51 protein-coding genes (2 of these 51 cut by a window edge) are annotated in these 57,671 nt (G+C 41.2%); 34 read left to right on the top strand and 17 right to left on the bottom strand.

What is annotated here, in order from left to right; genetic code table 11:
- The 5 genes from BV214_RS09280 to guaA all read right to left on the bottom strand — a co-directional run.
- On the bottom strand, positions 1-1,187 hold the 5' portion of the coding sequence (locus tag BV214_RS09280; protein ID WP_086477221.1) for a CTP synthase. The gene continues 436 nt to the left of window position 1, outside the view; only the first 1,187 of its 1,623 coding nucleotides appear in the window; it begins with the start codon at positions 1,185-1,187; the stop codon falls past the left edge of the window.
- Between the two features lie 60 nt (positions 1,188-1,247).
- Positions 1,248-1,484 (bottom strand): DUF3820 family protein, encoded by a 237-nt coding sequence (locus BV214_RS09275; protein ID WP_086477220.1) that lies wholly within the window; start codon positions 1,482-1,484, stop codon positions 1,248-1,250.
- A gap of 64 nt (positions 1,485-1,548) precedes the next feature.
- A complete protein-coding gene (locus tag BV214_RS09270; RefSeq protein ID WP_086477219.1) occupies positions 1,549-1,953 on the bottom strand; it encodes an OsmC family protein in 405 nt (134 codons plus the stop codon).
- A gap of 2 nt (positions 1,954-1,955) precedes the next feature.
- Positions 1,956-4,136 carry a LysM peptidoglycan-binding domain-containing protein gene (locus BV214_RS09265; RefSeq protein WP_245806769.1) on the bottom strand — a complete coding sequence of 727 codons (2,181 nt, stop codon included), beginning with the start codon at positions 4,134-4,136 and terminating at the stop codon, positions 1,956-1,958.
- 123 nt (positions 4,137-4,259) lie between these two features.
- On the bottom strand, positions 4,260-5,792 hold the full coding sequence (guaA, locus tag BV214_RS09260) for a glutamine-hydrolyzing GMP synthase (RefSeq protein ID WP_086477217.1): 1,533 nt from the start codon (positions 5,790-5,792) through the stop codon (positions 4,260-4,262).
- Positions 5,793-6,115: 323 nt separating this feature from the next.
- On the opposite strand from guaA, the gene BV214_RS09255 reads away from it, so the two are divergent.
- Entirely contained in the window at positions 6,116-6,661 is a 546-nt protein-coding gene (locus BV214_RS09255) for a pyridoxamine 5'-phosphate oxidase family protein (RefSeq protein ID WP_086477216.1), read from the top strand.
- Positions 6,662-6,678: 17 nt separating this feature from the next.
- Here BV214_RS09255 and BV214_RS09250 read toward each other — a convergent pair whose 3' ends face one another.
- Positions 6,679-8,049: a pyridoxal phosphate-dependent decarboxylase family protein gene (locus BV214_RS09250; RefSeq protein WP_086477316.1), complete on the bottom strand. Its 1,371-nt coding sequence runs from the start codon at positions 8,047-8,049 to the stop codon at positions 6,679-6,681.
- Between the two features lie 76 nt (positions 8,050-8,125).
- Positions 8,126-9,727: a bacillithiol biosynthesis cysteine-adding enzyme BshC gene (bshC, locus tag BV214_RS09245; protein WP_086477215.1), complete on the bottom strand. Its 1,602-nt coding sequence runs from the start codon at positions 9,725-9,727 to the stop codon at positions 8,126-8,128.
- Positions 9,728-9,944: 217 nt separating this feature from the next.
- On the opposite strand from bshC, the gene BV214_RS09240 reads away from it, so the two are divergent.
- From BV214_RS09240 to BV214_RS09200, 9 genes are all read left to right on the top strand, one after another.
- Positions 9,945-12,392 carry a M14 family zinc carboxypeptidase gene (locus BV214_RS09240; protein WP_086477214.1) on the top strand — a complete coding sequence of 816 codons (2,448 nt, stop codon included), beginning with the start codon at positions 9,945-9,947 and terminating at the stop codon, positions 12,390-12,392.
- A gap of 23 nt (positions 12,393-12,415) precedes the next feature.
- Positions 12,416-13,783 carry an aldehyde dehydrogenase gene (locus tag BV214_RS09235; RefSeq protein WP_086477213.1) on the top strand — a complete coding sequence of 456 codons (1,368 nt, stop codon included), beginning with the start codon at positions 12,416-12,418 and terminating at the stop codon, positions 13,781-13,783.
- Positions 13,759-14,907 (top strand): Gfo/Idh/MocA family protein, encoded by a 1,149-nt coding sequence (locus BV214_RS09230; protein ID WP_086477212.1) that lies wholly within the window; start codon positions 13,759-13,761, stop codon positions 14,905-14,907. Before BV214_RS09235 ends, BV214_RS09230 begins: the two co-directional genes overlap by 25 nt.
- Positions 14,908-15,112: 205 nt before the next feature.
- The gene (locus BV214_RS09225) at positions 15,113-15,565 is read left to right on the top strand and encodes a DUF1569 domain-containing protein (RefSeq protein ID WP_086477315.1); all 453 of its coding nucleotides are present in this window, start codon (positions 15,113-15,115) and stop codon (positions 15,563-15,565) included.
- Between the two features lie 147 nt (positions 15,566-15,712).
- Positions 15,713-17,809: a glycoside hydrolase family 20 zincin-like fold domain-containing protein gene (locus BV214_RS09220; RefSeq protein WP_086477211.1), complete on the top strand. Its 2,097-nt coding sequence runs from the start codon at positions 15,713-15,715 to the stop codon at positions 17,807-17,809.
- A 139-nt stretch (positions 17,810-17,948) separates the two neighbouring features.
- Positions 17,949-18,677: a 23S rRNA pseudouridine(2604) synthase RluF gene (gene rluF / locus BV214_RS09215; protein ID WP_086477210.1), complete on the top strand. Its 729-nt coding sequence runs from the start codon at positions 17,949-17,951 to the stop codon at positions 18,675-18,677.
- Positions 18,678-18,710: 33 nt separating this feature from the next.
- Positions 18,711-20,255 (top strand): carbon-nitrogen hydrolase family protein, encoded by a 1,545-nt coding sequence (locus BV214_RS09210; RefSeq protein ID WP_086477209.1) that lies wholly within the window; start codon positions 18,711-18,713, stop codon positions 20,253-20,255.
- Positions 20,256-20,687: 432 nt separating this feature from the next.
- Positions 20,688-22,007, top strand: coding sequence for a carboxypeptidase-like regulatory domain-containing protein (locus tag BV214_RS09205; protein WP_086477208.1), 1,320 nt, complete (start codon positions 20,688-20,690; stop codon positions 22,005-22,007).
- Between the two features lie 96 nt (positions 22,008-22,103).
- A complete protein-coding gene (locus tag BV214_RS09200; RefSeq protein WP_086477314.1) occupies positions 22,104-23,159 on the top strand; it encodes a S66 peptidase family protein in 1,056 nt (351 codons plus the stop codon).
- 79 nt (positions 23,160-23,238) lie between these two features.
- Here BV214_RS09200 and recQ read toward each other — a convergent pair whose 3' ends face one another.
- Positions 23,239-25,440, bottom strand: coding sequence for a DNA helicase RecQ (recQ, locus tag BV214_RS09195; protein ID WP_086477313.1), 2,202 nt, complete (start codon positions 25,438-25,440; stop codon positions 23,239-23,241).
- A gap of 212 nt (positions 25,441-25,652) precedes the next feature.
- On the opposite strand from recQ, the gene BV214_RS09190 reads away from it, so the two are divergent.
- The 4 genes from BV214_RS09190 (at position 25,653) to lptB (ending at position 28,597) form a co-directional block, all read left to right on the top strand.
- Positions 25,653-26,618 carry a KpsF/GutQ family sugar-phosphate isomerase gene (locus tag BV214_RS09190; protein ID WP_086477207.1) on the top strand — a complete coding sequence of 322 codons (966 nt, stop codon included), beginning with the start codon at positions 25,653-25,655 and terminating at the stop codon, positions 26,616-26,618.
- Positions 26,618-27,457, top strand: a complete 840-nt coding sequence (tatC, locus tag BV214_RS09185; protein WP_086477206.1) for a twin-arginine translocase subunit TatC — start codon at positions 26,618-26,620, stop codon at positions 27,455-27,457. Before BV214_RS09190 ends, tatC begins: the two co-directional genes overlap by 1 nt.
- The gene (locus tag BV214_RS09180) at positions 27,441-27,791 is read left to right on the top strand and encodes a carboxymuconolactone decarboxylase family protein (RefSeq protein ID WP_086477205.1); all 351 of its coding nucleotides are present in this window, start codon (positions 27,441-27,443) and stop codon (positions 27,789-27,791) included. Before tatC ends, BV214_RS09180 begins: the two co-directional genes overlap by 17 nt.
- Before the next feature lie 65 nt (positions 27,792-27,856).
- Positions 27,857-28,597: an LPS export ABC transporter ATP-binding protein gene (gene lptB, locus BV214_RS09175; RefSeq protein WP_086477204.1), complete on the top strand. Its 741-nt coding sequence runs from the start codon at positions 27,857-27,859 to the stop codon at positions 28,595-28,597.
- 92 nt (positions 28,598-28,689) lie between these two features.
- On the opposite strand, the gene BV214_RS09170 is transcribed toward lptB, so the two are convergent.
- Positions 28,690-29,454, bottom strand: a complete 765-nt coding sequence (locus tag BV214_RS09170; RefSeq protein ID WP_086477203.1) for a CDP-alcohol phosphatidyltransferase family protein — start codon at positions 29,452-29,454, stop codon at positions 28,690-28,692.
- Between the two features lie 274 nt (positions 29,455-29,728).
- Between BV214_RS09170 and BV214_RS09165 the strand changes: the two genes are divergently transcribed.
- From BV214_RS09165 to BV214_RS09135, 8 genes are all read left to right on the top strand, one after another.
- The gene (locus BV214_RS09165; RefSeq protein ID WP_245806768.1) at positions 29,729-30,949 is read left to right on the top strand and encodes a lipoprotein N-acyltransferase Lnb domain-containing protein; all 1,221 of its coding nucleotides are present in this window, start codon (positions 29,729-29,731) and stop codon (positions 30,947-30,949) included.
- A gap of 7 nt (positions 30,950-30,956) precedes the next feature.
- Positions 30,957-32,825 carry an ABC-F family ATP-binding cassette domain-containing protein gene (locus BV214_RS09160; RefSeq protein WP_086477201.1) on the top strand — a complete coding sequence of 623 codons (1,869 nt, stop codon included), beginning with the start codon at positions 30,957-30,959 and terminating at the stop codon, positions 32,823-32,825.
- 59 nt (positions 32,826-32,884) lie between these two features.
- Complete coding sequence (locus BV214_RS09155) at positions 32,885-33,385, top strand: hypothetical protein (RefSeq protein ID WP_086477200.1); 501 nt, start codon at positions 32,885-32,887, stop codon at positions 33,383-33,385.
- Between the two features lie 45 nt (positions 33,386-33,430).
- Entirely contained in the window at positions 33,431-33,598 is a 168-nt protein-coding gene (locus BV214_RS16770; protein WP_176328487.1) for a hypothetical protein, read from the top strand.
- A gap of 114 nt (positions 33,599-33,712) precedes the next feature.
- Complete coding sequence (locus tag BV214_RS09150; RefSeq protein ID WP_086477199.1) at positions 33,713-34,288, top strand: cob(I)yrinic acid a,c-diamide adenosyltransferase; 576 nt, start codon at positions 33,713-33,715, stop codon at positions 34,286-34,288.
- Between the two features lie 134 nt (positions 34,289-34,422).
- Positions 34,423-34,647 carry a DUF2795 domain-containing protein gene (locus tag BV214_RS09145; protein WP_013994285.1) on the top strand — a complete coding sequence of 75 codons (225 nt, stop codon included), beginning with the start codon at positions 34,423-34,425 and terminating at the stop codon, positions 34,645-34,647.
- A gap of 153 nt (positions 34,648-34,800) precedes the next feature.
- The gene (gene secA, locus BV214_RS09140; RefSeq protein WP_086477198.1) at positions 34,801-38,160 is read left to right on the top strand and encodes a preprotein translocase subunit SecA; all 3,360 of its coding nucleotides are present in this window, start codon (positions 34,801-34,803) and stop codon (positions 38,158-38,160) included.
- Between the two features lie 316 nt (positions 38,161-38,476).
- A complete protein-coding gene (locus BV214_RS09135; protein WP_086477197.1) occupies positions 38,477-39,697 on the top strand; it encodes a sensor histidine kinase in 1,221 nt (406 codons plus the stop codon).
- Between the two features lie 100 nt (positions 39,698-39,797).
- Here the strand turns inward: BV214_RS09135 and BV214_RS09130 are convergent, their stop codons facing one another.
- Entirely contained in the window at positions 39,798-40,034 is a 237-nt protein-coding gene (locus BV214_RS09130) for a hypothetical protein (protein ID WP_086477196.1), read from the bottom strand.
- Positions 40,035-40,434: 400 nt separating this feature from the next.
- On the opposite strand from BV214_RS09130, the gene msrA reads away from it, so the two are divergent.
- From msrA to BV214_RS09115, 3 genes are all read left to right on the top strand, one after another.
- Complete coding sequence (gene msrA / locus BV214_RS09125) at positions 40,435-41,121, top strand: peptide-methionine (S)-S-oxide reductase MsrA (protein ID WP_086477195.1); 687 nt, start codon at positions 40,435-40,437, stop codon at positions 41,119-41,121.
- 134 nt (positions 41,122-41,255) lie between these two features.
- Positions 41,256-42,647, top strand: a complete 1,392-nt coding sequence (locus BV214_RS09120; RefSeq protein WP_086477194.1) for a 3-keto-disaccharide hydrolase — start codon at positions 41,256-41,258, stop codon at positions 42,645-42,647.
- Positions 42,648-43,976 carry a Gfo/Idh/MocA family oxidoreductase gene (locus BV214_RS09115; protein WP_086477193.1) on the top strand — a complete coding sequence of 443 codons (1,329 nt, stop codon included), beginning with the start codon at positions 42,648-42,650 and terminating at the stop codon, positions 43,974-43,976.
- Positions 43,977-44,001: 25 nt separating this feature from the next.
- Here the strand turns inward: BV214_RS09115 and BV214_RS09110 are convergent, their stop codons facing one another.
- From BV214_RS09110 to BV214_RS09100, 3 genes are read right to left on the bottom strand one after another with little or no spacing between them, the layout of a single operon-like run.
- Positions 44,002-45,513, bottom strand: a complete 1,512-nt coding sequence (locus BV214_RS09110) for a hypothetical protein (protein WP_140157743.1) — start codon at positions 45,511-45,513, stop codon at positions 44,002-44,004.
- 29 nt (positions 45,514-45,542) lie between these two features.
- The gene (locus BV214_RS09105) at positions 45,543-46,139 is read right to left on the bottom strand and encodes a hypothetical protein (RefSeq protein ID WP_086477191.1); all 597 of its coding nucleotides are present in this window, start codon (positions 46,137-46,139) and stop codon (positions 45,543-45,545) included.
- Positions 46,123-46,665, bottom strand: a complete 543-nt coding sequence (locus BV214_RS09100) for an RNA polymerase sigma factor (protein ID WP_086477190.1) — start codon at positions 46,663-46,665, stop codon at positions 46,123-46,125. The genes BV214_RS09105 and BV214_RS09100 overlap by 17 nt, the downstream gene beginning before the upstream one ends.
- A 147-nt stretch (positions 46,666-46,812) precedes the next feature.
- On the opposite strand from BV214_RS09100, the gene BV214_RS09095 reads away from it, so the two are divergent.
- The 7 genes from BV214_RS09095 to BV214_RS09065 all read left to right on the top strand — a co-directional run bounded on the left by BV214_RS09095 (position 46,813) and on the right by BV214_RS09065 (position 53,125).
- The gene (locus tag BV214_RS09095; protein WP_086477189.1) at positions 46,813-47,721 is read left to right on the top strand and encodes an aldose epimerase family protein; all 909 of its coding nucleotides are present in this window, start codon (positions 46,813-46,815) and stop codon (positions 47,719-47,721) included.
- Positions 47,722-47,750: 29 nt separating this feature from the next.
- Entirely contained in the window at positions 47,751-48,311 is a 561-nt protein-coding gene (locus tag BV214_RS09090) for a DUF2911 domain-containing protein (RefSeq protein WP_086477188.1), read from the top strand.
- Entirely contained in the window at positions 48,301-49,353 is a 1,053-nt protein-coding gene (meaB, locus tag BV214_RS09085; protein WP_223883317.1) for a methylmalonyl Co-A mutase-associated GTPase MeaB, read from the top strand. Before BV214_RS09090 ends, meaB begins: the two co-directional genes overlap by 11 nt.
- Positions 49,354-49,462: 109 nt before the next feature.
- Complete coding sequence (locus tag BV214_RS09080; RefSeq protein WP_086477312.1) at positions 49,463-50,176, top strand: glycosyltransferase family 2 protein; 714 nt, start codon at positions 49,463-49,465, stop codon at positions 50,174-50,176.
- On the top strand, positions 50,177-50,815 hold the full coding sequence (locus tag BV214_RS09075; protein ID WP_086477186.1) for a lipid-A-disaccharide synthase N-terminal domain-containing protein: 639 nt from the start codon (positions 50,177-50,179) through the stop codon (positions 50,813-50,815). It begins immediately after the preceding gene.
- Positions 50,796-52,439: an ArnT family glycosyltransferase gene (locus BV214_RS09070; protein WP_176328486.1), complete on the top strand. Its 1,644-nt coding sequence runs from the start codon at positions 50,796-50,798 to the stop codon at positions 52,437-52,439. Before BV214_RS09075 ends, BV214_RS09070 begins: the two co-directional genes overlap by 20 nt.
- Positions 52,439-53,125, top strand: a complete 687-nt coding sequence (locus tag BV214_RS09065; protein WP_086477184.1) for a hypothetical protein — start codon at positions 52,439-52,441, stop codon at positions 53,123-53,125. The genes BV214_RS09070 and BV214_RS09065 overlap by 1 nt, the downstream gene beginning before the upstream one ends.
- Before the next feature lie 87 nt (positions 53,126-53,212).
- Here the strand turns inward: BV214_RS09065 and BV214_RS09060 are convergent, their stop codons facing one another.
- Genes BV214_RS09060 through mazG form a run of 4 tightly spaced genes read right to left on the bottom strand, consistent with a single transcriptional unit; the run spans position 53,213 to position 56,413 of the window.
- Positions 53,213-53,782, bottom strand: coding sequence for a phosphatase PAP2 family protein (locus BV214_RS09060; RefSeq protein ID WP_086477183.1), 570 nt, complete (start codon positions 53,780-53,782; stop codon positions 53,213-53,215).
- 5 nt (positions 53,783-53,787) lie between these two features.
- Positions 53,788-54,015, bottom strand: coding sequence for a hypothetical protein (locus BV214_RS09055; RefSeq protein ID WP_086477182.1), 228 nt, complete (start codon positions 54,013-54,015; stop codon positions 53,788-53,790).
- A 60-nt stretch (positions 54,016-54,075) separates the two neighbouring features.
- Positions 54,076-55,605, bottom strand: a complete 1,530-nt coding sequence (locus BV214_RS09050; protein ID WP_262483069.1) for an MATE family efflux transporter — start codon at positions 55,603-55,605, stop codon at positions 54,076-54,078.
- Positions 55,606-55,639: 34 nt separating this feature from the next.
- The gene (gene mazG / locus BV214_RS09045) at positions 55,640-56,413 is read right to left on the bottom strand and encodes a nucleoside triphosphate pyrophosphohydrolase (protein WP_086477181.1); all 774 of its coding nucleotides are present in this window, start codon (positions 56,411-56,413) and stop codon (positions 55,640-55,642) included.
- 222 nt (positions 56,414-56,635) lie between these two features.
- Here mazG and BV214_RS09040 point away from each other — a divergent pair, with 222 nt between their 5' ends.
- Both BV214_RS09040 and BV214_RS09035 read left to right on the top strand, forming a co-directional pair.
- Positions 56,636-57,520 (top strand): SMP-30/gluconolactonase/LRE family protein, encoded by an 885-nt coding sequence (locus BV214_RS09040; protein WP_245806767.1) that lies wholly within the window; start codon positions 56,636-56,638, stop codon positions 57,518-57,520.
- 141 nt (positions 57,521-57,661) lie between these two features.
- On the top strand, positions 57,662-57,671 hold the 5' end (the start) of the coding sequence (locus tag BV214_RS09035; protein WP_086477179.1) for a serine hydrolase domain-containing protein. 1,238 nt of this gene lie beyond the right edge of the window; the window shows 10 of its 1,248 coding nt (coding positions 1-10); the start codon lies at positions 57,662-57,664; its stop codon lies off the right edge, out of view.

Here is a 57,671-nt window from a genome sequence, read left to right as displayed (position 1 = left end):
CTAGCGTATTCTATCACCGCCATTTGCATTCCTAGGCAAATGCCCAAAAATGGAATCTTGTTTTCACGTGCAAATTGGACGGCCTTTATTTTACCTTCTATACCGCGTTCACCAAAACCAGGTGCCACCAAAATAGCATCCAATCCGGTTAACTTTTTCTCTAATGCCTTCCCTTTTAAATGCTCGGAATGGATAGACTTCACTTTTACCTTCACATGGTTCACAGAACCCGCATGAGTAAAGGATTCTAGGATGGACTTATAAGAGTCCTGTAATTCTACATACTTACCAACCAAGCCTACAGTAACCTCGTTCTTTGGATTTTTATGCCATTCCAAGAATTGGTTCCAATGGGTAAGATCGGGAACTACATCATCCGTTAGGTTTAACTTCTTAAGGGTAACCGTATCCAAGCCTTCTTCCTGCATTAAAATGGGCACATCGTAGATGGTAGAGGCGTCTATGGATTGTATTACCGCTTCTGGTTTTACATTACAGAACAACGCCAATTTCTCCTTGATATCGTCGGAGATCTCGTGCTCTGTTCTACACACCAAAATATCGGCCTTGATCCCACTTTCCATTAAAGTCTTAACAGAGTGCTGGGTAGGCTTCGTCTTTAACTCGCCAGCCGCAGATAAATATGGTACTAAGGTTAGATGGATCACAATGGCGTTATTATCCCCCAATTCCCATAGCAACTGACGTACAGATTCTATATAGGGTAAGGATTCTATATCCCCTACAGTACCCCCTATTTCGGTAATCACGATATCGTAATCGCCGTTTTTACCTAATAGTTGGATTCTTTCTTTAATTTCATTGGTAATATGCGGCACCACCTGAACGGTTTTACCAAGGAATTCACCTCTTCTTTCTTTCTCTATCACACTTTGATAGATTCTTCCTGTGGTAACGTTGTTTGCTTGTGAAGTACGTACATTAAGGAATCTTTCATAATGCCCCAGATCCAAATCGGTTTCTGCACCATCATCGGTCACATAACACTCCCCATGCTCATAGGGGTTTAAGGTACCAGGGTCTACATTAATATATGGATCTAGTTTTTGGATCGTTGTTCTATAACCTCTTGCCTGCAATAATTTGGCAAGAGAGGCCGCTATAATCCCTTTCCCTAGGGATGAAGTAACCCCACCGGTTACAAAAATATATTTCGTTTGTGACATGAAGCGTTAGGTTGAATTCTTAACGCGAGCAAAAATACGAATTGCAATCACAATTTATAGTTAATACCGTGGAAAATCTTTTTGAATTTTGCGAATTAACCCTTCCAATCCGTTTATTTTAATTTCCAGCATGGATTTTAGCAGATCTCCTAACTTTCCCCCGGGAAAACCACTTTGTTGAAACCATACCAAATAGGGTTCTGGCAGGTCTACTAGATACCTTCCTTTAAATTTCCCAAAAGGCATGCGGTAATGCGCCAATTCTATTAAATGTTTTTTATCTGGAACTAGATTCATAACTGGCAATGCAATTAAAGCGCATGGAGGTTTCCCCTTAAAGAAAATGTGATTAAATAAGTATTTAGAGCACCCAATTAAAGGAAATATTCCTAACAATATCTGGATGAAGGCTATAGTGAACCGGGCAGGTCCGGGCAGTATGCTCCAATATTTTCCTGTTTTTATCGGAAATATCTTTGGGCAAATTAAAGTTCACATCTATCCTTACAATCCGCCTAGGGTCTGCTTCCATAAATTTGGTTACTTCCGCAACGGAATCTATAAGATTTACCTCTAGGTCTCTTGCTTTTATCCCCATTACGGAAAACATACAACTTGCCAAGCCGGTAGCTATGGTATCCGTAGGCGAAAAAGCCTGCCCAAGTCCATGGTTATCCAAGGGCGCATCGGTAACAAATTTATTACCCGATAGCAGGTGCTCACAATTTGTTCTTAAATCTCCTAAATAGGTTACTTTGGAAGTCATATTTATTCTGTTATTTCTACCACTTTCATATCCTGGAATCCCATAATATAAGCGGCATTATTAAAATACCCGGAGTTGATTTTCTGAACGTAATCAAACTTATTACCCGTATATTCCGTACCTCCTATAAGTTTGGAGGCATCCATCAAATTGTTTTTATAGGCTAATTTCAATAAAAGGTCGTAGGCAATATCAAAACCTCTAACCGCATACATATCCGGTTCTGCTCCAAACTTAGCCCTGTAGGCCCTAGTAAATGAATTGTTCCCCACTTCCCGGGATGCGGAAGGATAGGTAAACCTTAAATTAGACATATGTGAGTAGGACACTACCTCATTGTCGAATGCTACATTTTTATTAGTAGTAAATAGCCTGATCGTTACCTTATCACTTATAAAGGAATTCAGCAAGGATGCCACATGGTGCACCACATTGGCTTGATTTGTTTCCAAGAAAACAAAGTTTTCGGTTTTATCCGATAGGGAAGCGGAAATCTGATCGATATTTAAAGTTCTATCTTCCTTTAAGGTCAGCGTAGTAGCCCCAGGAAACTTTCTAAGTAAAGTGGCCTCAGTATTCTTATTTTGTGAATCGGCGATAACTATAATCTTTTGATCCGTTCTATTATTGGAAACATAATCCAATAGCTGATCCTGCATTACCGCTCTAGAAGGTAGGGCAAAAAACACATTGCTTAAGCTTAAGTCGCTACCCTCTGCCAACGGAGCTACCACCGGCACCTTATAGTTAGCAGCCTGCAAAGCTACCTCCTTAACAGACTCCGGATCTAGTGGTCCAAATATAGCAGAGACCCCATGAAGGTTTTCTCGTTGTACAATAGCCTTGGTACGATTTCTACTAAGCTCTGTGTCATAGGTTTTCACCTCCACCGAAACCCCCAATTTGGCCAGAGAATCGATAGCAATTAACGCCCCCGAATACAACCCGAGGCTATACCTTACATCTTTCCTTTTCTGAATGGCATTGGTTACAGAAACGGTATCATTTAAATTGAGCCTATCTAGCCTAAAAGGCAGTAAAAACATCAATTTTGGACTATAGAGCGGATTAATACTATCTACCATATTGATTCTATCGAGAATAAGGGCATTTTTCACCTCAAAATTCCCGGTTTGGTCCTTTGGCAGCTTCAAGATCATCCCCGCTTTCAATCCATTTTTTAGGTCGGGATTCAACTCCAACAATTCCCTATAGGTAAGTCCTAATTTTCGGGTAAGTGAAAATTCGGTTTGCTTTGGCTTTACTTCGTAAAAATTGTAATTCTCCGTATTTACTGCGTTCGTAAGCCCGGATTTCACGGGGATCTGAAGTACCATCCCCTCTTTTAATCCACCTCGTTCGCTAATTTGGGGGTTTAATTTTACAATTTCCTCTGCAGTAACTCCAAACTTTTTCTCCAAACTATAAAAGGTCTGTTTTGGAGGAACCGTATAGGAGGTATACAATTGGGTTTGTTGATTCTTGATTTTCCCTTTTATAAGTTTAGGCACCAAGAGCTCTTGCCCAGTGGCCAAATAATCGGTGGTTTTGGAAAGGTCTGGATTTAAGACCAACAGACTATCCAAGGTAATACCGTATCTATAGGCGATACTCCACCTAGTCTCTTTTGGCTGTACGGAATGAATTTCGAAATCCTCTTCCAAATATTCTACCTCTGGCTCCCTTTCTTTCCTGTATTTGGGAATCTTAAGAGTCATACCTTTTTTCAACTGAACCGAATACAACTCCCTATTATACCGCTTAATATCGTTTTCGCTAACCTGATATTTTTTAGCAATACCGTAGAGTGTTTCCCTTCTTCTGGTTCTATGCGATATAAACCCAACCGGGTCTGGTCTTCCTTTTTCTACATCTTCCCCCTGCATTTTCTCCAACAAGGCACCTATCCTACTTTCCTCTTCCGCATCTTTTTGCACAACGGGTCCTTGGGGCGTTTCCCCCATCGGAATAACAAGGATAGTATTGGTACTTATTGGCTGACCTTTTTTTACCTCCTTATTGTATTTTAAAATACCAAGTTCAGAAACCTTGTATTGTTTTGCAATACTCTCCAATGTCTCCCCTTTCTTCACAGAATGGGTGGTGAATTTTTGTGCAACAGCACCTACCCCAACCAATAGAAGGAGCATGGTCATACATATTGCTTTTGTAGTTAATTTCACTATCCTGGATTTTATAGATTAAACGCAATTAGACACCATTTGGCAAAGGTCATTTTACCGCAACTAATGACATTGCATAATAAAATGACCTCCAAATATAGGTTTATTCTTCCTAACTAGATCCTATTCCCACTCAATGGTTGCCGGTGGCTTGGAACTAATATCGTATACAACCCTATTTACCCCTCGCACCTTATTGATGATGTCGTTGGAGGTTTTTTGTAAAAACTCATAAGGTAAGTTCACCCAATCTGCTGTCATCCCGTCCGTACTTTCAACGGCTCTCAATGCTACACATTTCTCATAGGTACGCTCATCTCCCATTACCCCTACACTATTTACGGGTAGAAGCATGGCACCTGCTTGCCAAACCTTGTCATAAAGACCCCATTCTTTGAGTCCGTTTATGAAAATGGCATCCACTTCCTGAAGGATAGCAACCTTTTCTCGGGTAATATCCCCCAAAATACGTATTGCCAATCCAGGTCCTGGAAAAGGATGTCTTCCCAACAATTCTTTATCTATACCCAAGCTAGCACCTACTCTTCTCACCTCATCCTTAAACAACATTCTCAAGGGCTCTACCACCTTCAGTTTCATATAATCTGGCAATCCGCCCACATTATGGTGACTTTTAATGGTTGCAGATGGTCCTCCTGTGGCAGAAACCGATTCAATAACATCTGGATAGATGGTTCCTTGCGCCAACCATTTGGCATCTTCTACCTTGTGGGATTCATCGTCAAAAACCTCTACAAACACCCTACCAATCGTTTTTCTTTTGGCCTCTGGGTCACTTACTCCTCCTAAATTATCCAAAAAGCGTGCCGAAGCGTCTACTCCTTTAACATTTAATCCCATTCCTTCGTACTGATCCAGTACCGCCTGGAATTCATTTTTACGAAGTAATCCGTTGTTTACAAAGATACAGTGTAAGTGTTTCCCAATTGCCTTATGCAAGAGAACTGCTGCTACTGTGGAATCTACCCCACCAGAAAGTCCTAGGATCACCTTTTCGTCTCCTATTTTCTCCTTTAATTGAGCTACTGTGGTCTCCACAAAGGAATCTGGAGTCCATGATTGCTCTAAACCGGCAATATGAACTAGGAAGTTCTCTAATAGTTGCTTTCCGTCCGTTGTGTGATAAACCTCTGGGTGGAATTGGATTCCGTAGGTTTCCTCTCCGTCTATTTTATAGGCAGCATTTTCCACATCGGGAGTACTGGCCAATCTAGTGGAATTAGCAGGTAGTTCTTTTATGGTATCGCTATGGCTCATCCATACCTGGCTTCCTTCTGAAATTCCGTCGAAAAACGACTCTTTATGATTGATGAACGATAGCGTTGCTCTACCGTATTCCCGAGTACTGGAAGGAGCTACCTTTCCTCCGTTGTGATGTGCCAAATACTGAGCTCCATAACAAACTGCCAAAAGTGGCTTCTTGCCTTTTATCTGGGACAGGTCCGGATTGGGAGCATCTTCAGCCCTAACTGAAAACGGGGACCCAGAAAGAATCACGGCCTTATACTCCGATAAATCTTCGGGTAAATGGTTGTACGGTTTAATTTCGCAGAAAATATTAAGCTCCCTAACTCTTCTAGCAATGAGCTGTGTATACTGGGAACCAAAATCTAAAATGAGGACGTTATTTTGCATGGGCAAAAATAGTAATTTGAAAAATTTAGAAAAACATGTTTAATAGATATTTATGAAAACCATCATAAATGAGGGCAAAAATACCTATTTAATTTACATCTATCCTGATTAATTAAAACAATATGGCCTAAATATACAGATGCCCAACCAATGTAAACGGGCAAACTTGCTACTGTATACCTAAACCTCCTTTTAGATTCTATGGGAAAAAATTTTCACTAAGAAGCTCCCCTCCTCAGCCTCCATGGATACTACTGAAAAATAAAAAGCAGTTTATAATCAACTTTTTATTTTTAACTTTATTTCCACAAACAACAAACATCATGGGAACGGATTACTTTGAGCAGATTAGTCAGGAACTACTAAAAGGCCCTACTGAAAAGGACCATCCTTTTAGATACTTCACCTTTGCCACCGTGGGCCTAGACCATGTAGCACGACTCCGCACCGTGGTAATGCGAGAGGTAGATAGTGATTTAAACATTATTTTTTTTACGGATAAACGCTCAAAAAAAATCACCCATATCAAAGAAAACAACAAAGTAAGCCTCCTCCTTTATCATCCCGAAAAACTAATGCAACTTAGGATAGAGGGAATAGCTGATTTTAAAAGTGATGAAGCCACCAAGAAAGCTTATTGGAGTTCCATCCCAGAGCTGGCTAAAAAAGAATACACCACCCTTAAATCGCCCGGAAGCACCATAGCAAGTCCGGGCAAGTTGGAGTACCTCCCCTCGGAAAATCATTTTTGTATTGTGAAGATCACCCCCTTTAAAATAGAATACTTACAGTTAGGAATACCCGACCACACCCGCGTCTTCTTCTCAAAACTAGACTACGGATGGGAAGGCGAATTTTTGGTTCCCTAGTGTTTTTTATCGTTGCCCTATTCCATGGACTCCAAGATCATGGCAATATCCTCTTGGGTGGTTGCGGGGTTAATAAAGCAAAACCTAGCTACCGTTTCAAACTTCCCTGCTATTTTATATTTAGTAGGCGTCACCAGCGCAAATCCCTCCCGATGGTTTTTGTACGTCCAGCCCCTATAATCCTGTGCGGTCCACCCCACCCTTCTAAAGAGCACGCATGAGAGGCTGGGATCTCTTACTAATTCTACCAATGGGTTTTTGGTAATTAATTCTCCAGCTATTTGAGCCAACTCCATTCCCCGCTCCACTGCCCACGCGTATTTATCAGTACCGTGAACGGCTAATGAAAACCAGAGCGGCAAGCCCCGAACCCTACGGGTAAGCTGTATTTGATAATCGGAAGGATTAAATCCGCGAGCCCCTTCGTCATTAAAAATTTCCAAATAGGATCCCTCTTGAGAGTGTGCTTCCTTGGCAAGTTCTGGTTGCTTATACAAAATAGCACCGCAATCATAGGGAGAAAAAAGCCATTTATGCGGGTCAATGGTAATACTATCTGCTTTTTCCAAGCCCTTAAACAGAGGTCTAGCCTTTTCGGATGCCAAAGCCCCTCCCCCATAGGCAGCATCTACATGAAACCAAAGATGCTCCTCCTCACATAGCTTACCTATGCCCCAAAGGTCATCTATAATTCCTGCATTGGTTGTACCTCCAGTAGCTACTATGGCAAACAAACGCTGACGCTCTAATGGGTCTAGGGAGGCTATTTTTTCCTGAAGGGCCTTCGCGGTCATCTCTTCTTCCGTCTCCACCAAAAGCACATCACAATCTATCACCTTCGCCATTGCTTTAACGGAAGAGTGGGCACCGCTAGAAGTAATAATAATCCCTTTCTTATTCCGATTATCTGGATTTTTCCGCCAATATTCCCGCGCCGTTACCATGGCCGAGAGATTGGCTGCGGTACCTCCACTAGTGAACACCCCAAAGGCTCCACTTGGCAAACCCGTTAAGGACACCAACCATTTCATGGCCTCGTTTTCACAAAATATTCCACCAGCCCCTTCCATCCAATAAGCACCGTGGATGCTAGATGCCGAAGTAACCAGATCGAACATTACGGCAGCCTTGGTTGGGGATGCCGGCACAAATGCCAAATGCCTGGGATGGTCTATAGGAACGGTGGCCTTTAGCAGTTCATCCTTAAACAGATTAAAGGCTTTCTCGCCCCCTATTCCCAAAGGTGTAATGGTTTCCCCTACCAAGGCTTTTAACTCCTCCTCTTTTTTGGGCTTCCCCAATTCTGGAGCAGGATGAGTGAGTCTACCAATGGCATATTTCATGACATCCAAGGTCATTTCTACCATTTCAAAATCTACTTTGTGCATGGACATAGTGCGTATGTTTTTTTTAAAGTATCCTACCTGTTACAATGTTTTATTTGAGATTAAGGAAGCCCTAGGACTAATCCATTTTCACAATGGTAAAATCCCCCGATAATGGGTTAAGTGCCTCCATTAAACTGGGAATTAACCGCTCTCCATACTCCAAATAAAGCTCGGAAAAATTGAGATTCCTTTCCTGAAGGGATTTATTTGGGAAAAGTTGGTTCTGAATATCCGTAATGCGGACCACCTGATTCTGCAATTTTCGTTTTTGCGCTTTTAGCAATCTTTTCTCCAGATGATCCAAGCCTTTAAGCTGCTTCACCTCTTGTGCCTTCACCGCACCCAAAAACGAGGCATCGGTTTTTTCGGCCAAATTATACATCTCTTTAAACTGCTGAATTAAATGCTCCCTTTGAGGCGTGAAATCGATATCGATATTAGAAATCTCACGAATTTTCTTATTGATAAAACTGTTTTGATCCAAAAACAAATCTTCAATGGAAATATGTAAGCTCTCCAATTTCCCACATTGCTTGGCAGTGATCACCAAAGCTGAATTTCGCAGCAACAGCATGGGAAAGGTCACCCCCATATCCTTAAACATGGCCTCTAACTGCAACCAATACGCCAATTCCCCACCACCACCTATATAACATAGATTGGGCAATACCACCTCTTGATACAAGGGTCTGGACAACACATTGGGCGAAAATCTTTCTGGATACGCCTTTAGCTCTTCCAGAATTTCTTCCTTGCTAAACCGGATCTTTGTATCCATCACAAAATACCTCCCGTCTTGCTCTACTATGCGCTGGCGAACGCCATCGATAAGATAAAAATAATTGATTTCCCGTGGGTTTACCTGAACGCCATAATTTTTGCCCAAGGCTTCTAAGTTGGCTATGGTTTTCTGAACCATCTTATGGGTACGCTGCTCCAACAAATCTTTTTCCACATAGGGAATAAGTAGATTTTTTAATTGGGGGTTGTTCCCGTCTATAATCACCAAGCCATATTCCCCAAATAGTTCATTGGCCAGGTAGCGGGTAGCGTCATCCAAGGTTGTATGCTCCAAATAGGCTTTTCTAAACCATTCCTTTAGTTTATTGGCATTGATACTATTTCCCATCTCATTGGAAAACGCATCGCAAATTGCCTGCAAGCCCTCGGTATTTAACTGTCCTACTGCTCCCGAAGCCTCTTTGTTCCACTGTAATTTCTTCCCTTTAAAGTTAAAGTAATTGATCTCCTCAAAATCGTGATCCTCAGTAGCCATCCAGTATACCGGTACAAAATCATTTTCCGGATACGCCCTTTTTAGGGATTTGGTCAGGTTAATTGTAGTAATAATCTTATATAAAAAATATAAAGGACCGGTAAATAAGTTTAATTGATGCCCTGTAACTACGGTAAAGGTCGATTTTTCCTTTAATAATAAGATATTGGTCTCCGTGCCGCTAGATATTTTGAAATTTTCATATTGCCCCATTAACACCTCGGTTAACACCTTTCTATTGGCCAGGGGAAAGTTGGATTTCTCCTTGATTTGAGCTTTAAATTCACCAAGCTCGGGCTTTCTATTGTAAAAGGGATCTAGATCAGGAGTCCCCTCCAAATAATCGCATATTAAATTAGAAAAATAACCGGTCTTTTTAAAGGGTATGCCTTTTACATCCATAAATTAGTGGTAATTGCTTGGGTAAAGATAGGGGTAACCCTATTTTTCAAGTCCTAAAAATACGTTAAGAAGTTTAATTAACCATTTTATACGGACTTTTTCATTTTTTGGTTCGGTTAGCCATTATTTTATGTAGGTATATCTAACATGTATCTGCAGAATATCAGCATTATTCCTTAGTTTTGGTTTCGAGCTATTCAATACCGATTTTTTTAATATGAAAAGACTATTCTTCTCGCTACTGTTTTTAGTAGCTACAGTAGGCATTGCACAAGAAATACAATCGCCTTCCCAGTTTTTGGGCTATGAATTGGGTACTGCCTTTACAAGACACCATAGGGTGGTAGATTACTACAACTATCTTGCCTCAACGGCCCCAGATCGGGTACAGCTAGTAGAGTATGGAGTAACCTACGAACAAAGACCATTGATCTTGGCCTATGTTTCTAGCCCAGGGAATATGAGTAATTTAGAAGCCATCCAGGAAGCACACATAAACAATACCAAGGGTGGAGATTTGGCCGAAAAGGCCATAGTATGGTTAAGCTATAACGTACACGGAAACGAAAGTGTAAGCACGGAGACCTCCATGCAGACCATCTATGAGTTATTAACCCAAAAAAAGGACTATTTAGAGGATACCGTAGTAATTATGGATCCTTGCATGAATCCTGATGGGCGCGATAGGTATGTAAACTGGTATTATCAAAATAAAAATACCCCTCACCAACCAGATCCCAACAGCAAGGAACACCACGAGGCTTGGCTTAGCGGACGATCTAACCACTATATGTTCGACCTAAATAGGGATTGGGCCTGGCTTACACAAAAAGAAAGTCAGCAACGCATAAAGATCTTCAACCAATGGCTCCCGCATATCCATGTAGATTTTCATGAACAGGGTGTAGACAACCCCTATTTCTTTGCTCCAGCTGCAGAGCCTTATCACGAAGTGGTGACCGATTTTCAGCGCGACTTCCAATCGGTTATCGGGAAAAACCATGCAAAATATTTTGATGCCAACGGCTGGTTTTATTTTACCAAGGAGATTTTTGACCTATTATATCCCAGTTACGGCGACACCTACCCCACCTATAACGGGAGTATTGGTATGACCTATGAGCAAGGAGGTAGCGGACGTGCTGGCTTGGGAATAATCACTGGAATTGGGGATACCTTAACGTTAAAAGACCGTATCTCCCATCACCTTACTACTGGCTTATCTACCGTAGAGGTAGCCTCTCAAAACACCAAGCTGCTAAACGAGCAGTTTCAAAAATTCTTCAACAACACCAATTTTGAATACCAAAGCTATATTCTTAGCGGTAACCCCGATAAATTGGAAGCCCTGGGTAATTTATTGCAAGCCCATGACATTTCCTTTGGATGGGCCCAGAATGGTTCCGCCAAAGGCTTTGATTACCGGTCCGGAAAAATTAAATCGATAAAAACAACTTCCCAAAATATGGTGGTCTCTACAGACCAACTAAAGGGGACCATGGTAAAAGTACTTATGGAGCCCCATACCAAACTAAGCGATTCCCTCACCTATGATATTACCGCATGGTCTTTACCCTACGCCTATGGCTTAGATGCTGTTGCCTCTAAAACATTGGTAAAATCGGGCCCCAAAGAAGCAGCCAACAACACCTCCAATGCACTATCTAAGGATGCCTATGCCTATTTAGCGGAATGGAACAGCATGAAGGACGCCCGATTCCTGGCAGAATTATTAAAACAGGAAATAAGGGTGCGATTTGCCCAGCAGCCGTTTACCACACAAGGAAAGACCTTTAACCGAGGAAGCCTGATCATTACCCAGGCCGACAATAAAAACCATAAGAACTTTACAGCCACCTTGGAAGCCATTTCCCAAAACCATCAAATTTCCCTTACGCCTACCCCAACAGGGCTGGTGGAAAAAGGTAAGGATTTTGGTTCGAGCTTGGTGCCTATGATTACAGATGCTAAAATCGCCATTTTATCTGGCTCGCCTACCAGCACCTTACAATTTGGTGAAGTATGGCATTTCTTTGAACAACAACTAAACTATCCGGTCACAGTATTGGATGCTAGTTATTACAGCAGGGTAGACCTATCCGAATACGACGTTTTAATTTTACCCAATGGCTGGTATAGCAGCTTCTTTGACGAATCAAAACTGGAGGACCTAAAGAGTTTTGTATGCTATGGCGGAAAATTAATCGCCATGGGAGGAGCTATAAAGGGCATCAACGGTGAAAAAGGCTTTGCCATAAAAGAGAAGACGATGGAGAAAGATAGCCTCCCGAAACAATATCCCTATGAGGACTCTGAGCGGGAATACATAAAAAACAGCATTACCGGAGCCATATTTAAAACCAAGGTAGATACTACCCACCCCTTGGCATACGGCTATCCAGATTTTTACTACACCTTGAAACTGGGGAAAGACGCCTATGGAAAGCTTAAAACTGGGAATGTGGCCTATTTGGAAAAGGACAGCAATCCTATTTCGGGCTTTGCTGGTAGCGAAGCACGGAAAGAAATTAGCGAAACGCTTGTTTTTGGAGTAGAAGACCATGGAAAGGGACAAGTTATTTATATGGTAGACAATCCGCTGTTCAGAGGTTTTTGGGAAAATGGAAAACTATTTTTTGTCAATGCCCTTTTTATGGTTCAATAGAAATAAACACTAAACCGATTATCATGGATACGATCCCGGCAATTGTTACAGCTCAACGAAAATTCTTCCAAACCAATATTACCAAGGAGGTAGACTTTAGGATTTCACAATTAAAGAAGCTGGAATCATTGCTCAGGGAAAATGAGACAATGCTCCATGAGGCCATCTACACCGACTTTAAAAAATCGGCCTTTGAAAGCTATACAACCGAGATAAGCTTGCTTTATCACGATATTAAGGAGGCTATTAAAAAGCTTCCGAAGTGGTCTAAGAAAAAAAGAGTGAGGACCAATTTGGTAAATCTGCCTGCCCGATCGTATGTAATTCCAGAACCTCTGGGAGTAAGTTTAATCATTGGTGCATGGAACTACCCCTACCAATTATCCCTAGCACCGGCCATAGCGGCCATAGCTGCAGGAAATACGGTTATCCTAAAGCCCAGTGAACTTCCCGAACATACTAGCAGGGTTATGGCTAAGCTGATCAATGAAAATTTTGACCCGCATTTTTTTAGGGTTATAGAAGGTGGTGTTCCTGAAACTACGGAACTATTAAATCAAAAGTTCGATAAAATATTCTTTACCGGCAGCGTTCCCGTGGGAAAAATTGTTTATCAAGCAGCTGCAAAAAACCTAACTCCCGTAACCTTAGAGTTGGGAGGTAAGAGTCCGGCCATTATTACCGAAGATTGTGATCTAAAAATGACGGTAAAGCGATTAATCTGGGGCAAGTTTTTAAATGCTGGTCAGACTTGTATTGCGCCAGACTATGTGGCAGTACATACGTCCGTTAAAAGTGAATTTCTAGAACTGGCCAAGAAAGAAATAGAAGACTCCAAGTTTAAGGTAGAGGAAGACAACTATGTACAAATCATAAACGATGCACATGTAGCCCGACTGATTAAGTTGATAGCAACCGATAAGGTTTATACAGGCGGGAAATACAATTTGGATGCCCGAATTATTGAACCCACTATTTTAACGGATATTACTTTTGAGGACGCGATAATGCAGGATGAAATCTTTGGCCCCATCCTCCCCATATTAGAATACGATGATCTGGATGCTATCATTGCCAAAATAAAGGAACGCCCAAAGCCCTTAGCCTGCTATGTGTTTACAAAGGATAAAATGGTCAAACAAAAGGTATTGAATCAAATCTCCTTTGGAGGTGGTGCCGTTAACGATACCGTGATGCATATTACCAATAGCCATATGGGATTTGGCGGTGTTGGGGATAGCGGTATAGGAGCTTATCATGGCGAGCACGGGTTTAGAGCCTTCTCACATTACAAAGGCATCTTGGACAAGCCCACCTGGATAGAACCCAACCTAAAGTACCACCCCCATACAAAAAGCAAACTAAAATGGATAAAAAGACTGATGGGTTAAGAACACACCCTAAAACTATTGCGAGACAACTATTTCTCCTATCCTCCCTTTTTTTACTCTTAGCAATGCCATTGAGCGTACTCGGCCAATCCTCCAAGGAGCCTCTTAAACTAGGAGTGGCCGGACTCTCCCATGATCACGTTCATTGGATATTAGGCAGACCAGATCTAGGCGATGTTGAAATTGTAGGAATCGCGGAAGCAAACAAGGAGTTGGTGGCTAGACTTGCCAAACACTATGGCTTTTCCTTAGACCTTGTTTTTGACTCCTTAGAAGAGATGATCGAAGAGGTACAGCCCCAGGCTGTTGCCGCCTTTGGCAGTGTCTATGATCACCTATCCGTGGTGGAAGCCTGCGCTCCAAAAGGGGTCCATGTAATGGTAGAAAAGCCACTGGCCGTAAGCATGGAACACGCTTTAAAAATGAAGGCTTTGGCCCAAAAACATGCTATTCACCTCCTCACTAACTATGAAACCAGCTGGTACGCCACCAATCATAAAGCTTATGAGATGGTGCAGTCCCAACAATTAGGGGACTTACGGAAAATAGTAGTACACGACGGACATGAAGGACCTAAGGAAATTGGGGTGAGCAAGGAATTTTTGGAATGGCTTACCGATCCAATACTGAACGGTGCGGGAGTCTTGACAGATTTTGGCTGTTATGGAGCCAACTTGATTACTTGGCTTACAAAAGGTGATAAACCAGAGGCAGTTATGGCCCTAACCCAGTCTATAAAGCCCGATATCTATCCAAAAGTAGAGGATGAGGCCACTATTTTGTTACGTTATCCTAAAATGCAGGGCATAATCCAAGCCTCTTGGAATTGGCCTTTTTCACGGAAGGATATGGAAGTCTATGGAAGTACTGGCTACCTCATCAGCGAAAACTCCGCCGATCTAAGATTTAGATTAAAAGACCATAAAATAGAACAAAGGCAGACCCTTAATCCCCTGACCGATCCGTATAGGGATCCTTTTAGCCTATTGGTAGCAGTAATCAACAATTCCATCACCTTAGAAGACTACGACCTACCTGCCCTGGAAAACAATATGGTGGTCATGGAAATATTGGAAGCTGCAAAAGAAAGTGCCCGCACCGGGAAATGGATTTACTTGGAATAAGTTTTATTCCAGCTATTATAAGAGAGGCAACAATCTTCCTACCATAATGTTCCTAGCTTAAACTAGGGTGTATTAAGCGTACTCGATAGCGCAAGACCTTTGAGAAGCCATCTACCGATATCCCCAAAAACATAGGTTATAACCATGGCTATCGCTATCTTTGTGGGTGACCTAAATTTGGCTTAATTATTATAAGATGTATAAAATGAAAAACATATTTGATCCTAAAGTAACTGAGGAAGTTATACAAAGAATAAATGCTTTAACCGCGACCACCACCCCTAAATGGGGCAAAATGAACGTAGCTCAAATGCTTGCCCACTGCAACGTGCCCTATGAAATGGTCTATACAGACAAACATCCTAAGCCTAATTCTTTTGTTAAGTTTATGCTCAAGCTTTTTGTAAAATCGACTGTAGTAAACGAGAAGCCCTACAAGCGAAATAGCAGGACTGCACCGGCATTTATTATTGCGGATGAGAGAGATTTTGAGATCGAAAAGAATAGATTGATAGCTTACCTTAAAAAAACCCAAAAACTAGGGCAGGAACATTTTGACCAAAAAGAATCCCATTCGTTTGGTAAGCTCAACATAACGGAATGGAACAATCTATTTTACAAACACCTAAACCATCATTTGGAACAATTTGGTGTATAAGCACGTGGGGGCATCAATTTGTTAAACCTATAACATCTGCCCCCAATATGTTGTTTTGATTCCGAATCACTTGGCTAAAGTGCTATCTTTAAGGCTTAGTTTTCATCAAATTTAACCTCCTTAAAATAAATTAACCAACCTTACCCTATGAAAAGAATATCCAGTACGATCCTATTTGCTTGCACCTTACTTTTCCTTTCCTGTGTTAGCAAGGAACCAAAATCGGGCGATTTTAATCTATTGCCACAACCACAAGAATTTAACATTAGTGGATTAAGTTCCTTATCCCCTACCACAGAGCTCACTGTCAAGGCCGTGAACCAAGAAGAGCTTCCTGTACTTACACGCGGTATCTTACCGTTATCGGAAGAACTCACAGGAGAATCACAACTTACTTACCAAATTACTAGTGAGTTAGATTTGCCCTCGGAAGGCTACACCTTATCCATACTAGCCAATGGGATTAACATTAAGGCAAAAGATGAAGCGGGCCTATTCTATGCCTTTGCCACTTTGGAGCAAATCTATGAGGATGCCAAAGACCAAGACGCCAATCTACCTCTATGCCAAATTACCGACTTCCCAGAACTTTCCTTTAGGGCAGTACATATTGATGTTAAGCATCATTTAGAAACTACGGAATACTATTATGGTTTAATGAATAAATTGGCCAGTTATAAGATAAACGGAATAATTCTAGAAATAGAGGATAAATTAAAATTTAAGCGGCAACCTATCATTGCCTCAGATGATGCGTTAAGCATAGAGGAATGGAGAAAAATAAGCGACTACGCCAAGGAGCGCAATATAGCGATCAGTCCACTTGTACAAGGTTTGGGTCACGCCTCTTTTATTCTAAAGCACCCAGCGTATTATGACCTTAGGGATGACCCTAGCAGGGATTGGGCTTTCAATCCGCTAGACCCAAAAACTTACGAGGTACAATTTGACCAGTATCTGGATGCTATGGAAGCTTTCCCTCACGGACAATACCTACATGTAGGCGGCGATGAGGTTCATACTACTGGTAGAGGCAGCAAGGAACCTGCTTTAAAATTACAACTTACTTGGCTAAACAAAGTAGCTGAATTTGCGGAAGAACATGGCAGAACCCCAATTTTCTGGGATGACATGCCCTTGCAACAGGCAGATGTATACGCCCCCATGTTTAAACCCGAAATGACCGAAGAGGAAGTAAATAAGGTGTGGGAAGAAAACGAACATAAACTACTAGCGTTCTTAGACGATTTCCCTAAGAACTGCGTTTATATGCGTTGGAATTACGAAACCCCACAAGCAATTGGAAATATAAAGGCCATGCAGTGGTTTAAAGACCACGGAATGGAAGTAATGGGCGCTACCGCTGGGCAGACCCGATGGGTACTGATGCCACAAAACGACAGCAATATGGAAAGCATACGGGCATTTGCGGTAAACTCCATAGACAGTGGCTCCAAGGGATTACTACTAACCCTATGGGACGATGACTCCCCGCATTTTGAATTATATATGCGTGGCATCCTAGCCTTTGCAGAATATACTTGGGTTGGTGATAAACGCAGCAACGAAGAAATTAAAACTGCCTTTAGACAACGTGAGTACGGACACACAATGGCTGCTGCAAACAACGCCTTTATTAGCGAATTAGAAGGGCCAGTAGCTTTCTGGAAAAACGCTTTGCTAAAAGGGAACCAACGAAACTACCTAAAGTCCATGGAGAATCCGTTAGAAAAGGCACTAATAGACTTTCCCGACATGAACAACAAAGGAGAATGGAGCAAAGAGCACTCAGATCGTCTGGAAAAGGCAGAGGCATATATGAAACTTACAGACAGTATTGCTGAGAAAATTAAATTGGCCCGCGCTAAAGCCTTAAGAAACGATTACAACCTACAGGTATACGAGCAGGTAAATAACTTGGCTCAATATGGTCCTAAATTATTACTGGCACTCAAGGAATATGACGAGGCTGTAAGTCAGGATGAAATAAAGGCTTCCGCCCAAAAATTAAAAGAATTAAAATCGGGCTTTGCCTCCCTCAGAAAAGAACTGGAAGAGGTATATAGTAAAACCAGAATACTCACAAAGCCCAGTAATTATATTTTAGACCAAGACCACCACGTTCATTTGGCCAATCAATCCCTAAACTTCGATTGGCAATTTTATGCAGAGTTATTATTCTTTGATAAAATGGAAAGGGAATTGGAAAAAGAAATTCAAACGGAAGTCACGGAATCCTTATAAAAATAAGTCAAGACAACCTAGGTTTCAACCTGCAGGATAGCTAAAAATATCTTGCAGGTATATTAGGCCATATAAAAGTTTATTTCAGTATATTTCGCCTCTAAAACCCCATACTCACCAATGGGACTAAGGAGCGGACATGAAAGAGAAGGAAGGCACACGGATAAACAAATTTTTAAGTGAAATGGGCTACTGCTCTAGGAGAGCAGCAGACAAACTAATAGACCAAGGCAGGGTCACTATTAACGGTAAAGTTCCAGAAATGGGAACTAAAATTACCGAGAGCGATGAGGTACGTGTAGATGGGAAACTCATCAATGAACCCCAAGCTAAACCAGTCTATATTGCTTTTAACAAACCTATTGGAATTGTGTGTACCACAGACACCAAAAGGGAGAAGGACAATATTGTAGATTATATTAACTACCCAAGTAGAATTTTCCCCATTGGCAGACTAGATAAACCCAGTGAAGGACTAATTCTACTGACCAATGATGGCGATATTGTAAATAAGATTTTACGAGCCAGCAACAACCACGAGAAAGATTATATTGTAAGTGTAGATAAGCCCATTACCGATGAGTTTTTGGAAAAGATGAGTAACGGGGTTCCTATTTTGGGTCAAGTTACTAAGAAGTGTAAGTTGGAGAAGCTGGATAAATATGAATTTAAAATCACACTTACACAGGGCCTAAACAGGCAAATACGTCGCATGTGCGAGTATTTTGACTACAATGTAACCTCCTTGAAACGCATCCGGATCATGAACCTCCATTTGGATATTCCAGTGGGAACATGGCGCGATTTAACGGATAAGGAATTACAGGAAATACAGGCCATGATTAGTGAGTCGTCCAAAACCTCCTAAAACCTACTAAGACCCCATAATAAAAACCAGATAATGGATACTAAATTCAACCTTGAGAACATAGAAAACATAGAGTTATCCTATTTATGTCTGGACGACTATCAGGAGCTTAAAACGGCCATGATAGCCTCCTATACCACTATGCCCCATGCCTATTGGCAAGAGCACCAAATAGAAACGCTAATAAAGCAATTCCAGGAAGGACAAGTGGTTATAAAGGTGAACAATCAAATAGCGGGTTGTGCCCTTTCTATCATTATCAATTACAACGACTTTGATCACCAGCATACCTATCAGCAGATTACGGGGAATTATACCTTTAACACGCATACTGACGAGGGAGATATCCTATACGGCATAGAAGTTTTTATAAAACCGGAATTTAGGGGAATGCGATTGGGAAGGCGACTTTACGATTACCGTAAGGACCTATGTGAGCGCCTAAATTTAAAAGGGGTCGCCTTTGGCGGACGTATTCCCAACTACCATAAATATATGGACACCCTTTCCCCTAAGGATTATATAGACAAGGTAAGGAGAAAAGAGATACACGACCCCGTGCTTAATTTTCAAATTTCGAACGACTTTTATCCCACTAGGGTCTTAAAAAATTACTTAGAGGGGGATGCCGCGTCCAATGATTACGCCGTACTTTTAAAATGGGACAATATCTATTATGAAAAGGTAGTAAAAGAACCAACTACCAATAAAAGGGTAGTAAGGGTAGGATTAATACAATGGCAGATGAGGCCTTATAAAAACTTGGACGATGTACTGCAACAGGCAGAATATTTTATAGATTCCGTATCTGGTTATCGTTCCGATTTTGCCCTATTCCCAGAGTTTTTCAATGCCCCGTTAATGGCAGAGGACAACCATTTACCCGAATCTGAAGCCATCCGTAAATTGGCACAGCACACAGCTACCATTGTACAAAGGTTTTCCGAATTGGCCATCACCTACAACATCAATATTATTACCGGTAGCATGCCCGAAATGAAAGATGGCAAACTATACAATGTTGGTTACTTGTGCAAAAGGGACGGAACTAAGGAAAGTTACGAGAAATTGCATATTACCCCAGATGAGGAACGAGTGTGGGGCATGCAGGGCGGAAACCAGTTAAAAACCTTTGAGACGGACTGCGGTAAGATTGGGGTTCTAATTTGTTACGACTCCGAGTTTCCGGAACTAAGCAGACTGCTTGCAGACGAAGGCATGGATATTCTTTTTATTCCCTTCCTCACCGATACCCAGAACGGGTATTCCAGGGTGCGCAACTGTGCCCAAGCAAGAGCAATAGAAAACGAATGCTACGTGGCCATAGCAGGAAGTGTGGGTAACCTCCCCAAGGTACATAATATGGACATACAATATGCCCAATCCATGGTATTTACCCCCTGTGATTTTGCCTTTCCGGCCAATGGAATAAAGGCCGAAGCAACGCCAAATACAGAGATGATACTAATTGTAGACCTAGATTTAGACCTACTCACCGAACTGAATCAATTTGGCAGCGTCCGTAATTTAAAAGATAGAAGGAAAGATATTTTTGACCTTAAGAAATTAAATCCATAAGCAGGCACAACGCCCTAATAGAACATTTAGAGGACATATTTGGAGGCAGTGTTCATTTCACTGCCTCAACACCTCCATTCCGAAACCTGTTTTCACTCCGCATCCCTCCCCTATTTAGCCTTTTAATTTTTAGGGAATCTCACTTAAAATCACTACCTTGTATATAGGAACTTTCCCGCCCTTTAATCCGATCTGTTTTACTTAGATAGTTTGTAAATGGTATTACTAACAAGGAAATAAGAGGAATAGGCACCGCAACGATCTTCTAGGTCTCAATAGAAAGTTGAGATACGCCCCAGACACGTATGGGGATTATATATTGACATACTGAATTTAACAAGCAAGGGGGCACCAACCCTTTCAGGGTCAGTAGAGACCACTCCCAGAAAGCTAATAATAGTAAATAGCGTACCCCTCCAAAAGCGACATCCAATGAAACAGAAACTTTTCTCTTTAAGAATAGGCATCCTGGCTACCGTATTCCAGGTCCTGCTACTCCTGGGAACATCAGGACAGCTATGGGCGCAGGACCTCCCAGACCCAGAGGCTAACTTTATCAGCTATCAGGGTACGGTTATAGACAGCCAAACCAACAAACCTTTGGTATTGGCCAATATTTCCATAGAAAACACCAATATTACCACAGTGAGCAACGCAGAGGGTCAGTTCTCGTTAAAAGTCCCCAAAGACATTGTTCTGGGCAAGGTGGCCATTTCCTTTCTTGGATACGAAACCAAAATAATACCCCTGGCGCAATTAGAAGATGGAAAAAATGATATCACCCTACAAACCTCTACCATAGAACTTCCCGAAGTTAGCCTCTCTATACCAAAGGACCCCAGAAATTTAGTACGGGAAACTTTAAAGCGAAGAGGGGAGAATTATTTTGAGGACCCTACCATCATGACCGCTTTTTATAGGGAAACCATAAAAAAAAGAAGAAGAAACGTATCTCTTTCCGAAGCTGTAGTGAACATTTACAAAACCCCTTACAATACCGATCGGCAAGATGTGGTTGAACTATATAAGTCTAGAAAAAGTACGGACTACAGTAGGTTAGATACGGTGGTTTTAAAATTACAGGGCGGTCCCTTCAATGCCTTATTTGTAGATATGGTGAAATACCCACAATATATTTTCTCCGAAGACTCCTTTGATAATTATAACTTTAGCTATGAAAACTCCACCCGTATCAACGATAGATTGATCTATGTAATAAATTTTAAACAAAAAGACTATATAACCGCCCCCTTATACCAGGGAAGATTATATATAGACGGGGAAAATAAGATTCTAACAAGTGCCGTTTTCTCCCTTAACATCACGGACAGGGAAGAAGCTGCGCGGCTATTTGTCCGCAAAAAACCTGCTAAGGCCAAGGTGTGGCCAACCGACATTGCCTATAGGGTAGATTACAGGGAAAAGAACGGTCGTTGGTACTACGGGTACAGCAATGTACTTTTGGTGTTTAAGATAGATTGGGACGACAAACTTTTTAATTCCATTTACAGTATGAGCTGTGAAATGGCAGTCACAGATTGGGAAAAGAACATTTCGGGAGCATTGCCTAAATATAAAGACCGCTTAAGAACTTCCGTAATTTTAAGCGATGAGGCATCGGGCTTTGCAGATCCGGACTTTTGGGGCGAATTCAATATCATTGAACCGGAAAAATCCATAGAATCGGCCATCAGAAAAATCCAACGACAATTGAGAAGGTCAGAGTCTAGTGGCGGACCGTCTGCCCGATAAATACCAGCATAGAAATTGAAACAGGGAGGGAGCATACCAGCTAGCCCCTCCCTTTTTATATGGAAATTTGCTATTTTAGCCCATATACCCAATTTTATGCAACAGAGAAGACAATTCTTAAAAAAAGCCAGTGGCGTAGGCATTGCCTGTATGGCCCCATCCCTCTTATTAGGTCAACCCAACCCGATGCTACCCTCCATATCCCCCGTAAAACCAAGAGCATTAAAAAGAGGTGACACTATAGGGCTCATTGCACCCGGTTTTGCCATACCTCCCAATATTTTAGAACAAGCAAAGGACACCTTGAGGACGATGGGTTTTATTCCTTTCCATACAGACCGCATTCTTGGAAACCATGGTTATTTTAGCAATACGGATGAAGAAAGAGCAGCAGATTTAAATGAGATCTTTGCCAATCCCAAGGTAGCGGGCATTCTTTGTGCACGAGGGGGCTACGGATGCACACGCATCATGAACAAGATAGACTTTGACCTTATAAGAAAGAACCCAAAAGTTTTTATTGGATTTAGTGATATAACGGCCTTATTGAATGCCATGTATCAAAAGACGGGATTAATAACATTTCACGGACCTGTAGGGAGTACTATTACGGACGATTACAGTATTGCCCAATTGGAAAAAGTGGTAATGGACACCAGATCAAAACAACCCTTGGTGAATAAAAATTACCCGGACAAGCCAGAATTCAAAAAACCCGAATATGAGCGATACACCATTTGCCCTGGTAAAGCGAAAGGTAAACTGCTAGGTGGAAGCCTTACCTTGGTCAGTGCCTTAGTAGGCACACCCGATGAAATAGATTTTACAGATGCCATTGTCTGCCTAGAGGAAATTGAGGAGGCCCCCTACCGTATTGATCGAATGCTAACGCAATTAATGCAGAGCAAAACCTTACATAAAGCTGCAGGGGTGGCCTTGGGGGTGTTTAAGGGTTGCGACCGAACACCTGGCCCCACCACCTTCACCTTAAAGGAAGTTATTTTGGATAGGATAGCAGCTTTAAATATTCCTGCCGTATACGGACTTTCTTTTGGACATATAAACCATAACTTCACCATTCCTATTGGTATAAAGGCCTCTTTGGATGCGGAAAACAAGAAACTAACCTTGCTAGAAAGTGCGGTTCAATAACTATACAGTATGTACAAAACAAAAAAAATCCCCGTTTTAGCTAAAACGGGGATTTTTTGTTTTCTTTAGGCATTACAACCTAATTGGCCACTTCACTTATAAATTTAAGTCGATACAAGCGAAGTTCCTCATCTTCATAATCCCCATCAAACTCTTTTAAAGCTTCTTCTATACCATCGGACTCCGCTTCCAAAAAGTATTCATGGATCTCTTCCTGCTGATCTTCATCCAAAATATCATCGATCCAATAATCCAGGTTCAACTTGGTCCCACTATAGACTATCTGCTCCATTTCCTTAATAAGCTCCTCTAGCTCCAATCCTTTGGACGAAGCGATATCATCTAGAGGCAACTTGCGGTCCACATTCTGAATGATATATAATTTTAAGGCAGAGTTGGCACCGGTACTTTTTACCACTAAATCATCGGGCCGTAAAATATTGTTTTCCTCCACGTAAGAGGCTATTAGCTCCAAAAAGGGCTTTCCATACCTTTTGGCTTTTCCTTCCCCTACCCCATTGATATTGACAAGCTCTTCTACGGTAACTGGATATTTTAATGCCATATCCTCCAGAGAAGGATCCTGAAACACTACAAATGGAGGTACCTCTAGCCTATTGGCCTGTTTCTTCCTTAGATCCCTGAGCATTTTTAGCAGCCTATTATCTGCCACGCCTCCACCAGCTTTTGCTGCACTTACAATAGCATCGTCTGACTGCTTATTGTAAACGTGATCTATAGTCATCATAAAAGAGGTAGGATTTTTTAAAAACTCCTTACCTGAAGCCGTTACTTGTAAAATTCCGTACTGCTCTATTTCCTTTTTCAGTAAACCAGCTACCAGCATTTGACGGATTAGGGCCATCCAATAGCCTTTATCCATATCCTTACCAATACCGAAAAACTGCTTTTCTTCCGTTTTATGGGAAGAAATAAGGGCATTGACCTTACCGGTTAGCGCCTTGACAACCTCCTTGGATTTAAATTTTTCACTAGTCCCGGATACCACCTGAATAACCTTAAGAACATTGTCCTTAGCTTCCTGTTTTTCCTTAGGATTACGGGAGTTGTCATCCATATCCGCACCATCACCGTTCTCCTCGTCAAATTCCTCCCCAAAATAATGGAGGATAAATTTTCTTCTAGACATGGAAGTTTCTGCATAGGCAACTATTTCCTGTAACAGGGCGTTTCCGATCTCTTGTTCTGCCACGGGTTTCCCGGACATAAATTTTTCCAATTTTTCTATATCCTTATAGGAGTAAAAGGCCAAACAGTGACCTTCTCCCCCATCCCTACCGGCTCTTCCGGTTTCCTGGTAATAGCTCTCGATACTTTTAGGAATGTCGTGGTGGATTACAAAACGAACATCTGGCTTATCTATTCCCATTCCAAAGGCAATAGTAGCCACTACCACATCTACATCTTCCATTAGGAACATGTCCTGATATTTAGATCTGGTTTTGGCATCGAAACCCGCGTGATAAGGGACCGCGCTAATTCCGTTAACCTGTAACACCTGGGCTAGTTCTTCCACTCTTTTACGGCTTAAGCAATAGATAATCCCCGATTTCCCTTGATTCTGTTTTACAAAACGGATAATATCGGCATCTACATTCTTGGTTTTTGGCCTTACCTCGTAAAAAAGATTGGGTCTATTAAAGCTAGCCTTATAGACCTCTGCATCCCCAATTCCTAAGTTTTTAATAATATCTTCCTGCACCTTTGGAGTTGCAGTAGCCGTAAGAGCAATAATAGGGATATTATCCCCTAGCCTCTGAACAATGGATTTTAAATTACGGTATTCTGGCCTAAAATCGTGCCCCCATTCAGAAATACAGTGCGCTTCATCTACAGCAACGAAAGAAATTTTTTCATTTTGTAGAAAATCCACATACTCCTCCTTGGTCAGCGATTCTGGAGCCACGTACAAAAGTTTGGTGACCCCGGAGCTAACATCTTCCTTAACCTGTCTAACCTCTGATTTGTTTAGGGAGGAGTTTAACACATGGGCTACCCCAGTATGCTCGGATATTCCACGAATGGCATCCACTTGATTTTTCATTAGAGCGATTAAGGGAGAAACCACAATGGCCGTCCCTTCCAACATTAATGCGGGAAGCTGATAACACAAAGATTTCCCCCCTCCAGTGGGCATAATTACAAAGGTGTTGTTTCCCTGAACTATATTTTTAACTACATCTTCCTGTAATCCTTTAAACTGGGAGAATCCAAAATATTTTTTTAGGTAGGCACCTAAATCGACCTCATCAATACTCATACCGTACTTTACCATTTTCTTCATGTTATTTGGCCACTACACCAAAAGTAAATTCTTTAAGTTAAGTAATTTTTCAGTTTTTATTTAATTATTTTGCAGAAATTAATTTCTTGAAAATTAAAATATCCTATATACTTTAGTTTATGTAATTTTACCGATTTAAATATAAGATTTTCTTTTAGGATAGAAATTTCACCACATAATTTAACATTATTTTGAGTAATCATAATATACTGGCCATAGCGAAAAAAGCTATTGAAAATGAGGCCGAGGCGATCCACAACCTCTCCTCCCTTTTAGACGATGATTTCTCCAAAGCCGTTGAATACATTCGCACCTCCAAAGGTAGGGTAATTATTTCAGGTATAGGAAAAAGTGCCTTAATAGCTTCAAAAATTGTTGCCACCCTAAACTCCACTGGTACGCCCTCTATTTTTATGCATGCAGCAGATGCCATCCATGGGGATTTAGGGACCGTACAGGAGAACGATGTTGTGATCTGTATATCCAAAAGCGGCAATACAGCGGAAATTAAAATGCTGGTCCCCTTAATTAAACGCGGGAACAACAAATTGATAGGGATGACAGGGAACAAAGACTCCTTTTTAGCCCAGCAGGCAGATTTTGTACTAAACACCTATGTAGAAAAAGAAGCCTGCCCCAACAACCTAGCCCCAACCACCAGTACCACGGCTCAATTGGTAATGGGCGATGCCCTTGCAATATGCCTATTGGAGTTAAAAGGGTTCAGTAGCAAGGATTTTGCAAAATACCATCCAGGAGGTGCCTTAGGCAAAAAACTTTACCTACGGGTAGGGGACCTGGCCACCACCAACCAAGTGCCCCAAGTGGACATTAGTTGCGATGTAAAATCGGTGATTGTAGAAATTTCTGAAAAAATGTTGGGTGCCACCGCGGTGATGGAAAACAATAAGATAGTGGGCATCGTTACCGATGGCGATATACGACGAATGCTAAACAAGTACGATAACATCTACGGGTTAACCGCCAAGGATATTATGAGCAACACCCCTAAGACAATAGATGTGAACGTTTTGGCCATAAAGGCTTTAGAACTTATGCAGGCTAAAGGCATTTCTCAGCTACTAGCTGTGGATGGTGACCAATATAAAGGGATAGTACACTTACATAATTTAATAAACGAAGGAATACTCTAATGACAAAAAACAAAAAGACCCCTAATGAAATGTCGTTTCTAGACCATTTAGAAGAATTAAGATGGCATTTAATTCGAGCAACTTTAGCTGTTGTACTTATAGGGAGTGTTGCCTTTTTAATGAAGGATTTTATATTCGGAACCATCATCTTTGGACCTATGATGCCCCATTTCCCAACCTATGAGGTCTTCTGTACACTGTCTAAGTTATTAGGTTTTAGCGAGGCGTTTTGCAACGCTGAGCCTTTGTTTACAGTTCAAAGTAGGCAAATGTCCGAGCAGTTTTCTGCACATATATGGACTTCTATCTGGGCCGGATTTATTGTAGGCTTCCCCTACGTTCTTTATGAATTATGGAAATTTATAGCCCCTGGACTCTATGATAGTGAAAGACAGAATGCCAAAGGATTTATATTTATTGCCTCTGCCCTATTTTTCACTGGGGTGTTGTTTGGGTACTATATCGTAGCTCCATTGTCTATCAATTTCCTAGGAGGGTATTCTATTAGCGATACGGTAATACGGGAGATCGATTTAAGCTCCTACATATCTACGGTAAGAGCGGCAGTAATTGCATGTGGACTCATTTTTGAATTACCGATAATAATCTATTTCCTAACCAAAATAGGACTTGTTACCCCGGATGTACTGCGCAAATACCGAAAAATAGCCCTTGTAGTAGTATTGATCCTGTCTGCTATTATTACCCCTCCGGACGTAGCTAGCCAGATTATTGTAGCGATCCCTATATTGATATTGTATCAGGTAAGTATCTTTATCTCCAAAGTTGTTTTACGAAACGAAGCAAAAAAAGAAAAGCGACATGTCAAATCAAGTTAAAGAGTTCAACGAGTATCGCACCAAAATGAATGAGAAGATTTTGGCCGATAACAACAAAATAATCAAAAGGATCTTCAACCTAGATACCAATGCGTATGCCGCCGGGGCTCTAGATGTTAAAACAAAGGAATTATTGGGCCTGGTAGCTTCAGCGGTATTGCGCTGTGACGACTGCGTAAAGTACCATTTGGAAAGTTCCCATAAGGAGGGCGCCACCAAGGAAGAGGTAATGGAAACCTTGGGAATAGCTACTTTGGTTGGCGGCACCATCGTGGTACCTCACCTAAGAAAAGCTTATGAATATTGGGAAGAACTGGAAAACCTACAAGGTTAAAAAAACGACAAATTCTTTCCCTTGATCAAGATAAGGGTTAGTTTTGGGAAATAGCAACGAAAAATATGAAGCTAAGAGCAGAAAATATAATGAAGTCCTACCGAGGACGACAGGTGGTCAGAGGGATTTCCCTGGAAGTTAACCAAGGTGAAATTGTGGGATTGTTAGGACCCAATGGAGCTGGAAAAACCACCTCCTTTTATATGATCGTTGGCTTGATTAAACCAAATGGAGGCAAGATTTTTTTGGACCAAAAAGAGATCACCAATTTCCCCATGTACAAAAGGGCGCAACACGGAATCGGTTATCTTGCCCAAGAAGCTTCCGTTTTTAGAAAGCTAAGTATTGAAGACAATATCCTTAGCGTACTTCAGCTCACCAAATTGAGCAAAAAAGAACAATTAATGAAGATGGAGTCGCTCATAGAGGAGTTTGGCCTTGGTCATATCCGCAAGAACAGGGGTGATCTATTATCGGGGGGAGAAAGAAGACGTACCGAAATTGCCAGGGCACTTGCTACCGACCCCAAATTTATTCTATTAGATGAACCCTTTGCAGGGGTAGATCCGGTTGCCGTAGAGGATATTCAGAAAATTGTTGCCCAGTTAAAGGATAAAAACATAGGCATTTTAATTACTGACCATAACGTACAAGAAACCTTGGCCATTACAGAACGCTCCTATCTAATGTTTGAGGGAGGCATCTTAAAATCCGGGGTTCCAGAAGATTTGGCTGCAGATGAAATGGTCCGTAAGGTATACCTAGGACAAAACTTTGAACTTAGAAAAAAGAAGCTAGACTTTTAAGCTGGCCCCCTCTTAACCATTTTCAAATAGTTTAAGCATACACTCCTGGCACCTTCACGCCAGGATTCTGCCAGTCCCCACCCATCAATGGACTATTGAACTTGCTTTCTATTGTCCAATTGCATTATTACGGAGCTCACTATGTAAATAGCAATTATAGCTGGTATGGCCATAAACTTCATAGTAAGGATTAGTACCAGACTAACCACTATAAACACATAGCGCATTGCATTGCTTTTTATACTCCAATTTTTAAATTTCAGAGCAAACAGTTTTATGGGAGCATTCAACAAAAAAGTACTCAACAAGGTAGTCACAATCAAGAAGGTTTCATTTAAGATTAGGTGGTTCAAGACCTCGTTGTTGTGATAAAGGAGAATTAAAGGAAAAGACAATATCAATAAGGCATTAGCAGGAGTGGGCAACCCTACAAAGGAAGACACCTGATTCTCATCCACATTAAATTTCGCCAAGCGATAGGCCGACCCCAAGGTGATGAGAAACCCTAGAAAGGGAAGCCATGGCAAAGCGGTGGCACTCTCTTCCAAAGTATCCGTGGCCACGGAGACCCACCCTGTATTCCACCCTCCATGCAAAGACATGGATAATAGCTGGTACATTACAATTCCTGGCACCAATCCACTAGTAATCATATCGGCCAAGGAATCCAATTGTAGGCCCAGTTCACTTTTCACATCTAGGGCACGGGCAGCTAGACCATCGAAGAAATCGAAAAAGATACCCAAAAAGACAAATAAAGCAGCAATATCCAAGTGATTCTTAACCGCAAACACCGTTGCAATACAACCGCATAATAGGTTTAACATGGTAATTAAATTTGGGATATGTCTTTTCATATGTTACTATTTATTATTTTTTTGACGATCCTATGCAATTGGTACACCTGTGATTTTGATATGGATCAGGTTTCCTCTTGCTCCTACCAAGGGATTCATATTTTTATATAGAGTGCTGTATTCCCTACAGAAACAAGTCGCTAAATAAATTCGGAACCAAGATAGGCAAACATGGGTAAAAATACCATTTAATAAAAAATGCTGTTAAAATTAACGCCATTTTTTACAATCGCCTCTCCCAGTGTTCCTAAATCCTTTTATTTATTCGATATTTGTGTCTATTATCACAAGCAGCAGCGTCTCCCTTTTCAATATGTGGTTTAAAAACAAACTATTCTTATTCTTTTTCAGTATTAGCATGCTCTGTTGGGCACAACAGGAAGAGTTATCCTCCACCGCCCAAATCAGCGTGCTCACCTGCGGTTCTGGTTCCGATCTGTATACCACCTTTGGCCATAGTGCCTTTAGAGTAAAAGACCCTTTAAAGGGATTGGATGTGGTGTACAATTATGGCACCTTTGATTTTAACCCTCCAATGTTCTATGTGGATTTTGCCATGGGCAACCTCTACTATTCCCTAAGCAAGCAGAAAACCCCCTATTTTCTCTATGCCTATGAATTGGAAAACCGGTGGGTGGTAGAACAACAACTTAATTTGGACCCGGCTGAAAAAAATACGCTATACCAATATCTTGAAACCAATCACTTACCCGAGAACAGGGATTATTTATATGATTTCTTCTATAATAATTGTGCCACTAAAATTGGAGATGTTTTAGAGGAAACCTTGGGCAGCAATTTAGTTTTTGAGGATAAGCTAGCGGAAAAATACACCTTTAGGGAATTGATACATCAAAACCTGACCTTAAATTCCTGGTCCAGTTTTGGGATAGACCTTGCCTTGGGATCGGTCATTGATAAAACGGCCACTTCAAAGGAGCACATGTTCTTACCAGATTATGTGATGTATCAGCTACGCAACACTACCTTGGAAGGCAACAACCTAGTAGGCAAGGAAAACACCATCTTGGGTAAGCGAGAAATAGCTACGGCCCAAAGTTTTTTTGGTACTCCCCTATTCTGGATATTGGTAGTTTCCCTTTGGGTGCTATTCCTTACTTATAGGGATTATAAAAAGAAGGCTCGGAGCAGGTGGTTAGATGTTACGCTCTTTACCCTAACTGGCCTAACAGGCCTATTGGTACTGCTTCTATGGTTCTTTACGGACCATACTGCCACGGTAAATAATTTTAATATATTTTGGGTATTCCCAGTCAATATCTTGGTTGCCTTTGTGATCCATAAAAAAAATGTTTCCACTTCTTGGCTCCCCAAATATATACTGTTTCTTTTGGGGATGGTAGTGGCCACAGCTATTATATGGATCTTTAAAATTCAGGCTTTTTCACCACTAATCACTCCTCTTTTAATAATGCTAGGAATTCGATATCTGTATTTATGGAAGCATTTCCAGCATTCAACTCGTTTAAAATAAATTATCAATGAATCTTCTCACGGTAGAAAACCTATCCAAATCGTTTGGCGAACTTACCCTTTTTTCCAATATCTCCTTTGGTATTAACAAGGATCAAAAGATTGCTTTTATCGCTAAAAACGGTAGTGGAAAAACTTCTATATTAAATATATTGGCAGGTAAAGATTCTTCGGATACCGGCCAAGTGAACATGCGAAAAGGTGTCAGGATCTCCTTCTTGGAACAAGAGCCCAACCTAGACCCCGATCTAACGATAGAAGAAACCATTTTTGCTTCGGACAACGAGGTGTTAAAAGTGATTCAAAATTACGAGCACGCCTTGCAAAACCCAGAGGATGCAGAAGCCTATCAAAAAGCTTTTGAGGCAATGGAACGTTATGATGCATGGGATTTTGAGACCCAGTATAAACAAATTCTATCCAAATTAAAGCTGGATGACCTTTCCATTAAGATTAATTTATTGTCTGGAGGACAAAAGAAACGACTGGCATTGGCGAATGCCCTGATCAATAGGCCCGATCTACTGATCTTGGATGAGCCTACCAACCACTTGGATCTGGAGATGATAGAATGGTTAGAGCAGTATTTCGCCAGAGAAAATCTCACCCTCTTCATGGTAACTCACGATAGGTATTTCTTGGAACGGGTTTGTAATGAGATTTTGGAATTGGACAATGGACAATTATACAACTACAAAGGAAATTACTCCTATTACCTAGAGAAGAAGGAAGCCAGAATAGAGCAAGAGGCTGTGGAACAGCACAAATCCAAACTACTCTACAAAAAGGAACTAGACTGGATGCGCAAGCAACCCAAGGCCCGTACCACCAAATCCAAATCCAGGATAGATGATTTTCACGATATAAAAGAACGAGCCAATAAGCGCAGGCAGGATCATGAGATACAGCTAGAAATTAATATGGAGCGGATGGGTAGTAAGGTGGTAGAACTCCATAAAATATCTAAATCCTACCCCGGGAAACCCATCTTAGATAAGTTTGAATATAATTTTATTAAGGGAGAGCGGATTGGGATCATTGGAAAGAATGGTACTGGTAAATCTACCTTCCTAAATATTCTAACTGGGAAAGACACCCCAGACAGCGGTAAGGTAGTTATTGGGGAAACCATCAAATTTGGTTATTACACCCAGGGGGGCATTGAGATTAAAGAAGGTCAGAAAGTAATTGATGTTATCCGTGAGTTTGGGGATTATATCCCCCTAATGAAAGGCAGACAGATATCTGCACAACAGTTGCTAGAGCGATTTTTGTTTGATCGCAAAAAGCAGTACGATTTTGTTGAGAAACTAAGCGGTGGGGAGCGAAAACGATTATATCTATGTACTGTCCTCATTCAAAATCCAAATTTCCTAATTCTGGATGAACCTACTAACGACCTAGATATTGTTACCCTGAATGTTTTGGAGAGTTTTTTATTGGATTTCCCAGGATGTCTATTGGTGGTTTCGCACGACAGGTACTTTATGGATAAAATTGTAGACCATTTATTCGTATTTAGAGGCAATGCCCATATAGAGGACTTCCCAGGCAACTATTCCGATTACCGAACCTATGAGGACAGTATGGAACAAGACCTAAGGGCCGAGAAACAAAAAGCAGTAGAGATTAAAAGCTCTAAACCGGAACGCACCGATTCCCAAAAGGAAAAAAAACTTAGTTTTTTGGAACAGAAGGAGTTTAAGCAATTGGAAAAAGACATAGAGAAATTAGAAGCCAAAAAGGAAGCGCTACAACACAAATTCACAGACACCAGCCTTTCTGGAGAGGAAATTACTGAGCTTTCCATACAGCTAAGTGACATTGAAGCTAGTATAGAAAAGAAAACCGAACGATGGTTTGAGCTATCCATGTAAGGATACACTATAATTATAAGGACAAGGTTCAACTTGCACTTAAAACAGGATTTTTTTAAATGCTTTATAGGGTTTTATCATATATAAGATTTTGGCTTGCATCTACCAACCAACATGGGGTACACTCGCCTTTCATTTATAATTTTGTCACCAAATGCCTCTATAAGCCACCTTATTATCCCTCCCCTAAAAGCACGGCTATTCTTTTAAAGAGCCTGGATTACTTTAAACTAAAGGAGGTACAGCTGGTAGGTGATAATGAAGCACTGATAAAGCGATTGAGCTCCCATGGAATAACTATTACGGCGCAAAACTCAAAATTACTTTGCCTAGATTCCCTAAGCAAAACCATCTTGGATAAATATGTAGTAGGAAACCCAGCAATCAAGAACGGTAGTATTATCTACGTCCCGGCAATTTATAGAAATGAGGAACGGAACACCTTTTGGAAAACCCTTCAGCAGCTGGAGGTGGTAACTGTAAGTATGGATATGTATTTTGGGGGCCTTCTCTTTATTAGACAAGAGCAAGCAAGGGAACATTTTAAAATTAGAGTTTAAACCCGTAAATTTAGACTACGATAAAAGCTACATAAACTTAATTCAATGGACTACACCATCTATATTGTACTTGCTATACTTGCTATACTGTACTTTGTTTTCCAAGGCCAAAACAGAAAGAAAAAGAGGGATCGGAAATCCAGAAAATTTATGGAGGGCCACCGGATGGAGGATCGCAATAAATCCATAGAAGAGGAGAAAACCCAAGGATAGTTATCCCCTTAATGTCTCCAAAACTCAAGAATTTCCAGAAGTAAGGAAGTCCAAAGGGAGAGTTATCCCTGTTCCTAAGTAAGCACAGAACACGCATCTAAATAAGAAATCACTATGAAAATATATACAAAGACGGGCGATGACGGCACCACAGGCCTTTTAGGTGGCACCCGGGTTCCCAAACATCATATCCGAATAGAAAGCTATGGTACCATTGACGAGTTAAATTCATGGATAGGCCTAATCAGGGATCAAAAAACAGACCCCTTAACCAACACGGTACTGAAGACTATCCAAGACAAACTTTTTACTATTGGTGCACTCTTGGCGGTTGACCCTGAGAAAGAAAAATTAAAAAATGGAAAGGACAGACTCAATATTCCTAAGATAGGCGAGGATGACTTAACATTTTTGGAGCAGGAGATCGATAGGATGGAACAAGGCTTGGCACCTATGACCCATTTTATACTCCCAGGAGGTCACCCAACAGTGTCATATTGTCATATTTCCCGAACCATCTGCCGCAGGGCAGAACGATTAGTGTCGCATCTAAACCAAATGTCAGGAGTAGATGCCCATATTTTAGCCTATATTAACCGACTTTCGGACTTTCTATTTGTATTGGCACGAAACTTGTCTAAACAACTTAATGTGCAAGAGACACAATGGATTCCTGATAAGAAGAAGTAACAAAATCCATTAAAAATATATCATTAACCCGTTGAAAGTAATATATTGTTAATAAATTAGTTATATTTCAATCAAAACAACTTGCTTATTACACAATAAAATTTACTTTTGCAAAAATTTAATATACTATTGCGATGTATTGGACTTTAGAATTAGCATCCTATTTGAGCGATGCACCCTGGCCAGCGACCAAAGACGAATTGATAGATTACTCAATTAGAACCGGTGCCCCTCTAGAAGTTGTGGAAAACCTACAATCTATGGAAGAGGAAGGTGGGGAAATCTATGAGTCAATTGAAGAGATTTGGCCAGACTATCCTACGGAAGAAGATTATCTTTGGAACGAGGACGAGTATTAAAATATTAACGGAATTACAACAAAAAAGTCTCATCAGAGGCTTTTTTTTTACGTAATTTTGAGACTGCTTTTAGTATAACCGAACCTTGCGTTGCCATAAGACGTACCCGAAAGGCCTTTATTTAGGTCCTTTCATTAACAACATTATAATACTATGAATTTTTTAAATTCCATCATAAAGGCATTTGTAGGAGACAAGTCCAAGAAAGACGTAAAAGACCTACAGCCATTGGTAGACCAAATAAAGTCCTTTGAATCCGAATTAGAAAAACTTTCCCTTGATGAGCTTCGAGAAAAGACTACCTTCTTTAAGAATACCATCCAAGAAGCCATAAAGGAGAATCAGGACAAGATAGCAGCACTTTTAGAAGAGGTTAAGGCTTCCCCTGATATCGATAAGAATGAGGAGCTTTATGGGGAAATAGACCGTTTAAAAGAAGAGGTCTATACCACTACGGAGGCAACTCTTAACCAGATCCTTCCCGAAGCATTTGCTGTGGTAAAGGAGACAGCCAAAAGATTTGCCAACAATGAGACCCTCACGGTGAAAGCCACAGAGTATGACCGATTATTATCTGGTACCAAGGAGTATGTTTCCTTAAGTGGGGAGCAGGCCAATTGGAGTAACTCTTGGGATGCAGCCGGAACCAAGGTCACGTGGGACATGGTACACTATGATGTTCAGTTAATTGGAGGTATCGCATTACATCAGGGTAAAATTGCAGAGATGCAGACCGGGGAAGGTAAAACCTTGGTAGCTACCCTACCCCTATATCTCAACGCCCTTACCGGGAACGGAGCACACTTGGTTACGGTAAACGATTATTTGGCTAAAAGGGATAGTGCATGGATGGCCCCTATCTTTGAATTCCACGGACTTTCGGTAGATTGTATAGATCAACACCAGCCAAACTCAGATGGCAGAAGAGCTGCCTACAATGCTGATATCACCTATGGTACCAACAACGAATTTGGATTTGATTACCTAAGGGACAATATGGCCCACACCCCTTCGGACCTCGTACAAAGACCACATAACTTTGCCATTGTGGATGAGGTGGATTCCGTTCTTGTGGATGATGCCCGTACTCCTTTGATTATTTCTGGACCTGTACCAGAAGGGGATCGTCATGAGTTTAACGAATTAAAACCAAAAGTAAGTGACATTGTTAGCAAACAAAGAGCTTATTTGACCGGGGTATTGGCGGAAGCAAAAAAATTAATTCAAGAAGGAAATACCAAAGAAGGAGGCTTTCTATTATTACGTGTCTACAGGGGATTACCCAAAACCAAGGCCCTAATTAAATTCTTGAGTGAAGAAGGGGTTAAACAGTTACTGCAAAAGACCGAAAACTTCTATATGCAAGACAACAACCGGGAAATGCATCAAATAGATGAAGAGCTCTGGTTTGTTATCGATGAAAAGAACAATCAAATAGAACTTACGGATAAAGGGGTAGAATACCTTTCCGGAGATGGGGATAAGGATTTCTTTGTGATGCCCGATATTGGTAATGAAATTGCCAAAATTGAAAGTCAGGACTTGGAGATCAATGAAGAGGCAGAATTAAAGGAAGAGTTATTCAAGGATTTCGCCATTAAAAGCGAAAGAATCCATACCATGAACCAATTGCTAAAAGCCTATACCCTCTTTGAAAAAGATGTGGAGTATGTGGTGATGGACAATAAAGTAATGATTGTGGACGAGCAGACCGGACGTATTATGGACGGGCGTAGGTATTCCGATGGACTTCACCAGGCTATAGAGGCCAAGGAGAACGTTAAGATAGAGGCTATGACCCAGACCTTTGCCACGATAACCTTGCAGAATTATTTTAGGATGTACAGCAAGCTGGCGGGGATGACAGGAACCGCTATCACCGAAGCCGGTGAATTCTGGGAAATCTACAAGTTGGATGTTATGGAGATTCCAACCAACAGACCCATAGCTCGTGAGGATAAGCAAGATTTGATCTATAAGACCAAACGCGAAAAATACAATGGTATCATTGAAGAGGTGACCAAAATCTCCAAAGCTGGAAGACCCGTATTGATTGGAACCACTTCTGTAGAAGTTTCGGAATTACTATCTAGAATGCTCCACATTAGAAAGGTTCCCCATAATGTCCTTAACGCCAAACTGCACAAGAAAGAAGCAGAAATTGTGGCCGAAGCAGGAAAAGCGGGTATTGTAACCATTGCTACCAACATGGCCGGTCGTGGTACCGATATTAAATTAAGTAAGGAAGTTAAGGAAGCAGGTGGTTTGGCCATTATTGGTACGGAACGCCATGACTCTAGACGGGTAGATAGGCAGTTAAGAGGTAGATCTGGACGACAAGGAGATCCGGGAAGCTCACAATTCTATGTATCCTTGGAAGATAACCTAATGCGTCTATTTGGTTCGGACAGAGTGGCCAAAATGATGGACAAAATGGGCTTGGAAGAAGGAGAGGTTATTCAACATTCCATGATGACCAAATCCATTGAGCGCGCACAGAAAAAAGTAGAGGAAAACAACTTTGGGATTCGTAAGCGATTGTTGGAGTACGACGATGTTATGAATGCGCAAAGGGAGGTTATTTACAAGAGAAGAAGGCATGCTTTACAGGGCGAGCGATTAAAATTGGATATTGCCAATATGATCTATGACACCTGTGAGATAATCGTAGATACCAACAAGGCTGCCAACGACTACAAAAACTTTGAGTTTGAACTGATAAAATATTTCTCCATTACCTCCCCAATAAGCGAGGAGGACTTTGCCAAATTGGGAGTTCAGGAGATGGCCAATCAAATTTATAAGGCCACTTATGAACATTACCAAAACAAAATGGAGCGGAATGCCGCCATTGCCTTTCCCGTTATTAAAAACGTCTATGAAGACAATGCCAATAAATTTGAAAGAATTGTAGTTCCATTTACAGACGGCATAAAATCCTTGAATGTGGTAACCAATCTTCAGGAGGCTTATGAGTCTAACGGAAAGCAATTGATAACCGATTTTGAGAAGAACATCTCCCTGGCTATCATTGATGACTCTTGGAAAACCCATCTGAGAAAAATGGACGAATTAAAACAGTCCGTTCAATTGGCGGTGCACGAACAAAAAGATCCTTTACTTATCTATAAGTTTGAAGCGTTTGAGCTCTTTAAAGCAATGATAGAGAAGGTGAATAAAGAAATAGTATCCTTTTTGTTCAAGGGAGAATTGCCCAACCAAAGCAACGAGATTCAAGAGGCTAGGAACGTTAGCAGACCTAAGGAAAATCTTAAAACTTCCAAGGAAGAGATTCCGAATAGTGATGAAATGGCAGCACGAAGCAGGGCTGTTGGTCAAAATCAGTCTGGTAGACCCCAGGTTACCGAGACCATCGTCCGGGAAAAGGCCAAAATTGGAAGAAATGAACGGGTTACTATTAAAAATGTAATGTCCGGAGAGAGCAAAACCTTAAAATACAAGCAAGCAGAACCCCTCATTGATAAGGGAGAATGGGTATTGATTGAGGAATAATCCAAAAGAGACCTACTGTAAACCTAGTATCAGCGCGACGAATCCCTATTTGTCGCGCTTTTTTTTAACATCCTTCCTTCTAAGAATATTCTTAGGTAAATCAAAGATTAAATTTACTTTTTCGCTATTTAGACCTTACATTAAAAAAAACTTATTATATTGAGTACAGAAAGAAAAGTCGACCTTTTTTTCCATCAAATTCACTTCCCCCAAATAATTTGATGTAACCTACTTTATTAATTGAATTAAAGTACGTAGTACCATAATCCAATTAGGTTATCATAGTCAGATTACTCACCATTAATCATTTACATTAATGCGTATACCCATTAAAAACATACCCCATTTCACTAACAAGGTCCATTTCACGTTAAGGGTAAATTACATTGCATCCTTCCTTACCATTATTTTTGGTGTTCTTTGTTTTACGATCCTTAAAATTAGCCAGATTATCCCCTATGTTTTTATATTTTTTGGAATCTTAAACCTGATCAATACTGTTCTTTATAGCAAACATAAATCGCTTTCGCTCACCTACAACATAAGCTCCATCATGGCACTTGCGACTGCTATAATTGTCACCTTATATAGTGGCGGCATCAATAGTCCATTTATTTTTGTTTTGGCACTGATAGTTTTTACAGGCTATATTAGCACCCAGACCTATGGCAGGATCTATTTAAACCTCAACCTACTTATTATTGTGCTCATCTATTCTCAAAGTGTGGCACAATTTAATTTTACGGAGAATGTGGTTCCCCTGGAAAGCAGAAACCTGTTTAGCCTCCTTAGTATTCTCTTCTCCGTTTACCTACTGGGGAGTGTTTTGGGGAAAAATCTTGTAAAAGCGCATCAGGAACTTTTAAAAATAAGAAAAGAGAATGAAATAAGTATCAAGGAAAAAGACAACCTGCTTAAGGAGATTCACCATAGAGTAAAGAACAATTTACAAACGGTATCCAGTCTTTTAAGCCTGCAATCCAGAACTAGCGGGGACAAAAAGATCAGCCAAATCATTAAAAGCAGTCAAAATCGCGTCATTTCCATGGCCATGGTACATGAGATGCTGTACAATCGCAAAGACATCTCCAGAATAGAATACAAATCCTATGTGCGAGAGTTGGGAGAATATTTGGTCCGTTCTTTTAAAGGCAAGGAAAACAATATCACACTGAATATTCAAATCCCAAATATTAAGTTGGGAATAGATACCGCCATCCCTCTCGGTCTCTTGATTAACGAAGTAATCACCAATGCTCTAAAATACGGGATCAAAAATGAAGAATATGGCGAGATCTATATTGAAATTAAAAAGCTAAACGCTAAAGACTATCAACTATTCATTGGGGATGATGGAGTAGGATTCCCGGAAAACACTTCCTTCGCGAACTCTCAAACCTTAGGACTAAAGCTTATTCATAATTTGGTAAGACAACTTAGAGGGACTATTGTAAGGGACAACTCCAAAAAAGGGGCCAATTACATCATAGCATTTTCGGAGGTAAATCACCAGTTCAATCCCGTTGCAAGCTCCTAAAAGAACATGACGGAATAGCCACTGTAGCGGCGACAAAATCTCATTAATTCTTGAATTGGATCTGGAGGTTTTTAATTGAATAAAAGCAATGAAATGAAACCTAGGCCAACTTGGCTCTGTTCCGTTTTGTAGTGAAAGACAATTCCTTTTTTATCCTGGAATTCTTAAATTTATATACGCGTGCTACCTCCTTATTAGCCTCCTTGGAAGTCTTCTGCCCATTAGTAATTTGCATTTCCACGGATGCTGTTTCCAACGCTACCGACTTATTTCCCTGCTGGGCATGGGCCGAACCACCTATAAAAAGAACAAATAAAAAGCTAACAATTACTTTCATACTACGGGGAATTTATTCAACAAACTAACGTCTAATAAGTCCTTTGACACAATACAATAGGTTGAAGCTCCCAAATTTTCGGTGTCCGACAAAATCATAGATAAAGCGTCTATTATTGTCGATAAACGAAAAGAATACACTGGTTCACTTACCCAGTATATTGGTATTTGGTCGACCTTATAACAGAGCAGCCTTTATTAAGGGAATTGCTTGCTCACCTATGCTCTCATCAACGGAAAATTATATCCCTTCCCCTACCAAACATTAAGCCTAGGAAAACCAATCTCCAATCCTTAAAGGTTCCACGAATTCTTTTGTAAATTTATAGGGGCTCTCAGCTTTATGGGGAAATCCCTAAGATGGAAGCAGTAATTCATCCAATTAGTTGATAAAGAAAATCATGAGAAAAAATAGAATATACAGGAAAAAGGTACAATTAACGCTGCTCTTCCTACTAGGGCTTATTTCACTAAACTGTTTGTCCGTTGAAAAATCTGAAACCAAGACCAAGAAGATAGCTGTTACCACGCCCCAAAACCTACAGGAACTGGATACTGCCTATTTTGCGAGTGGTTGCTTTTGGTGTGTAGAAGCTATTTTTGAAGAGCTATCAGGGGTTAAAGAAGCAGTTTCTGGCTATGCAGGCGGCAAGGAGGTCGACCCCAGTTACAAAGCGGTGGCCAATGGCCTTACCTCCCATGCAGAAACTGTGGCGGTATATTACGACCCTAAACGTATTTCTTTCCAAACGCTAGTGACGGTATTTTTTGGTTCCCATGACCCCACCACCCTCAATAGACAGGGTCCGGACCACGGTCCCCAATACCGTTCTATTGCCTTTTACAAAACGGAGAAGGAGAAAAAGATCATCACAGACCATATAGCCACCCTAACAGAACAGAAAGTCTACCGTTCCCCTATTGTTACGGAAGTAAGTCCCTTTACCATATTTTACCAGGCAGAAGAGTACCATCAAGATTATGAGAAAAAACATCCCAACAACCCGTATATTCAAAATGTTTCCATCCCTCGTTTAAGAAAGTTTCAAAAGAAATTTCCCCATCTATTGAAAACACGGGAGCATTGATGGGTAAAAGCCTATAGAAAACTAAAGCAATAATCCCTCTTTCGCACTAAACAGCTTCACTTAATTAATTCCTTTTTCATATCTTTCAGAGTTTAAGAAACCATTACTAAATAACCACCTATTAAACCACCATCATGCGATTAAAATTTAAGTACCCCTTCTCCCTTTCTACCCTTGTTTTATCTTTCGTGCTATTTACCTCCTGTTCGAATACGAAAAAGGACCAAACCCCTTGGGTGCCTCTTTTTGATGGGACTTCTTTAAATGGCTGGAACCAAAAGGGAGGCATTGCCGATTATAGTATTAAAGATGGGGCCATTATTGGAACTACGGTCCATGACACCCCCAATTCCTTTTTAGCAACGGATACGCTGTATAGCGATTTTATTCTGGAATTAGAATTTAAGGTCGATTCTACCATGAATTCTGGCATTCAGATCCGTAGCAATAGTATACCTAGCTACCGAAATGGTAGGGTACACGGATACCAAGTAGAGATAGATCCCTCCAAGAGGGCATGGAGCGCAGGCATTTATGACGAGTCTAGACGCGGCTGGCTAAACACCTTGGAAAATAACCCCGCCGCACAAAGCGCCTTTAAACAGAACCAGTGGAACCATTATCGTGTGGAGGCCATTGGAGATACCATTAAGACGTGGATAAATGGCACACCTGCTGCTTACTTAATTGACGACAAAACTGCAAGTGGTTTTATAGCGCTACAGGTCCATAGTATTGGAAAAGACAAACAAGAAGGAACTACCATCGCATGGCGAAACATTAACATACTTACGGAAGATCTGGGAACCTATTCCCGAAAATCCCCTTTAGAGCCCATCGTCACTAAAAATCAACTTACCGTATCTGAAGCAAAAGACAATTGGGAATTGCTATGGGACGGGAAAACCACCAAAGGCTGGCGGGGAGCGCGTTTGGATGCTTTTCCAGAAAGCGGCTGGGAAATTAAAGACGGAATACTGACCGTACTTTCCTCGGGAGGGGAAGAGTCTGCCGCAGGTGGGGATATTGTTACTACTTCCCTTTATGGGGATTTTGAGCTGAAGGTAGATTTTAAACTTACCGAAGGAGCCAATAGCGGCATAAAATACTATGTAGATACGGATATTAATAAGGGACCTGGATCTTCCATAGGGTTGGAATATCAAATTTTAGATGACGATCGCCATCCCGATGCCAACAAGGGCAATCATCCAGGCAGCAGAACGGTTGCTTCTTTGTACGATCTTATCCAAGCAGACCCCAACAAACCGATACGTCCCATAGGAGAATGGAACACTGCCCACATAAAATCCATAAACAACCATGTAGAGCATTGGTTAAATGGCACCAAAGTATTAGCGTACGAACGAAAAAGTCCGGCCTTCCGCAAATTAGTGGCTAATAGTAAATATGTTAAATGGCCCAATTTTGGGGAAAGCGACCAAGGACATATCCTTCTTCAAGACCATGGGGATCGCGTATCCTTTAAAAACATAAAAATTAAACAAATAAAAAATAAAGAGTAAATGAGCAGCAGGAGACACTTTATTAAAAAGACTGCAGCAGGAAGTGCAGCACTTACCTTGGGCGGCTTGGTGCTGCCTCAAATGGGATACGGGAACATATTAGGAGCAAACGACCGCATCAATGTAGCCGTCTTTGGCGTTAGAAGCAGGGCTAAGGCACTTATTAAGGCCGTACACCAAGATGCCAATGCAAAAGTATTATACAACTGTGATGTAGACGAAACCATCCTAACCGAACACAATGCTTGGTGCGAGACCAATATTGGGTATATCCCGAAGGTGGAAAAAGATTTTAGAAAAATTCTAGAGGATAAAAAGGTGGATGCGGTTTTTATTGCCACCCCAGAACATTGGCATGCCCCCATGGCTATTATGGCCCTACAGGCCGGAAAACACGTGTATGTAGAAAAACCTTGTAGCCATAATCCACATGAAAATGAATTATTGGTTGCCGCGCAAAAACGATATGGTAAAAAGGTACAAATGGGCAACCAACAACGGTCTGCCCAGAGTTCTATTTTGGCCGTAAAGGAGATTAGAGAAGGAATTATAGGTGACGTCTATAAAGGGGAGGCCTACTATTCCAATAATAGAGGATCTATAGGTACTGGAAATAAGGTAGACGTTCCCAGCAGCCTAGACTGGGATCTATGGCAGGGTCCGGCGCCAAGGGAAAATTTCCGGGACAATATACATCCTTATAATTGGCATTGGTTTAGGGCATGGGGCACTGGAGAAGTGCACAACAATGGAACCCATGAGATAGACGTGTGTCGATGGGCACTTGGGGTAGACCTCCCTGATAGCGTAACTTCCTTTGGCGGAAAATTTACGTATCAGGACGACTGGGAATTTGTGGACAACCAACAGGTGACTTTCACCTATGGCGCTAATAAATTTATCACTTGGACTGGTCATAGTCGTGGGCTTATAAAACCAGACCAACCTGGAAGAGGCGCCACTATCTACGGCAGCAAGGGAACCATTACCCTTTCCAGAAACGGCTATGAACTATATAATCTGGATGGGAGCTTAATCAAACGAGTGGAAGAAGGGGTAAAAAGTGCCACCACGGATACCCAGGGAATGGGAGGATTGGACGGTAATCACGTTCTAAACTTCTTTGATGCTATACGGAAGGATACGGCTCAAAACGCTCCTATTACAGACGCCAGTATATCTACTATGACCTGTCATCTCGGAAATATAGCCCAGGACATGGGGAGAACCATTCATATAGATCGAACAACGGGAAGGGTGAAAAACGACCCCGAGGCCATGTCCCATTGGAAAAGGGAGTACGAGCCCGGTTGGGAGCCCAAGCTATAATAAACTTAAGGCCAGCCAATTTCCTTTAGTGCAGGGCAACTTCGCTGAAGTGTGAATTGACACTAATGGAGGTGCCACTGTCTTTTTTGTCCTTATACCCCGTATATGAGGTACTAGGGCCGTTTATTACTTTTTGCAGACTGAGGCCTTTTGGAAGGACAACCTCAGAGTGGGTTCCAGTAACCGATATAGTATAGGGGGAAGAAGGTAATTTACAACGCAGTTCGGCATTTTGCAGCTTAATGTCTAGGCTTTTCAAATCTTTGGAAACCCTTTGGATATCCAAAGGACCAAAATCGTTTTTAATAGTAGCCTCAGACAAGAGGGATTCGATCGTTATATCCGAAAAGGTAGCACTTAAACTAAGCTTACCAACTTCTTTTATGGTTACCTTTTCGGAATAATCGGCCCTTAATCTGCCTTCATTCCATCTTTCCACGCTAAGCGGAGAATAAAAAGCCTTGATCGAGGTTTGGTCTCCAGCTATATCATTGGCCCATAGGGAGGCGTACGACAAGGTAGCTTCTATATTATTTCCGCTCTCAGCCAATTTGACCTCCCCATGCCTCACATTCATTTTAATTTTCATGTTTTTGGGCAGCTTGATTTTAATCGATATTTTAATTTTATAATTCCTATGGCTACCCTTCTCGGAGAAGTAAAAAACATTAGGCCCGTGCCGGTGCTTTTGGCTTGGCGATTCCCGTTCCATTTCCATAATTCTCCCGTGCACACTTTCCCTCAATTCATTTCTCCTTACCGCTAATTCTTCCCTAAGTTCCTTACGCGACGCTTCCATGGCTTCCATTCTATTTTTACGTGCCTCCTCCATTTTTTCCCTACGCTCCTCCATTGCTTCCCGTTGCTCCTCAGCCCTTTCTCGATGTCTTTCCCTTAATTTCTCTCGCCTAATTTCCATGCGCGCGCTCCACTCCTCCATACTATCTTGATACTCCTGGCTAAAACTTTTGTCAAACTCCTTTTTCCATTCCTTCATATAGGCCGCACCATCTTTTTTATATGCCTCGTAGTCAAACGGCTGCATATTTATTGGCGGTAATGGGGGAATCTCCATAATCTCCGGAAGTTCTGGTAGCTCCGGTACTTCGGGAAGCTTAGGCAGGACCTCCATTTCAATTTCATGCCTCATCCCCTCCAAATCACTCAGCACATCCCCGTGTATCTCTCTAAAGCCATCTGGAGTAAAAGGAAATTGGGAACGATATTGAGAACCCGTACTTATTTCTATCTTCTTGCTATTTCCCATGATTTTAATGGGAGCGCCACTAAAAATTGTCGTTGCCTCTTCCTCGGTAGCACCTTCAATTTCCACTATGGCCACAATAGCCACTTGATTCCTATTCCAGGTTTCAAACTCCAAATCGCTGTAGCTCGTATTTATCTCCAAAACGGTTTCCTTTCCTACATTAAAATTCTCTTGGAAGGTCTTTGTTTTTTTCTGAGCGTAGCAGCTGGGAAATACAACCATTGTTAGAATGGTGGCAATTACTAGCATCCTTATATTCCTGTGTTTCATCTCAATTTATTTTTAGCGTTTACTTTCTCTTAGGTACTTAGTTGGGCATTAGCAGCGTTGGATCCTTTGTTTTGAGTCTTCAACTCCTTTAATTTATCTTGGAGCTTGTGCAACAATTGCAACCGCAGCTGTAAATTTTTAATTAGGGCCGTAATGGTCTGGTCATTGGGCCCCACCTCATTCAATTCCTTGGTTAGGCTATTATAGGCACTATTTAACTCTTCCAAACGTTCCATATAGCTATCGATTAAAACTTCATTGCGTTCCGATATTTCCAAGCGGGATAATTCCAAACTAATATGGGCCATATAATAATTCTCAACTTTCTTCAAGTCTGGGGATAGGTCTCCCAAAGAAATCCCGGCCTCTTGCGGCACTACCTTCTTACTATCTACTACGGTGGAATTAATGCTATCATTCTGTTGCATATTCAGCAATATATACGCCCCCAGACTTATCAGGAGCATCATAACCGCCGCCAGTTTCACCCAGGGAAAAGCCGCTCGTTGCGGATTGGGCAACTCTTTATCCAAGCGTTCTATAAAACGTTTTTCATGGCCCGGCCTCATGTAAAACTCGCCTCCCCGACCTTTATCCCTAAACATTTCTCTAAGATCCTGTGACATATTTATTTGATTTTAATAACAGCTTTAATTGTCCCTTCCCCCTTAATAACCTAGTTCTGCACGCAGTGGAACTTATGTTCAATATTTCTGAAATTTCTTGATGATCGTAACCTTCCAACAAAAACAATTGAATTACACTTCTATATTTTTCCGTTAAGTTATCCATCGCAAGGAGTACTTCTTGATAAGTTACATCATCGCTCACCGTCCAATCATCATTCACCGCCACCTGCATATACCCCTCCTTTAATTCTACCACCTTTAGTTCCTTGGCCTTTAGAAAATCGATGCATTTATTAATCACTATCTTTTTCAACCAGGCGCCAAAGCTTACCTCCCCTTTATATTGGTCAATTTTTTGAAAAGCCTTAATGAAGGCTTCCTGTAGAACGTCCTCGGCATCGTCCGCATTTTTCAAATATCGCATGGCAACACGGTACATTCCTTGGCAATATTGCCGGTAAAGTTTTAATTGCGCCCTACGATCGTTGCGCTTACATTTTTCTACAAGATCAATCTGAAACATTAGCCCGGTTTCATTACTTGGTTATGGTTATCGGTTATATTTTTAAGCAACTTGGGATTCCTAAACTGTTTGTCCTTGCTTTAAGGACGATGGAATAATTCATGTGTTGCAAAAAAGAGTACTTTTATGGTTTAAAAAAGATACACCTTGAATCAAGTTACGATAAAAAACAGTTTTATTAGCCTTAGCGTATTGGATTACGGGGCTATCATTCAAAAGTTAATCCTAAAAGATAAAGATGGAAAAGACCTCAATGTTGTGGTTGGTTTTGAGGAACCGGCGCGTTATCTAACGGACAATAAATCCCTAGGGGCATGTATAGGTCGCTACGCGGGAAGAATCTCAAATAGCAGCTTTCAAATTGATGGAACCAACTATCCCCTATACAATATCGATGGGGTACACCTCCATGGCGGAAAAGAGGGCTTTGGCAAAAAAACTTGGATCATAGATTCTGTAGAAGAGGGAGAAAACCCGTCGGTAAGCCTACGCTATATTAGCGAGGATATGGAAGAGGGGTATCCAGGGAAGCTTACTGTTACCCTCACCTATAAACTAATAGGTAGTTCCCTGCATATTATCCATAAAGCAACCACAGATAAGGCAACCCCAGTAAACCTAACCAATCACTCCTATTTTAATTTAGACGGACAGGTTCAGATGAACCATTATAACTTACAAATGCCCTGTTCACAATATATAGAACTAGATAAACAGCTAATGCCCACTGGGGAGGTGCTAAACGTAGCGGGGACCGACTTTGATTTTTTGGAAGAACGACAAATTGGTGGGACTCGCTTTGACACCCCTTTTGTACTAGACCAAAATTCATCATTCAACACCCGTTTATCCTCCAAGGTATCGGGCCTATCCATGGAAGTACTTACCAATCAACCCTCCATGGTGGTATATACCCCGCCCGAATTTGCAGCTATTTGCTTTGAAACCCAGAATTACCCCGATGCCCCCAATCAGCCAAAGTTCCCCAACAGCATTTTAAATCCGGGAGAAACTTACCACAATGAAACGGAATATAGATTTGGTTTTGTAAATTAGGTACACCTATAACCTATAAACCAACTATCATGAAATTTCTAAAATGGATTTTATTGGTAATCGCTGTACTTGTGCTTGCGTTTTTCCTAGGCGGAAAATCGTACTTAAGGGAACAGACCAAAAAGCATAGTCCAGAGAGAACAGCCACCTATAATAAAAACGGCATGGATCTTATCGTAAATTACAGCAGTCCTTTCAAAAAAGATCGCAACATATTTGGGGAGTTGGTTCCCTATGGCGTGGTTTGGAGAACCGGCGCTAATGAACCCACCACCTTTACCACCGGAACGAAAATAAAGGTTGACGGGATGCCATTGGCTGCAGGGACCTATTCCTTATGGACGCGTCCAAATAAGAATAGCTGGGAAATCATTTTTAATAGTGAGGTGCCAGATTGGGGAGTAACCATCCTAAGTGGAGGCAAGGAAACCACTAGGGATTCAGATTGGGATGTTGTGGAGGTTACGGTCCCCGTAAAGGAACTTCCCAAGCCGGAAGAAAGTTTTACCATCCATTTTGATGAGGGAGACAAAGTATATCTAAGCCTTTCATGGGACAAAACTAAAGTAAGCGTACCAATTGAACATTAAATTGAATACCGACGAACATTTTAAAAAAAGTAATATTTCTAAAATTAAATCTTTTAGAAAAAGAAATCCTTCTACCTCAGCATTGATTTCTGGCATCGCTGATGGGGATATCGCGGCCTTATCCAGGGCCATAACCTTGATAGAGAGCAGCAATGAGAACCACCGTTCCCAAGCCCAAGAGATTATCGACCATTGTTTGCCCCTTAGCGGCCAAAGCGTCCGTATTGGCATCACTGGAGTTCCTGGGGTGGGAAAAAGCACTTTTATAGAAGCCTTTGGGAGCACCCTTACTAAATTGGGAAAAAAGGTTGCCGTACTAGCGATAGACCCTACTAGCACCATAAGTAAGGGTAGTATTCTGGGGGATAAAACCCGTATGCAAGAATTGGTCAGGGATCCCAATGCTTTTATACGCCCCTCCCCTGCCGGAAGCTCATTGGGCGGAGTAACCCGTAAGACAAGGGAAAGCATAGTATTGTGCGAAGCAGCAGGGTACGATATAATTTTAGTAGAAACCGTAGGGGTAGGACAAAGTGAAACGGCTGTGCACGGCATGGTGGACTTCTTTTTATTGCTAAAACTTGCTGGTGCCGGAGACGAGTTACAAGGTATAAAACGCGGGATTATGGAAATGGCCGACCTAATTGTAATCAATAAGGCAGATGGAGAAAACCTAAAGCAAGCAAAACAGGCTAAAGTGGAATTTTCCAGGGCCTTACACCTCTATCCTCCAAAAAAAAATGGATGGATCACCAAAGTCCTTAGCTGTTCTGCTACGGAACACACAGGAATTTCAGAAATTTGGGAGCAGATCAAAATCTATGTAGCGGATAATAAGCGCAAGGGAACCTTCCAGGAAAATAGAAAAGAACAGAACAAATACTGGCTATTACAGACTATTGACGACCTACTAAAACAGGAATTTTATCAGGATAAAAAGATAAGGGCTCACTTAGAAGATATGACCCAAGAGGTAGTCCAAGGAAAATTATCGCCCTTCGCAGCAGCAGAAAGACTAATGGTCCTCTTCAAGGAAAAATAGTTCCTCAGAATTTAAATAAAAGAAGGAAAGTGATTCATAGTATATAGCTTTCCAAAGTTATTATCTTTGACCCCATATTATGGACCCAGTTGAACATAGCCCAGTACTAATGACTTATGAATTCACGATAATCGTACCAGTATACAACGAAGAAGACAATCTGGAACGGGTTGAAAAAGAACTTTCCGAATACCTAACCATCTGCACAAAAAAGGCCAAGATACTTTTCGTTAACGATGGGTCCAAAGACGGAAGTCAGGAAGTTATTGAAGCTATCTGTCAACGCAACAGCGATTTTAATTATATAAAATTTGCAGAGAACCGCGGATTAAGTGCGGCCATAAAGGCTGGCTTCGATTATGTAGACACTCCCTTACTAGGATATATTGATTCGGACTTACAAACTTCCCCGGAAGATTTCAACTTGCTTTTACAGCATATAGGCCCTTACGACCTGGTCACTGGAGTTAGGGAAAACAGAAAGGATTCCTTGGTGAAAAATGCCTCCTCCCTCATTGCAAATGGTATTAGGCGTGCCTTTACTAAAGACGGAATGGACGATACCGGTTGCCCCTTAAAGGTGATAAAAACGGATTATGCCAAGAGAATACCCATGTTTAACGGCCTACACCGTTTTCTACCTGCCATGATCCTTCTACAACAAGGCGCTATCATACAAATTCCCATTCGTCATTTTCCAAGGATGGCCGGGACGGCTAAATTTGGATTGTGGAACCGACTTTTTGGTCCCTTGATGGATTGCTTTGCCTATTTATGGATGAAGAAAAAATACATTAACTACCAGATAGAGAAAAAAGGCTAAATGGCAGACTGGATTGTATACGCAATTGGCTTTCTAGCCCAGATTCTTTTTTCCAGTAGAATGCTGGTCCAATGGATCATCTCAGAAAAAAACAAAAAGGTACTTACCCCCAGGCTATTTTGGCAACTAAGTCTTTTGGCCTCGTTTTTACTGTTCGTTTACGGATGGCTACGCGAAGATTTTGCCATCATGTTGGGACAGGCCATTACCTATTTCGTCTATATCCGAAATATGCAAATGCAGGGCGATTGGCGTAAACTGCCAAAGTTCCTCCGGATCTTTCTATACATTTTTCCGATAATTATTACGGTCTATGGCTATAACAATAGTACCTATGACTTAGACAGTTTTTTTAACAACGAAAAAATCCCCTTGTGGTTACTCCTTTTGGGATCTATAGCACAACTAATATTCACCTTTAGATTTGTATACCAATGGTTGTATTCGGAAAAAAAGAAGGTTTCCAGTCTTCCCTTCGGATTTTGGTTACTCAGTTTAATAGGAGCCTCTTTAATCCTCACCTATGCAATATTTAGGAAGGACCCCGTTCTCTTTGTGGGTCACAGTCTAGGATTGGTGGTTTATGTAAGAAATTTGATTATCCTAAAAAATGAAAAACATGAAGTGGATAAAAAATAACCCCATTTTGGTCCTTCTTGTATCCGGAGCGGCCATCTTTCTTTTTCATTTAGGGGTAATGCCCGTAACCATTATGGAAGCTAGGAATTTTATAACGGCTAGGGAAATGGTTCTGGACGGCAATTGGCTTTTAACTACCATGAATGAACTTCCCCGGTACGAAAAACCGCCCTTGCCCACTTGGTTCACCGCTATTTTCGGATGGCTTTTTGGATTGGATAATGTGGCTGTGCTTCGCTTCCCGGCCATGCTCATGGCCATTCTTTTAGGTTTTTCCACATATAAGCTGGCCCTTAAGCTAATGGACAATACCTTGTATGCCCTGCTTAGCGCTTTAGTGCTACTCACCTCCTTTTACATCATTGGAATAACTTTAGAAGCCCCCTGGGACATTTACACCCATGGGTTTATGATGGTAGGAATTTATTTCCTTTTTCAATTATTTTCCCAACCTTCCTACGCATGGAAAAATGCTGCCTTAGCAGGCGTATTTATTGGACTCTCTATAATGAGTAAGGGACCTATTTCTTTTTACGCATTATTATTGCCATTTTTATTGGCCTATGGGAGGGTCCAAGGATTTAAAGGTTTTGGACGCGACAAAAAGATGTACCCAGTACTTATCACTACACTTATTGCTCTAGTCTTGGGATTGTGGTGGTTTATCTATGTGCGCCTAGCCGATCCAGAAGCCTTCCTAGCCATCACCAAAAAAGAAACCGCCAATTGGTCTAGTTATAACGTAAGACCCTTCTATTACTATTGGAGCTTTTTTGTACAAAGCGGACTGTGGACCATTCCTGCGCTAGTAAGTCTATGTTACCCCTACCTCATAAAACGGGCTGAAAACAAAAAGGTTTATCAGCTTACATTTTTCTGGACCATTTTTTCCGTGCTCCTATTATCCATCGTTCCCGAAAAGAAGTCGCGCTACCTCGTTCCAGTTTTAATTCCCTTGGCCCTAAATATTGGAATCTACCTTTCCTATTTGTTTAGGAACAAAAATAAAGACTTAGGCAGCAAAGAACGGCTACCACTTTACCTGCATTTTGGAATCGTGGGCCTCATAGGCCTCGCGTTCCCTGTAGTAGCATACATTGCCTTAGGGAATAACTTAGCGGGACTTTGGGGCTATTATATCGCCTCTTCCCTAGCGCTTGTGGCAATTGGCCTTTTTGTTTTGATATATCTTAAAAAACAGCAGTGGTTCTCCTGCTTTCTATTGTCTATAGGACTTATTGCCACCATAAAACTGTTGGCCATGCCATTAGCTGCTGCCATGGAAAAAAATACGGACTATCATTCCATATCCCAATTAAAGAACCGCATGTTAGAAAAGGGAATGCCCATTTATAGTTTTGGGGAAATATCCCCCGAAATGATCTGGGACTACGGTAGTAGTTTGCCCGATTTAAAAATGACAACAGAACAACCGATTCCCAAAGAAAAGGTATTTGGCGTAGTTGTTGCGCAGGTAAATGAATCTGAATTTAAACGTATCTTTGGTGCCGGATATACGGTTACCCACCAAGAAATGTACGATTTAAATACAAATGCATCTCCAGGTAGCAGGAACCATAAAAACAGATTGGTAAACAATTTCTATATAGTTAAAAAACAATGATGAAGCAGTTGTCAAAATTTGAAAAAGTAGCCTATGCAGTATTACTTCTTACCCTTCTTTCAGGGCTGGCAATAGGCCTAACGGATGAAGAATACTTTAATACCCGCTTTGCACAAGAAGACGGACCGGTGGAATGGGCCACCGCCATTATGCTTTTAGGGATATCAGTTTTGTCCCTGTATCACCTGATTACTCTCTGGAAATTTAAAAAATCGCTGTGGAAGGTAGGCACTATCCTCTTTGTAATTCTCTTTTTCTTTGGAGCTGGAGAAGAAATCTCTTGGGGCCAACGAATTTTTGAAGTAGAGTCCAGTGAGTTCTTCTTAAAGAATAACGCCCAGGGGGAAACCAACCTACACAACTTGGTGGTAGGCGAAAAGAAAATCAACAAACTCATTTTTAGCCAACTGTTGTTTGTGGTAATGTTCCTCTACCTTATAGTATCCCCTATACTTTACAGAAAGCAAAAGTGGTTTAAGAATTTAGCGGATAGTTTTGCGGTTCCCATTGTAAAATGGCATCATACCATAGCTTTTTTAGTTGCTACTGCCTTTGTTGCCCTAAACTCCGCAGACCGCACTTGGGAAGTATATGAATTTGCCTTTGGCCTAGTATTCTTTGCTATCTTCCTTGGCCCTCTAAACGCGTGGATATTTCAAAAGAAGGAAACGGAGATCGATACCTAGTCTCTCCTTTAAGATAACTGCTGCAATTAACACACAGCTTATACCCCTTAAACAGGGCTCGCAATTAAGAAAACTTGCGAGCCCTGTTTAAATATTATAGCGGTCCCTTACCCTTATAAACAGCTGATAGAAAATACTGGCCATACCAGAACCCACTAGCGCTCCCGTAAGGATATCTAATGGGAAATGGACCCCTATATAGATCCTACTATAAGCCACAACCATGGCCCACACTACTAAAAAGACTCCCAATGCCCGCAACTTGGCACCCAATAATAAGGTGAAGAAAGTGGCTACCGCAAAGGAGTTTCCGGCGTGCGCAGAAAAATATCCAAATTTCCCTCCGCAAGAAGCTTTTACCAGACGTACAGATTCTCCAATTTCCAAATCATAACAAGGACGAAATCGCTGAACCCCGTACTTAAAAAAATTGGCCAATTGATCCGTAGCCAGTATTAATAATGCCATACTACCCAATACCAGAAGTAATTGTTTTAGCCCAAATACCCTGTAAGTAATAATTGCCAACAACAAATAGAGAGGTATTGCACTCCACTTATCGGTAATAAATAGCCAAAATCCGTCCCAAGAAGGGTTCCCTAAATGATTAAGGAACAGAAATAACTCCTTGTCTAACCGCACTAATTCTTCCAACATCCTATCTATTCTTCGTATCTAGAAATTTCCCTATCGTAAAATGCAGTAGCAGCTTCAATGAGCTTGCCAGCCTCCTCTTCCAACTCCTTTTCGTCTTCCCTATCAAAATCCTCTAACCACTCCACCTCATCATTTTCTAGGTTGATGATGAATCGAGGGTATTCTGTATGTACTATAAATATAGCAGTGGGATAATCGGTATTATCACCTAGTAAAAATTTTGGAAATTCCATAAGCAGTTTTAATTTAAAATTTATTATTCCCTCCACGAACCTAGAGGGACTCTTGTTTTTTTATCCGTTATCTAGGACCGAAACATCCTGGGTCCGAATCAATTTTTGGGTCAAATAATTAAATCGAATGTACAACATTATAGCCGATGCGGTGAGTCCGGCCAACAACCCTATCCATATTCCCATACTCCCATAGGAGGTATAAATGCCCAGGTAAAAACTTATGGGGAAACCAATTAACCAATAAGCCACAAAAGTAATCATTGTAGGTACTTTAACATCTTGCAATCCTCGCAAGGCCCCTAAAACAACGACTTGCACCCCATCCGAAATTTGAAAAAATGCAGCTACAAAGAGGAGTTGAGCAGCCAGAATAACAACTTCCGTATTATCCATTAAATTCTCCATATCCCCCAAATCCAAATAAATCGTAGGCAGCCAATCTTTTAAAACGATAAATGAAATAGCGAAGACTACCTCCAACAAAAAGGTGAGCAAAAATATAGATAGGGCAATGCGTCTTAAATCCTTAAAAGATCCAATCCCCTTTTGATTTCCTACGCGTACCATAGCAGCTACACCAAGTCCCATTCCCACCATAAAGGTCATACTGCTTAAGTTAAGCGCAATTTGGTTGGCAGCTTGTGCGTTTTTACCCAAGACTCCACTTAACCAAACTGCAGCGGTAAAAATAGCCACCTCAAAAAACATTTGTAGTGCCGAAGGAAAACCTAAATCGACGATCTTTCTCATGACTTTTCGCTCAATCTTCCTAAAATTGATACCTGTTACGTAGGCCTTAAATTTCTTTTTCCTTTTAATTAGCTGCCATAGGAAGATTACCATAACCACTCTGGAGATTAGGGTACCCACGGCCGCACCTACAATCCCCAATTTTGGAAAACCCAAAGACCCAAATATCAGGAGGTAGTTAAGTGTTATATTCACCACATTGGCAATTACAGTGGCGTACATGGGATAGGTAGTTTGGGACAAGCCTTCGGAGAACTGTTTAAGGGCCTGAAAAATAATTAAGGGAATTAAAGAGAATGCTACCAAATCTAGATAAGGCATAGCCAATGCTACCACCTCGTCTGGCTGTTTCATCATATACATGAGTGGTTTCCCCATCAGAATAACCCCAAACAAAAACAGCCCTATTAGGGTACATAACACCAGGCCATGTTTTAAGGCGCTTTTTCCATCACCTATATTTTTTGCTCCATCGGCCTCTGCCACCAAAGGAGTAATGGCGGTGGAGAATCCAATCCCAAAAGACATGGCAATAAAAACAAAACTATTGCCCAAGGAAACTGCAGCAAGTTCTGCCGTCCCCAATTGTCCCACCATAATATTATCGGCAAATTGGACAAAAGTATGCCCCAACATTCCCAAGATTACAGGAAAGGACAAGGTGAGGTTGTACCGAAATTCTTTTGTATATTTTTGTAACAAACCGTGTTTTCTTAAAGGCGATAAAGATAAGGCATCCGCTTCTTTTTTCCAGTACTTCCCAATATCAATAATACGTTTGCACCCCTTAGTAATTTTATACAGCCCTATTGGGTTCCTAGCTAGTAATGGAGTCAATATAATTTAAGAAGCTGGGCTTATGATGGAATCATTAGACCGTTTTGGCTTCTTCCCAAAAAACATCCATTTCATTCAGGGTCATATCCTTCAAGGATTTCCCTTGTTCCTTGGCCTTATCTTCTAGGTACTGAAATCGTTTTATAAACTTTTTATTAGTCCTTTCCAGTGCATTTTCCGGGTTTATTTTTAAAAATCGGGCATAGTTTACCAAAGAGAAAAGTACATCCCCAAATTCGGCTTCCATGGCATCTGCATCATTCTTGACCACTTCGGATTCAAATTCTTTTAACTCCTCCTTTACCTTCTCCCACACTTGTTCCGGTTTTTCCCAATCGAAACCAACGCCGGCTACTTTATCCTGTATACGGTTGGCCTTCACTAGGGCCGGTAACCCCCTAGGCACTCCTTCCAACACACTTTTCTTCCCTTCCTTTAATTTTATACGCTCCCAGTTCCGTTTCACCTCTTCCTCATCGGCCACCTCTACATCCCCATAGATGTGTGGGTGTCTTGTAATCAATTTATCACAAATATCATTGGCTACGTCAGCAATATCAAAATCTTGGGTCTCGCTACCAATCTTAGCATAGAAAACAATATGCAACAGTACATCGCCCAATTCTTTTTTCACCTCCTCTAGGTCATTGTCCAAGATAGCATCGCCCAATTCGTAGGTTTCCTCTATGGTGAGATGCCTAAGGCTTTGCATGGTCTGCTTTTTATCCCATGGGCATTGTGAACGCAACTCGTCCATAATGGTCAACAATCGATCAAAGGCCTGTAATTGGGATTCCCTGGAATTCATATAAAATAGGTTTTGCACAAAAATACAAACTCCGCCCGGTTTGTGACTTCCCCTATCCCGAGTTTTTTGGCTAACTTTAGTCCTTTAACTATAAACGATATGCCAATACATAGTTTCTGATGAACCTAGCCTCTTTATGGCATCCATTGGAACATAACAACAACCTGATTATTCCTTACTATTATTTTCATTCTTCCTATGACAACAATACGCACTCTATTTTTGAAGTTCCTTTTCGGTTTCTTAGTAATTACTAATTTTTCCTGTAGCGCACAGCAAACCTCCCTAATAGCTAAGGATGCCGAACTTGAAGTGGTGGCCGACTCCTTTACATTTACGGAAGGCCCAGCAATGGCTCCCAACGGGGATGTGTACTTTACCGATCAGCCCAACGATCGAATTCTAAAATGGTCTGCCGCGGAGAATAGGGTTTCCGTCTATCTGGAGCCTTCGGGAAGATCTAACGGTCTTTACTTTGATAACGAGGGCAATCTCCTAGCCTGTGCCGATGAAAAAAATCAATTATGGGCCATAGACCCTAATAAAAACATAGAAGTATTGATAGGCGATTTTGAGGGAAAAAAGCTAAATGGCCCCAATGATCTTTGGGTAGACCAAAAAGGAGGCATCTATTTTACGGATCCCTATTATCAACGCGATTACTGGACAAGAACGGCAATGGAATTAGAGAAACAGCAGGTCTATTATTTATCTCCTGATAAAAAGGAGGTTTCCGTGGTTGCCAATGACTTGGTGCAGCCCAACGGAATTATTGGAAGTGCCGATGGCAAGCTTCTCTATGTAGCCGATATTGGGGATAAGAAAACCTATTCCTATTCCATAAATTCTGATGGAAGCCTAGGCAATAAAACTTTGTTCACCAATATGGGCTCGGACGGTATGACCTTGGACGAACAAGGCAATGTATACCTTACCGGAAATGGGGTAACCGTTTTCAACAAAAAGGGAGAAAAGATACTGCATATCCCCATCGATCAGGGTTGGACGGCCAATGTCACTTTTGGCGGAAAGGACCAAAAAACCTTATTTATAACGGCGATGAACTCGGTATACACCTTGGAGATGAATGTAAAGGGCGTTCGGTAGCACAACCTAGTGCCCATTTTTAGGGAGTGATTTTAGGATAGTTCGTTTTAGGTAGTTTACTAGGCCCCACCAAAATAATGAACCTGCAATTATGGGTTAAAATATTTAGCCTTATCTTTAAAACACCAAACATCCACAACTATGAAAATCA

Origin of the sequence: Arenibacter amylolyticus (assembly GCF_002150785.1) — a bacterium.
Classification (GTDB): domain Bacteria; phylum Bacteroidota; class Bacteroidia; order Flavobacteriales; family Flavobacteriaceae; genus Arenibacter; species Arenibacter amylolyticus.
This window is presented reverse-complemented; position numbering and strand designations above follow the sequence as displayed.

Coding starts and splice junctions, on each gene's coding strand:
- BV214_RS09275 (WP_086477220.1), bottom strand. CDS start 1,484: ATGAATCTAGTTCCAGATAAAAAACATTTAATAGAATTGGCGCATTAC.
- BV214_RS09270 (WP_086477219.1), bottom strand. CDS start 1,953: ATGACTTCCAAAGTAACCTATTTAGGAGATTTAAGAACAAATTGTGAG.
- guaA (WP_086477217.1), bottom strand. CDS start 5,792: ATGCAAAATAACGTCCTCATTTTAGATTTTGGTTCCCAGTATACACAG.
- BV214_RS09255 (WP_086477216.1), top strand. CDS start 6,116: ATGGGAACGGATTACTTTGAGCAGATTAGTCAGGAACTACTAAAAGGC.
- BV214_RS09250 (WP_086477316.1), bottom strand. CDS start 8,049: ATGCACAAAGTAGATTTTGAAATGGTAGAAATGACCTTGGATGTCATG.
- bshC (WP_086477215.1), bottom strand. CDS start 9,727: ATGGATGTAAAAGGCATACCCTTTAAAAAGACCGGTTATTTTTCTAAT.
- BV214_RS09240 (WP_086477214.1), top strand. CDS start 9,945: ATGAAAAGACTATTCTTCTCGCTACTGTTTTTAGTAGCTACAGTAGGC.
- BV214_RS09235 (WP_086477213.1), top strand. CDS start 12,416: ATGGATACGATCCCGGCAATTGTTACAGCTCAACGAAAATTCTTCCAA.
- BV214_RS09230 (WP_086477212.1), top strand. CDS start 13,759: ATGGATAAAAAGACTGATGGGTTAAGAACACACCCTAAAACTATTGCG.
- BV214_RS09225 (WP_086477315.1), top strand. CDS start 15,113: ATGAAAAACATATTTGATCCTAAAGTAACTGAGGAAGTTATACAAAGA.
- BV214_RS09220 (WP_086477211.1), top strand. CDS start 15,713: ATGAAAAGAATATCCAGTACGATCCTATTTGCTTGCACCTTACTTTTC.
- rluF (WP_086477210.1), top strand. CDS start 17,949: ATGAAAGAGAAGGAAGGCACACGGATAAACAAATTTTTAAGTGAAATG.
- BV214_RS09210 (WP_086477209.1), top strand. CDS start 18,711: ATGGATACTAAATTCAACCTTGAGAACATAGAAAACATAGAGTTATCC.
- BV214_RS09205 (WP_086477208.1), top strand. CDS start 20,688: ATGAAACAGAAACTTTTCTCTTTAAGAATAGGCATCCTGGCTACCGTA.
- BV214_RS09200 (WP_086477314.1), top strand. CDS start 22,104: ATGCAACAGAGAAGACAATTCTTAAAAAAAGCCAGTGGCGTAGGCATT.
- recQ (WP_086477313.1), bottom strand. CDS start 25,440: ATGAGTATTGATGAGGTCGATTTAGGTGCCTACCTAAAAAAATATTTT.
- tatC (WP_086477206.1), top strand. CDS start 26,618: ATGACAAAAAACAAAAAGACCCCTAATGAAATGTCGTTTCTAGACCAT.
- BV214_RS09180 (WP_086477205.1), top strand. CDS start 27,441: ATGTCAAATCAAGTTAAAGAGTTCAACGAGTATCGCACCAAAATGAAT.
- lptB (WP_086477204.1), top strand. CDS start 27,857: ATGAAGCTAAGAGCAGAAAATATAATGAAGTCCTACCGAGGACGACAG.
- BV214_RS09170 (WP_086477203.1), bottom strand. CDS start 29,454: ATGAAAAGACATATCCCAAATTTAATTACCATGTTAAACCTATTATGC.
- BV214_RS09160 (WP_086477201.1), top strand. CDS start 30,957: ATGAATCTTCTCACGGTAGAAAACCTATCCAAATCGTTTGGCGAACTT.
- BV214_RS09155 (WP_086477200.1), top strand. CDS start 32,885: ATGCTTTATAGGGTTTTATCATATATAAGATTTTGGCTTGCATCTACC.
- BV214_RS16770 (WP_176328487.1), top strand. CDS start 33,431: ATGGACTACACCATCTATATTGTACTTGCTATACTTGCTATACTGTAC.
- BV214_RS09150 (WP_086477199.1), top strand. CDS start 33,713: ATGAAAATATATACAAAGACGGGCGATGACGGCACCACAGGCCTTTTA.
- BV214_RS09145 (WP_013994285.1), top strand. CDS start 34,423: ATGTATTGGACTTTAGAATTAGCATCCTATTTGAGCGATGCACCCTGG.
- secA (WP_086477198.1), top strand. CDS start 34,801: ATGAATTTTTTAAATTCCATCATAAAGGCATTTGTAGGAGACAAGTCC.
- BV214_RS09135 (WP_086477197.1), top strand. CDS start 38,477: ATGCGTATACCCATTAAAAACATACCCCATTTCACTAACAAGGTCCAT.
- BV214_RS09130 (WP_086477196.1), bottom strand. CDS start 40,034: ATGAAAGTAATTGTTAGCTTTTTATTTGTTCTTTTTATAGGTGGTTCG.
- msrA (WP_086477195.1), top strand. CDS start 40,435: ATGAGAAAAAATAGAATATACAGGAAAAAGGTACAATTAACGCTGCTC.
- BV214_RS09120 (WP_086477194.1), top strand. CDS start 41,256: ATGCGATTAAAATTTAAGTACCCCTTCTCCCTTTCTACCCTTGTTTTA.
- BV214_RS09115 (WP_086477193.1), top strand. CDS start 42,648: ATGAGCAGCAGGAGACACTTTATTAAAAAGACTGCAGCAGGAAGTGCA.
- BV214_RS09110 (WP_140157743.1), bottom strand. CDS start 45,513: ATGAAACACAGGAATATAAGGATGCTAGTAATTGCCACCATTCTAACA.
- BV214_RS09105 (WP_086477191.1), bottom strand. CDS start 46,139: ATGTCACAGGATCTTAGAGAAATGTTTAGGGATAAAGGTCGGGGAGGC.
- BV214_RS09100 (WP_086477190.1), bottom strand. CDS start 46,665: ATGTTTCAGATTGATCTTGTAGAAAAATGTAAGCGCAACGATCGTAGG.
- BV214_RS09090 (WP_086477188.1), top strand. CDS start 47,751: ATGAAATTTCTAAAATGGATTTTATTGGTAATCGCTGTACTTGTGCTT.
- BV214_RS09080 (WP_086477312.1), top strand. CDS start 49,463: ATGACTTATGAATTCACGATAATCGTACCAGTATACAACGAAGAAGAC.
- BV214_RS09075 (WP_086477186.1), top strand. CDS start 50,177: ATGGCAGACTGGATTGTATACGCAATTGGCTTTCTAGCCCAGATTCTT.
- BV214_RS09070 (WP_176328486.1), top strand. CDS start 50,796: ATGAAGTGGATAAAAAATAACCCCATTTTGGTCCTTCTTGTATCCGGA.
- BV214_RS09065 (WP_086477184.1), top strand. CDS start 52,439: ATGAAGCAGTTGTCAAAATTTGAAAAAGTAGCCTATGCAGTATTACTT.
- BV214_RS09060 (WP_086477183.1), bottom strand. CDS start 53,782: ATGTTGGAAGAATTAGTGCGGTTAGACAAGGAGTTATTTCTGTTCCTT.
- BV214_RS09055 (WP_086477182.1), bottom strand. CDS start 54,015: ATGGAATTTCCAAAATTTTTACTAGGTGATAATACCGATTATCCCACT.
- mazG (WP_086477181.1), bottom strand. CDS start 56,413: ATGAATTCCAGGGAATCCCAATTACAGGCCTTTGATCGATTGTTGACC.